This window comes from Pseudoxanthomonas sp. LjRoot143 (genome assembly GCF_964252945.1).
Lineage (GTDB): Bacteria > Pseudomonadota > Gammaproteobacteria > Xanthomonadales > Xanthomonadaceae > Pseudoxanthomonas_A.
Window position 1 is genome coordinate 2,363,647 of record NZ_CAXUPM020000001.1, and the last position, 55,562, is coordinate 2,419,208.

The window sequence follows — 55,562 nt, forward strand, 5'->3', positions numbered from 1 at the left end:
GCACTGGCTGGCCGCCGGTCGCAATGCCGAACCCATGCTGGATGCCGCGTCTCCGGTGGACCCGCACCTGCGCCTCAACCTGCGGTTGATTCCCTACTCCGACGAGTACTGGCTGCTGGTCGCACGCGATGTCAGCAAGATGCTGCGGCTGGAGCAGATGCGGCGCGACTTCGTCGCCAACGTCTCGCATGAGCTGCGCACGCCACTGACCGTGGTGCACGGCTACCTCGACATGCTGGAGCCCACGGAGTATCCGGACTGGGCGCCGATGCTCAGCGAGATGCAGAAACAGTCGCAGCGCATGACGCAGCTGGTGGAAGACCTGCTGACGCTGTCGCGGCTGGAAGCGCAGGACAGCCTGCCCGACGAGAACGTGGCGATGGCGCCGATGCTGGCGACGCTGCGGCGCGAGGCCGAAGCGCTCAGCCAGCGTCGCCATACCATCGTGGTGCAGGACGAAGCCAACCTGGACCTGTCCGGCTCCAACAAGGAGCTGCACAGCGCGTTCTCCAACCTGGTCAGCAATGCGGTGCGCTACACCCCGGTCGGCGGCACCATCACCGTCCGCTTCGCGCGCGAAGGCGACGGCGCGGTGCTGAGCGTGCGCGATACCGGCTACGGCATCCCGACCTCGCACCTGCCGCGCATCACCGAACGCTTCTACCGCGTGTCCACCAGCCGGTCGCGCGAAAGCGGCGGCACCGGCCTGGGCCTGTCGATCGTCAAGCACGTGCTGAACCTCCACCAGGCCCGCCTCGAGATCGAAAGCGAGGTCGGCCAGGGCAGCGTGTTCTCCATCCATTTCGGTGCCGAACGCGTCGAGCCACGCCTCGACGTCACGACGCCACACACCACGGACAGCCAGATCGCATGAACGCCGCCCTGGACACGACATCCGCGACCGCGACCGGCGAAGACGCCTTGCGCGATCCGTCGCTCTACCTCAACCGCGAGCTGTCCCAGCTGGACTTCAACTTCCGCGTGCTGGCGCAGGCCCAGGATCCGTCGGTGCCGCTGCTGGAGCGCCTGCGTTTCCTGTGCATCTCCTGCACCAACCTGGACGAGTTCTTCGAGATCCGCGCCGCCACCGTGCGCCACGCGCTCGACTTCGGCCTGCCCCCGGGCGCGGATGGCATGAGCCCGGCCACGGTGCTCAACAAGATCCACGACCGCGCCGCCGAACTGGTGGATGCGCAGTACAAGTGCTGGAACGACGTGCTGCGTCCTGGCCTGGCCGAAGCCGGTGTGCGCGTATTCGGTCGCGACAGCTGGAATGCGCGGCAGACGCGCTGGCTGCGCGCCTACTTCCGCAACGAGATCATGCCGGTGCTGTCGCCGCTGGGCCTGGACCCGGCGCATCCGTTCCCGAAGATCCTCAACAAGTCGCTCAACATCGTGGTGGTGCTGAAGGGCAAGGACGCGTTCGGGCGCGCCGGCCACCTGGCCATCGTGCGCGCGCCGCGCTCGCTGCCGCGCATCATCCACCTGCCGCAGCGCGTGTCGGGCGGCGAGAACGATTTCGTGCTGCTGTCGTCGGTACTGTCGGTCTTCGTGGACGAGCTGTTTCCCGGCATGGAAGTGAAGGGCTCTTACCAGTTCCGCGTGACCCGCAATTCCGAAGTGGTGGTGGACGAAGAGGAAGTCGAGAACCTGGCGCTGGCGCTGCGCGACGAACTGGTCGGCCGCGGCTACCGGCCGGCGGTGCGGCTGGAAATCGCGCACGACTGCCCCAAGCCCATCGTGCGGCAGTTGCTGCAGAACTTCGCACTGCCCGACAACGCGGTGTATCCGATCAACGGCCCGGTCAATCTCAACCGCGTCATCCAGGTGTACGACCTGGTGCAGCGCCCCGAGCTGAAGTACCCCGCTTTCACTCCGCGTCCGCTGCGCGACAGCGAGGCGATCTTCGAGAAGATCGCCGACGACGACGTGCTGCTGCACCACCCCTTCGATTCGTTCGGGGCCGTGCTCGACCTGATCAAGCAGGCGTCGGTCGATCCGGACGTACTTGCGATCAAGCAGACGCTGTACCGCACCGGCAAGGACTCGGCCATCGTCGAGGCGCTGGTGCAGGCCGCGCGCAACGGCAAGGACGTCACCGTGGTGGTGGAACTGCGCGCGCGCTTCGACGAGGACGCCAACCTGGGCGTAGCCGACCGCCTGCAGGAAGCCGGCGCGCAGGTCGTGTACGGCGTGGTGGGCTACAAGACCCACGCCAAGATGCTGCTGATCGTGCGACGCGAAGGCCGCAAGCTGCGCCGCTACGTGCACCTCGGCACCGGCAACTACCACAGCGGCACCGCGCGTGCGTACACCGACATCGGCCTGCTCACTGCCGATCCGGACATCGGCAACGACGTGCACCTGCTGTTCCAGCAACTGTCGGGTCTGGCGCCCACCACCAAACTGAAGCGCCTGCTGCAGTCGCCTTTCACCCTGCATCCGGGACTGATCAAGAAGATCGAGCGCGAAGCCAAGCTGGCCAGGGCAGGCAAGCCGGCGCACATCATCGCCAAGATCAACGCCATCAACGAGCCGCGCATCATCCGCGCGCTGTACGCGGCGTCGCAGGCCGGCGTGCGGATCGACCTGATCGTGCGTGGCGCATGCGCCGTACGCCCCGGCGTGCCGGGCATCTCGGACAACATCCGTGTACGTTCCATCGTCGGGCGCTTCCTCGAACACAGCCGCCTCTACTGGTTCGGCAACGACGGCTCGCCGGAGCTGTACTGCGCCAGCGCGGACTGGCTGGAGCGCAACCTGCTGCACCGCGTGGAGACCTGCTTCCCGATCCTCGACAAGGATCTTGCCGCGCGCGTATTCAAGGATGGCCTGCAGAACTACCTGGACGACAACTGCAATGCGTGGGAACTGCAGGCCGATGGCAGCTACGTCAAGCTGACGCCCGGCGACGACGCGCCGCACTCCGCGCAGGGCACGCTGCTGGCGAAGGTGTGATGCGACCATTGGACGCATCCCGCGATGGCATGCGTCGTCATCGCGTTGAGGCATTGCGCGCCACCATTGGCTAAACTGGTCGCATGGCGCCCCTGACCTCCCCCACCTCCCCGCCACTCCAGGACGGGGACCTGTTGGCCGCGATCGACCTGGGGTCCAACAGCTTCCACATGATCGTCGCGCGCTCGCTGCTGGGTCAGCTGCGCGTGGTCGACCGTCTGCGCGAAACCGTGCGCATGGCCGATGGCCTGGACAGCAAGGGCGGCCTGTCCGCCGCCGCACGCCAGCGCGCGCTCGACTGCCTGTCGCGTTTCGGTCAACGCATCCGCGACATCCCCGCGATGCGCGTTCGCGCGCTGGCCACCAACACCGTGCGCCAGCTGCGCGACCCGCAGGAGTTCCTGTCGGCGGCGGAAGCCGCGCTCGGCAAGCCGATCGAAGTGGTCTCGGGCCGCGAAGAAGCCCGCCTGATCTACCTGGGCGTGGCGCATGCGCAACCGCCGAAGACGAGCCAGCGCCGACTGGTCATCGACATCGGTGGCGGCTCGACGGAATTCATCATCGGCCGCGGTTTCGAGACCCTGGAACGCGAAAGCCTGCAGGCCGGTTGCATCGCCAGCACGCGCCGCTTCTTCCCCGGCGGCAAGCTCTCGCGCAAGCGCTGGAAGGAAGCGCTCACCGAGATCGGCGCGGAGTTCCAGCAGTTCGCCGGCCTGTACCGCAATCTCGGTTGGCAGGAAGCCATCGGCTCGTCCGGCACCAACAAGGCCATCGGCGAGATCTGCGCGGCGATGAAGCTGACCAAGGGTGCGGTGACCGCCGAAGCACTGCCGCAGGTCCGCGACAAGCTGTTGCAGGCGGACCGCATCGAGGACATCGAGCTGCCCGGCCTGTCGAACGACCGGCGCCCGATCATCGCCGGCGGCGTGCTGGTGCTGGAGGCGGCGTTCGAAGCGCTGGGCCTTCAACGGCTGATGGTCAGCAAGGCGGCGATGCGCGAGGGCATCCTGTTCGACATGCTGGGCCGCGGCAGCGAGAACGATCCGCGCGACCTGTCCACGGCGGCGCTGATGCAGCGCTACGGCATCGACGAGTTCCAGGCCGCGCGGGTGGAAGCCACCGCGATGCGCCTGTTCGAGCAGGTCGAGGACCGCTGGGGCCTGGACGACGACGATGCACGCCTGCTCGGCTGGGCCGCACGCCTGCACGAGATCGGCCTGGTCATCGCGCACAGTCAGTACCACGTACACGGCGCGTACGTGCTGGAGCACTCCGACATCGAAGGCTTCTCGCGGCAGGAACAGCAGGTGCTGTCGGCGCTGGTGCGCACGCACCGCCGCGGCATACCGAAGACCGCCTTCGACGCGCTGCCCGACCGCCTGCTGCTGAGCGCCAAGCGCAAGGCTGCGCTGCTGCGCCTCGCCGTGCTGTTGCACCGCTCCCACGACGCCGAAGCCATTCCGCAGCTCGATGCGACCGCCAGCGGCGACCGCCTGGACCTGGTGGTCAGCAAGAAGTGGATCGATTCCCGCCCCCTGCTCCGCTCCGACCTGGTCGGTGAACCCGAGGACATGCAGGGGTTGGGCGTCGCGTTCAAGCCGTTCGTGGCGTGAACACGATTGAAACTCTTCCGGATATCCCAACATGAAATGCACGACCTGCGATGCATCTTTCGGCAAGAAGCCGGCACTCGCCTTCGTCGGAACTGTCAATCGGTACTACTGCGAAAGCTGTCATCACCATTTCTGCTCCGGCCATCTCATCTTAAGCAAGGACTTGGACATCCACTCGGATGCGAGGGCGAGATTCCCAACATTGGTAGGCCAGCCGCGACTTAAGGGAAAGCCGGACGAACGCAAGGAATGCGAAGGGACAGGCTTGTGCCTGCCATGCATTCTCAGGATCTGGAACAAACACTCTTCGCAGGCCGTCGAAGAGACTGGGATCCTTGACCGTGCTGCAGGGATCGCAAAGCTGACAGTGGATAGAGGAAGATCGCTGCTGACGCGCGCGCCCGCTGCGGTCGACCTGGTGAAGATCAGGCACCCTGACGTATTCATCACCTTGAACGAAAAGCGTGCACGCACGTTGCTGCTCCATCAAAAAGACATCACTGCGGATGGCACGTTTCAGGACTTCTGGCTGCAGGACCTTAGAACTTTCGCGCGTGTCTATGCTGTGTCCCAGAAACGCGATGGCGAAACGAGTATTTCGCTCACCGACGTCTACCGCTTGATGGACTGGTTACGCGACCACGAGAACATACCGAAGTGGATCCAATCGCTGGACTGGGATGTAATCGAATCAAGCCCGGGGGCACTCAGCTACGTGAGCGATGTCTGGTCGGTGACGCAGGTCGTGCTGAATTGGAGCAATCCGGCCGTCCTTACCTACCAGGTCGGCAACATGGCCTCCGGCCAGATGACGGGGCAAAGCCTGCTTTCCCTCCTGTACGACAAGGTGAAAGTGAAGCTCGATCTAAACTTGAACCTCAAGGCACCCGTCGTTTCCTACGCCAGCGGCCTGTTTATCCTTCAATTGCTGCAGAGCCGGCAAGCGACAATCGCGGCTCAAGATTGACGCGGGCAGGACTGTTGCAAGTTCGATGTCTCGCTGGGGCAGGTACCGCTGCGCCGCAGCAAGCGGATGTACGTTAGTGTGACTTGAGATTACACTCGGACCAGCCCCGGTTCTGCGGCGTGGTCTACCCGACTTGCCCCACGCCATCCTTCCCGTCCGTCGTTGCGGCGGGAGCAGGACCCCAGGCCGACTATTTGTCGCGTACCTGCCTTCAGGAGGAAGTCCGTGATCGACAGTAGGAGTCCAGAACACGCATTGACCGACGCCTGGCTCGAAGGCGGACCGGGTGCCGTGGCCATTGCGCGCAACGTGGACCGCCTGCTCGATGCGGTGCGCCGCCACCTCGACATGGACGTGGCGTTCGTCAGCGAATTCCACGGCAGCCACCGCGTGTTCCGCCATGTCGTCACCCGCCTCGACCGTGCGCCGATCCGGCCCGGCGACTCCAGTCCGCTCGACGAGGGCTACTGCATGCGGGTGGTCGAAGGCAGCATCCCGCAGCTGATTCCCGACACGTCGGCGGTGCCAGCGGTCGTGCAGATCCCCGAGACGGCCGCCGTCCCCATCGGCTCGCATCTCAGCGTGCCCATCCAGCTGCGCGACGGCCGCGTCTACGGCACGTTCTGCTGCTTCAGCCTGGCCGCCAACCTGTCGCTGGGCGAGCGCGACCTGCACATGATGCGCGCGTTCGCCGACCTGCTCGCCTACCAGATCGACGGCGACCTGGATGCGGTGCAGGCCCACGAGGAAAAGGTCGCCCGCATCACCTCGGTGCTGGAAATGGGCCAGCCGCACATGGTGTTCCAGCCCATCTACCGCAGCAGCGAACGTCGCATCATCGGTGTGGAGTGCCTGTCCCGCTTCGAGCTTGAGCCGCGTCGCACGCCGGATATCTGGTTCGCGGAGGCGCGCGAGATCGGTCTGGGCGTGCGGCTGGAGCTCAACGCCATCCTGTCCGCGCTGGACGGCCTGCGCGACGTCAAGGGCGACTTCTATGTCGCGCTGAACGTGTCGCCGCAGACCATCATCAGCGGCGGCATCGACGGCTACATCGACGACCTGGATCCGCACCGCGTGGTGCTGGAGATCACCGAGCACTCGCTGGTGGACGACTACAAGCTGCTCAACGAACGGCTGGTGCCGTTGCGCGAATCGGGCGTGCGGATCGCGGTGGACGATGCCGGCGCAGGCTACGCCAGCATGCGCCACGTGCTGGCGATCCATCCGGACATCATCAAGCTCGACCTCAGCCTGACCCGTGACATCGACAGCGACTCGCCGCGCCGCGCGCTCGCGGCGGCGTTGATCGAGTTCGCCCGCCAGACGCAGTCGCACGTGGTGGCCGAAGGCGTGGAAACCGCGACGGAGCTGGCAGCGCTGCAGGCGCTCGGCGTCGACGACGTGCAGGGTTATCACCTGGCGCGTCCGCTCGAGGTCGACGCCCTCGCCCGCCGGCTGGCGGCGGAGCGGCGGCGATACTGAGCCACGTCGCCGCCCTATCATGATCCGTTCTCCGGAATCCGCGACCACACGATGAAGACCTACCTCCTGGCCGACGGCCTGCCCGCCTCGCGCATCGCGTACGGCTGCATGCAGCTCAGCCGCGCCTGGGATGCCTCGCCGGTCACTGCGGACGAGCGCCGCCAGGCGCAACGGCTGGTGGAGACCGCACTGGCCGGCGGCATCACCCTGTTCGACCACGCCGACATCTATGCGCGCGGCAAGTCCGAGCAGATCTTCGGTGACGTGCTCCGCACCTCGCCGGCGCTGCGCGACCGCATGGTGCTGCAGTCCAAGTGCGGCATCCGCTTCGCCGACGATCCGTCCGGCACGCCGGGGCGTTACGACTTCAGCCACGCGCACATCGTGGCGTCGGTCGACGGTAGCCTGTCGCGGCTCGGCGTGGACCACCTGGATGTCTTGCTGCTGCACCGTCCCGATGCGCTGGTGGAACCGGAAGAGGTCGCACGCGCCTTCGACGACCTGCATGCCAGTGGCAAGGTGCGGCATTTCGGTGTCAGCAACCACACGCCAGCCCAGATCGACCTGCTCCGCCGTTACGTGCGACAGCCGCTCGTCGCCAATCAGGTGGAAGTCAGCCTGCTTCACCATCACCTGATCGACGACGGCGTGGTCGCCAATACCACCGGGCATGCCTACGCCTCCGCCGCGGGTACGCTGGATTACTGTCGCCTGCACGATCTCCGCGTTCAGGCCTGGTCGCCGCTGGCCGGCGGCAAGCTCGCCGCCACATCGGAGTTCGCCGATCCCGTCGTTCGCGGCACGTCGCTGTTGCTTCGCCGGTTGGCGGAAGCGAAGAACGTCGCCCCGGAAGCGATCCAGCTCGCCTGGCTGCTGCGCCATCCCGCCGGTATCCAGCCCATCGTCGGCACCACCGACCCGGTCAGGCTCGCGGCCTGCTGCGCGGCCGATGGCGTCACGCTGAGCAGGGAAGAATGGTATGCGCTGTTCACGGCGGCACGGGGGACCCGCGTGCCGTGAGTCGCGAAGGGCGCACCTCGTGCGTGACGACCGTGCTCCTGGCGATGGGAATGTCCGGCTGCGCCACCGGGGCCCCACCCGCGACCGCCGATTGGTCGACCATGTCCGATGGCTGTCGGGCGAGCGGATTGCCCGAAGTGGTTATCTGGCCGGAGGACGTGGGTGTGCAGCTGTATCCAACCGATGTCCTGATCGGGCGCATTCCCGATACCGGCAACGGCCCGGGATTGCTGGTCCACTTCAGACAGGGTCGGACCGGCGCTTTCGCACAGAGCGCGGAGCCACCGAAGCTCTTCATGGCCGTCGGCAGCTGGAACAACAGTTGCTCCCTCCTCATCGACGCTGACACCTGTCCCGCCGCAGCGGCCATCTATCGCGACCTGGCGGAACGGAGCATTCCCATCGGTCATGCCTTCGATGCCCCCCTCGTCCCCACCGTTACACACGGCACCCAGTACTTCCTGAGCACGCGCGATGGTCACGGCAACCGGATGGACTGGTCGTATGTCGGGATCGATCATCCGCTGCAGGATGCGCTTGCGATGGCCCTCGACAGCCTGGCGAAATGCGCCGCGCCGGCCGCGCGCGCTTTCCAGCACCAGTACCCTGCACAAGCGGGACAACCGGCCATGCCGGCAGGACAACCATGACAAACCGGTACAACGAACCGCTTTACCAGATCGCCGCCATGACGTTCGTGGTGGTCTTGCCGCTGACGGTCGGACTCGCCTTCCTGGGCCCCCGCCTGCTGGGCCTCGATGCGATACCCGAATGGATGATGGCGACACTGCTTGCACTCGGCCTGGCCTGCATCGTGACCGGCCCCCTGGCCTGGCGCTGGTTCTACCTGCGCAGGAAAGACTGACCCCAGCGAGCAGCTCCCGTCAGCTCCCCTGGAGCAGCGCGCCCTCTTTTGCGCCATGCTCCGTGCGCTCGTCGTACATGCGGTCCATGAGCCTGTACTTGTCGAGGATCCGCATGGCCTTGCTGTTGAAACTGCGCCCCATCGCCCCGCAATCGGAGGATGCCAGCGAACCAGGCAACGCACGGATTTCCTCCGCAGCCCGCATGCCGTGGGCGTAATGACCATGCTCGTGCCGGCGGAGCGCCTCGATGTAGCGTGTCCATTCGTCGACCAGACCACGCGAAGCTTTGGCTCCCGGCGTCCACGCCGGCAGCGTTATCTTCCCCTGCAGATCGACCTGCACGTCGGTGAGCACACAGTCACCGCCCGATTGCGTCAGTCCGTATGACCAGTCCACCTGCCACTCCGCCAGGCCGTGGTATCGACGCCCCTCTTCGTCACGTGGCCCCTTCGCCTCCAGTTCCCGATGGATCTGCCGTGCCGTACTGCCGCTGACGGGGTAATAGACGACAGTCAGCTCCCCCGCGACCGGATCATCACCGAGGCCCAGCGCCGGCGTCGTCATCAGCAATAGCCCCGACATCACGCAGACCCGCCGCATGTCCTCTCCTTGTCGAATACCCCGGCACGCATTCTTTCATGGACAGAACGGTTTGCGGACGAGGATCATCGGCTTCGGCGGACGCAGGCTACCGGGCGCGGGACAGCGGCGATGCAGGCACCGTCCAACAGCAGGGACATGCGATGACATGAGACGGGAACGGCACGCCGTCATGTAGCCCACGGCACGCACATCGGAACGCGCCGTTCGCATCTCGCCGCACCACCCGCCATTTCCCGCCTATCATCGTCGTCACGGCGGACCGCCGGCCCCCGCGACCGAGGGATGCCATGCCAGACAGCGCCATCAACCTGAAAGACAAGCTGACCCGCTTCTCGGATCACTGGTCACGTCGCGTCATCGCCGAGATGAATGACTACCAGTTCAAGCTCGCCAAGGTGCAGGGCGAGTTCGTGTGGCATGCGCACGCGGATACCGACGAAGTCTTCATCGTCATCGAGGGCGAGCTGACATTGGAGTTCCGCGACAAGGTGATACCGCTGTCGGCCGGCGAAATGTACGTCGTACCGAAGGGCACCGAGCATCGCCCCGTCGCGAAACACGAATGCAGCATCATGCTGGTGGAGCCGCGTGGCGTGGTGAACACCGGCGATGCTGGCGGCGCCTATACCGCCAGGAATGATGTATGGGTGTGACCATCGCGAAAGCGCCGCGCTCCCTGGTTTCCCCGGTCGGAGTCCCCGCCACCGGCATGACGCATACCGTTCAACCCCCGACCAGTGAAGGACCACGCCATGCCTCTTTTCGACGTACTTGAACGTGTCCGGAGACGTCCGGGCATGCATCTGCAACCCGCGGGTTTCGTCACGCTGTGCGCCTTCATCGAGGGATACGAGTCGGCCCTGATGGACCACGGGACCCACGACCACCACGACACGCTGTTCCTGATGCATTTTTCGGACTTCGTGCGGACCGTGATCGGACACGAGGACGATCGGGTTTCGCTCACCACGCCGGAGGGCATCCTGGATATCGGGCAACTCCATTGGCAGGCAGCCATCACCCGTACCGAACAGGATGACGGCGAGGCCATGACGCTGTTCTTCGACCTGCTCGACCGTTTCAAGGCCTCGCACGGCCTGCGTTGAAACATCCGGGCTTCGTACACGCCTGGCGACACATTCCGAACGGGAGACCTCACATGGGCACTTGGGGCATCGGGTCCTTCGAAAACGACGGCGCGGCGGACTTCCTGATCGACGTGCTGGACAGCGGGGATCTGTCGCTGATCCGCGAAGTGCTGGACAACGTGCTGACGTCGACCGAATACGTGGAAGCGCCGGATGCGGTGCTGGCCATCGTGGCGGCGGAAGTCGCCGCCGCCGCGCAGGGCCGTGCCACGCTGGCGGCGCAGCAGGAGGAAGGACTGGCCGACTGGCTGGCACGCATCCGCCCCACGGTCGACGACGACCTGCGCCAGCAAGCGGGAAGCGCCCTGCACCGCATCCTCGCCGAGCATTCGGAGCTGAGGGAGCTCTGGGAAGACACGGAGGATTTCCAGGATTGGCAGGCGGCGGTGACGGACCTCGCGCAGCAGGTGCAGGCCTGACCCTACGATGTCGCCCTGATACCCCCGCCCACGCCACACACGACCCGACGAGAACCCATGGCAGATCCCTACAACTCTTCTTCCGCCTACACGCCGGTCCCTGCGCCCACGCGCAACCCGGCGCTGCCCTTGACCGATGCAATGGTGACGACCGCCATGGAACTGCCCGGTTACCGCGTCGTCCGCAGCCTGGGCCTGGTGCGCGGCATCACCGTGCGGTCGCGGTCGATCATCGGCAACTTCCTCGGCGGCCTGCAGACCATGCTGGGCGGCAACATCACCATCTACACGGAACTGTGCGAACAGGCACGCAGCGCGACCTACCGCGACATGGTGCAGCACGCGCGGATGCTCGGTGGCAACGCCATCATCGCCGTGCGCTACGACGCCACCGACGTGATGGCAGGCCTGACCGAGGTGCTGTGCTACGGAACCGCGGTGGTGGTCGAACCACGCGATACCTGAGCCACGGGACCCTCGCGCCCGCCATGTCCACCTCGTCCACGCCGCTGCCGAAGCGCCGCCGTCGCTCATGGTGGCGCAGGCTGGCATGGATCGTGTTGATCCTGGGTGCCTATCCATCCGTCGTGCTGACGTACACGTGGTCCCATGTCCTTCGGAGCCCGCTCCCGGGTGGGCGTCACGGTCCACTCGACGCCTACAGGCACACGCTGGCCAGCGCCGTCGTGGCCTACACGCTGGACGCACGCGCCGTCCGCGTGGTCAACCGCGTCATGGAGGGGCGCGGCACGCGGGCCAACGCCATGGATATCCACAACAACCTGATCGGCGCTGCCATCGGATCGCGTGTGCCCCGGTTTTCCGACATCGAACCCAGCGTGGCGCGCAGCGTGGCCTCGGGCCGCGTCGATGCCCCGTCGTCCGGCCAGACCACATGGTTGCCGCCGGACGAGTGGAAGGACGGGGTCGCCTGGTGAGTCGCTCCTCCTGGGCGGTGCCGTGCGCGTACCCGCGCTGACAATGTCGCGCCCGCTCTGCGGAGCTCCGCTATAGTCATCGCCGTCACGGCCGGCCCCACGCCGACGGGCAGTCCCTCGCATCCTTGCCGGAGGTTGTCATGAAGCGTGTGTTCCGTCTGATCCTGGCGGTCGTCGTCGGGGTGGTGGTCGGCAGTGTCGCCAACATGGCGTTGATCACGCTGGGGGGCCATGTCGTCCCACCGCCCGCCGGCGTCGACACCACGACGACCGAAGGCCTGAAAGCGGCGATGCCGCTGTTCGAACCAAGGCATTTCCTGTTTCCCCTCCTTGCGCACGCGATGGGCACGCTGGTCGGCGCCGTCGTCGCCACGCTGATCACGCCCGGGCGGACCCGCGGCCCTGCGTGGGTGGTCGGGGCCTGCTTCCTGCTGGGCGGCATCGCCGCGGTCGCCCTGCTGCCCTCGCCGGTGTGGTTCACCGTCGTGGACCTGCTCCTCGCTTACCTGCCGATGGCCTGGCTGGGACATCGACTCGCTTCCCGTGGAGGACGCCCGGCATGAACCGCAGCGACATCCGACTGTTGATGTCCGGATCAGGTCCGGTGCCCATGTGGGTCCGCCTGGGCGCAGGCGCCTGTGCGGTGGTGTGCGTCATGATCGGAGCACCGTGGCGCGCTTGGCATCCACTGGAACTGGCCATGGATGTGCTCGCGCCGCTGATGATGATTTCGCTGGCGTTCGCTCGTCGATGGGACAGCACCCTGCTGAGCGTCTCGCTGGTGCTGGGCACGGCATTGTGGGTGGCCATGCTGGCCGCTTGGCGCTGGCTGACGCTCAACGCATAGCAGGATGCCTGCGGTGAAGTTGTCCGCCATCCGCTTGCACGCTCTTTCGCGGGAAGCCGTCACCGAGGAACCGCACCACACGTATTCCTCGTTCCGCGTGCGCGGCAAGATCTTCGTGACCATTCCGCCGGAAGAGACCCACCTGCACGTCTTCGTCGGCGAAGAGGATCGCGAGCAGGCGCTGGCGATGTATCCGGATGCCGTCGAGAAGCTGTTCTGGGGCAGCAAGGTGCTGGGGCTGCGCGTGGACCTGGCCAAGGCCACGCCCGCAGTGGTCAAGGCGCTGGTCGACAAGGCCTACGAGACGCGCGTGCGCAAGGATGCCGGGACCCGACGCACGCGCACGTCGCGCTGACCCCGCAGGCATGCGCGGCGCAAGCGATTGACTACTGTGATGCCCACTCCGCAGGTAACCAAGCCATGCACCACGCCACCTCACTCTACTTCCAGCGCTTGGACAGGGGCCACTACACGGGCCATGCCGCGTTGGAACTGAATCTCCTGCACAACGATGCCGCCATAGCCATCACCGCCGACTTTCGTTGGCAGCCGGTCGTGAAGTTGCTCGACGGGCTGGTGCTGGACGACGCCGACACCAGCAACCACCACGTGCTGCTGCAACGCGCCCCACTGGAAGGACACGTGCTGTTCCTCTCCCACGACGGGGAGACCCGAGTGGTGTTCTCGTCGCTCGACGCGCTCATGGCGGCTGCGGATGCCGCCCTGGCTGATGGCATTGCGCTGCCCGAGCTTCATCCCTCGCTAGCCCCTGTGCCGGCGGACCAGCCCGGGCTCAGTGCCTTGGTCCAGGCCTGCGTCGACCAGGACGAGATCGAAGTGGCACTCGCACTGATCCCATCGCTGGATCTTGCCGACCACGGCCTGCTCTCGCACCTGGCCGTGCATGAGGACTTCTTCTTAGCAGAAGCCGTGGCGGCCGAGATCGCGAAGCGGCCGGATCCCACCTTGGCGACCATCGCGGCGCTGTGCGTGGCGCATGCACATCCGCAGGCGCGCAATGCCGGTCACCGGGCCTTGCGCGCCCTCGGCCGGTAAAGAAGCTCTATGGCGTCATCTGTCGGTCATCGCACCGCAACACGCGCGACACCTCCCAGCCCCAGCATGCGCAAAACGTGGAGCTGCGCATGCGCTTTGCCATCGTCACCGAGACCTATCCGCCGGAAGTGAACGGCGTGGCCCTGACCGTGCAGGGACTGGAAGCCGGTCTGCGCCAGCGCGGCCATGACGTCTCCGTGATCCGGCCACGCCAGCCGGGCGACGGCCGCGACCTCGACGACACCCTGCTGGTCCGCGGCGCCAGCCTGCCGCGCTATCCGGGCCTGAAGTTCGGCCTGCCCGCCACGCGCCGCCTGCTGGCGCAATGGAAAGCCTCTCCACCGGACGCGATCTACGTGGCCACGGAAGGCCCTCTTGGCTGGTCGGCGCTGCGTGCGGCGCGACGGCTGGGCATTCCGGCGGCGACCGGCTTCCACACCCGCTTCGACGAATACATGCGCGACTACGGCGTGCGCTTCCTGCAGCACACGGCGCTGCGCTGGATGCGCCGCTTCCACAATGGTGCCGATGCCACACTGGTCCCGACGCGCGAACTGGCCGACTTCCTGGAATCGCAGGGCTTCCATCACGTGGTGCGGTTGGCGCGTGCGGTCGATGCACGCCATTTCAGTCCCGCGCAACGCGATGACGCCTTGCGCAAGGAATGGGGGATCGGACCGGATGACCTGGCGGTGATCTACGTGGGCCGCATCGCCGCCGAAAAGAACCTGGACCTGTCGATCCGCGCGTTCCGCGCGATCCAGCAGGTGCAGCCCACCGCGAAGTTCATCTGGGTCGGCGACGGCCCCGTGCGCGAGCGGCTGGCGCAGGAACACCCGGACTTCCTTTTCTGCGGCGTGCAGCGCGGCGAAGCGCTGGCGCGGCACTTCGCCAGCGGTGATCTGTTCCTGTTCTCCAGCCACAGCGAAACCTTCGGCAACGTCACCCTGGAAGCGATGGCCAGCGGCGTGCCGACGGTTGCGTTCAACTACGGCGCCGCGCGCGAGCACCTGGTCGACGGCGTGCACGGCGCGGCGGTGGAAACCGATGACGACTTCCTCGCCGCCGCACTGCGGCTGGCCGCGGACGCCACGCTGCGACGGAGCCAGGGCGACGCCGCCAGCGCGGCGATGCGCGACCTGCACCCGGACCGCGTGGCGGCCGACTTCGATGCCCTGCTGACCGACCTCGCCCTGACACGGAGAAGCCACCATGCGTCCGTTGCTGCCGCGTAACGCCCTGATCGGCCGGGACACCGGCTGGTGCCTGCTCGCCAACCGCTGGGGAGAATGGAGCGGCGTGCGCCGCTTCTTCGCCATCGTCAGCCGGCTGGGCGACGGCGTGTTCTGGTACGTACTGATGGCGGCGCTGATCGTGGCCGACGGCCTGGATGGGCTGGCCGCCTCCGCGCACCTGGCGGCGACCGGCGTCATCGCGCTGACCCTGTACAAGGCACTGAAGCGCTGGACCCGGCGGCCACGCCCTTTCGCCTCCGACGTGCGCATCCGCGCCTGGATCGCGCCGCTGGACGAATTCAGCTTCCCCTCCGGCCACACGCTGCACGCGGTGGCGTTCACGGTGGTGGCGCTGGCGCACTACCCGGTGCTGGCGCCGCTCCTGATTCCGTTCGCCGCCTGCGTGGCCGCGTCGCGCGTGGTCCTGGGCCTGCACTACCCCAGTGACGTGCTGGCCGCGACCGTGATCGGCACCACCCTGGCGGGGCTGTCGATCTGGCTGGTGCCGGGCGTCAGCCTGCTGGGCTGAGCACGACAGGCAAAGAATTACGAACTCACAGTTACGTTCAAATAACTCAATGTTATAAATTATTGACATTGAGTAAAGCCATGGATACCTTTGTCCCCGTCCAATCACCAACGGGGAGAGCACCATGCTGTCGCGCGAACGTTTCGCCTGGGTCTGGCTCGGCGCACTGGCCGTCGTCTTCGGCGCCTACTTCACCTATCTGTCGGTCAATGCCGATGCGGTTGCCGCCATGCACATGGGGCAGCGGATCCTCGTGCTCGCCGTGGCGCTGGGATCGTTGGGCGTCATCGCCGCCCTGACCTTCCTGCTCGGACGGGACCGCGAGGAAGACGGTTCGCCCACGCCCATCGACGAGCGCGACCGGAGGATCGATTCGCGTGCGTCGGTGTACGCGTACTACGTGCTGATGGCCGGCATCATCATCGTCGGCTGCGTGATGCCCTTCACCTCCGGCGGCTGGACCATCGTGCACGCCACGCTGCTGGCGATCGCCGTGGCTGAAGGCGTCCATGCCAGCCTGGTGATCCTGGGTTACCGTCGAGGCCTGCGTGTCTGACGCCCGGCTCACCAACCAGATCCGTACGCTGCGCTTCCTGGCGGGCGAGATGACGCAGGCCGACCTCGGCAAGCGCGTCGGCGTAACAAGGCAGACCATCGCCGCGATCGAGGCCGGCAAATACTCGCCCACGCTGGAGTGCGCGTTCCGCATCGCGGATGTGTTCGACAAACCGTTGGCCGAGGTGTTCGGCTGGGAGCGTTGAGCGGCCTGGCCGCTCAGTCGAACCGTTCGACGCGTGCGCGCACCAGGGCGGGCTGAAGCTGCCCCACCCAGTCTCGATCGTTCGCTACCTGCGCCTCGGCGCGACTGCGGTCGAGTGCGTCGATGTCGAGATCGGCGATTGCCCACCGCTGGTCGCCCGTCGTCTGCACTACCACGCCGTCGGCGGGCAGACCGCGATCCATTGGCGCGAAGATCGCGGCTTCGCCGGTGTTGACGTCCAGCGCGGGGCTCCACGGCGCCTCGCCTGCGGTCACCGCCTGCGCGACGAAGATCCGGTTCTCCAGCGCGCGTGCCAGGCACCCGACGCGCACGCGGGTCGCCCCGGCCTCGGTGTCCGTGCAGCTCGGCACCAGCAACAGGCGCGCACCGCCCTCCGCCTGCGCACGCACCGGCAACGGGAACTCGCTGTCGTAGCAGACGGACACGCCGCAGCGCACGCCGTCGAGGTCGAACACCTTCAGCGCATCGCCGCCTTCGATGACGCCGAGCCCTTTCTCGAACCCGGTCAACTGCAGCTTGTCCTGCCAGGCATGCGTACCGTGCGGGGTGAAAACATCGCTGCGGTTCCGGTAGCGGCCCGCGCCGTGCGCCAACAGGAAGCTGCCGGCGATGATGTGCAGGTCGAGTTCCTTCGCCAGCCGCGCGTACAGCGACAGCCAGTCGTCGCGGTATCGCTGGATCGCCAGGAGCGAGGCGTGCAGGTCGGCCTGGATGGAAGCATCGAACGTGGCAGCCAGTTCCAGCGCCAGGTATTCCGGTAGCACGGCGATGCGCGCGCCCTGTGCGGTCGCGTCGCCCAGCACCCTCGCCTGCCGTTCGGCGAACGCGGCGAAATCCGTCGGCGCCTGGATGGCGTACTTGGCGACCGCGACCTTCATCGCATCGGCTCCAGGCCGCGCAGCCAGAAGGTCAACGCGTGATCGACTTCGCCCCGGCCGATTTCGTTCCAGGCCAACCGCATCGTCATGCCGGGCTGGCGCGTGTAGCCGCGCTTGTCCCAGAACACGTCGTTGCCGCGGTGCCCGTCGGGCCAACGCGGGTCGCCGGGTTCACGGTCCACCGCGCAGAACGCCGTCCAGCCGAACCGCCCCAGCGCACGCGCATGCGCTTCGCGATGATCGAAGAAGGCATGGCCGATGCCGTTGCCGCGGTAAGCCGGCAGCAGCACGGATTCGCCGAAGTAGAAGATGTCCTCCGGGTCCATGCCGCTGTCCACGAACGGCTGGCGGAAGGCCTCGGTGTCGTCCGCCAACGGCAGGCCGGTGGACGCGCCGACCACCTGCCCCGCATCCATCGCCAGCACGAACACGCTTTCGGCCGAGCGTGCATAGGCGTCGAGATAATCGCGTTCGAAGTCGAGGTCGCCTTCGTACAGATAGGGCCAGTCGCGGAACACCGCCACGCGCAGGCGCGCGACGTCGTCCAGCCATGGTGTGATTTCTGGCCCGCGATACAGGCCGATGGTGTAACCGGCAGTCATGCCGCCAGTGTAGCGGCATGGGCGCTGGCCTAGTGTGCGTGCGCCACGTGCCGGTGCGCGTGCTCGCCATCCTGCGCCAGCAGCCGGTAATGCACCCGGTCGGCATCGCCCAGGTCCACGCCGCGCGGACGCGAGGCCACGCCGTCCTTGCCGAAATCCAGCACGGCGCCGACACCGGCGTACAGGTAGCGGTCGCCGAACGCCTTCAACAGCGCGGCGAATGTCGGTTCGCCAGTGCAGTGGCCGGGCGCGATGTACTGGATGCGGTGCGCTTTTAGGGCATCGACAAGGCCGGCAATGGCGGTATCGTCGGCGTTGACGAAGTGGAAGCCGCCGATCACCAGATGGATCTGCGGATCGAGCTTCGCGGCCGCATCGACGATGTGCGCGATGCCCGGATGCGAGCAGCCGACCACCAGCACCAGGCCCTTGTCGGTCCGGATGGCCAGCGACAGCTCGCGCAGTTCGCGCGTCCCCGGCGCATCGGAGACGGCGGCGATCGTCCACACGCCCGGCGCGATCTCGGTAGTTTCAGCCAGCGGCTTGAAGTTGCCCGTGGGCCAGGCGCGACCGAACTGCAGCCGTTCGGCCGGTTCGCCATCGTAGTAACGCATGCGCGCCGGCAGCGAGGCGTCCTTGCGGTAGAAGCCGGACGGCAGCGACGAGCCGTAGATGCCGAAGCCTTCCTGCGGCGCGTAGACCGGCACCTGCGGATTGACCTTCAGCACCTCGACCAGGCCGGCCATGTGGTCGGCGTGGCGATGCGACATCACCACCGCATCCAGCCGCGACAGGTCGATGCCTTTCGCCTTGACGTTGCGCGCGAAGATCGCCGCATCGTTGCCGGTGTCGAACAGGATGCGCTTGCCGCCGGCCTCCACCAGCGCGGCGAAGCCCCAGTCCTTCTCCTGCGCGGGATCGTCGCCGAAGGCGTCGTAGATGACGGTGATGCGGGGTGCGGCGACATCGGCGGCGAACACGGGCGTGGCCAGGCAAGCGAAACCGAGGACCAGAAGACGGAATAGGACACGCATGCGAGGCTCCGGGAAGAGATCATCGCGAGCTTACGCGTCGCATCCCACGCCTCCGTGGTACTCATACCTTTGGACTGATAACCAGCACTCATGTGCTTATTCCGTACAGGCGTCCGCTCATGCATCACGACGTTCCTGCATTGCGGCCCCTTCCCGGCGAAATCCTTCCTCCATCGACCTCCGCAGCCACACACTGGCGAGCGTGGCCGACAAGTGCGCCACTATCAGGGGCAGGACGAACAGTGGAGCGAAACGTTCACCCGTCGCGAATGCCTTGCAGACCCAGAACATCGCAAGGCTTGCGGCAGCGAGCATCGGCAGGAACAGGGGGCGACAGAGGAACCCCAACAGCGCGGCAGCGACCGCGAACAGGGAGAACGGCACCCACAGGATCGACAGTGCGGTGAGAAGTGCACTCAACGAGGGCCGCTCCCTGCTCCGCCTAGTCCCACCAGCTGTAGACCACCAACCGCTCGTCCGGCAGCACCACGAGCCAGGCACCACCCGCGCTCTCCTGCGTGTAGTAGGCACCGTCCTGCCATGCCTTGGACAGGCGACGGCCCATGCCGGCCCCCACGTCCACATGCCCCACGCCGGGCCACAGGCCGGGGGCCGCTTCAGCCCGTCCCCATTCCTCCGGCAATGGCGAACGCCGCCACGCGGCGTAGCGGGCCGGGCCTCGCCGGGACAGCGCGCCGCGCGCGACCGTTGCCCCTTCGAAGTAGGCCAGGCCATCGCGCCGGATGGCGTCCGCCGCATCGTCGGACAGTTGCAGCACCACCGCGCCATGCGTTTCGCATCGCACCAGCAGGCTCAACAGCATGCATTCCAGCTGTCCCTGCGACATCGCGAAGCGCTGCATGCCGGATGTCTCGATCACCGACGGCAGCACCTGCTGCGCGCGATGGTAGATGCGTGCACGGTTCATCGCCCACCCCGCGGCAAGTACGAGCAGGAAGGCCGCAAGCGCGGCCTTCCAGGACGATCGGCGCGATGCCGGACGCATGGCTCAGCGCAGTTCCGTGCCGAGCGCATACCAGTCCACCTTGCGGGTGACCCACATGATCGCGGCCAGGATGCCGAATAGCAGCAGCGAGCCCATCAGCAGTGCATTGTCCTCGGACACCAGCAGGCCGTAGAGCACGCCATACAGCATCGTCAGCATCGTGGCGAAGCCGGCCGCCCGTATCCAGCTTCTCAGCACACCGGACAGGTAGACGAACTGCAGCCCGATGCACGCGACGGCCGAGACGAGGTAGGCCAGCCAGAAGGCGATGTGCTCGGACAGGCTGAGCAGCAACAGGAAGAAGATCGCCAGCGCCAGGCCCACCAGCAGGTACTGCAGCGGGTGGATCGGCAAGCGCTTGATCAGTTCGAACAGGGCGAAGCCGACGAAGGTCAGCACCACGAACAGGATGCCGTACTTGCTGGCGCGATCGGCCTGCGTGTAGACGTCGATGGGGTCGACCAGACCGACGTGCAGCGCATCCACGCCACCGTTCAACGGCGCGGCCAGCACGCGGCCTTCGACGATGCGGTCCGACTGCGACGCCCCACCGTCCTCGCCCCGCAACTGCTTCTGCGCATTGCTGGCCAGCGAGGAGATCTTCCAGGTGGCATTGAAACCCGAACCACCGACGTCGCTGGTGGGGGAATAGCCCTCGAACTTCGGATGCGGCCACGAGGACTTGATCCGGATGTCGTTGTTGTCGCCCAGCGGCACAACGGACAGCGCCTCGGTGCCCTTGAGCAACAGCTTCATCTTCACCTGCTGGCCCGCCGCACGGCCGGCTGCGACGGCAGGCAACTCGGCATGGATGCCATCCAGGCGGGCGCCCAGGTAGCCGGTACCGGACTTCAGCGGAAGCGTCGCGCCATCGACCTTCAGCTCCGGCGTGCCGGCGACACCGCGCACGTCGGAAATGCCGAACACGAGATACGGCGTGCCGTACTGGCGTTCCGCGCCGGTGGCCGACGGCCCCGGCAACGAGGGTTCGAACGTAGCGTCGAGGTCCGCATGCCACTCGTACACCCGGACCTTGTACAGGCCCACGCTACGTTCGGAAGGCGCCATGTGGCCCGCGACCTGCAGGGTCTTGGGCATCTGCAGCAGATGGCCGCTGGTCTTGTCCTCGCGCTGGCGCTTGACGCCCTTGTCGTCGATCCACTCGGAACGGCGGGTCTCTGACCATGGTACGACGCGGATGGGACCCGTGAGCCGCTGCTTGCCGGCCGTGCCCTGGACCACGCGGTCGACCGCCTGCTGGCGGTACGCCTCGCGCTCCTGGATGGTGCCGCGGATCATCATCAGCGGGATGAGCAACAGCAGGACCAGCCCGCCGACGGTGAGAAAACGCAACAGCAACTTCAATGACTTCATGTCGATGCCCCGGTTGGATACGCGGCGCATCGTCCTGCCCGTCGGTGCAACGGGCAGGAAGCGTGTTTGAAGGCTGTGTGAAGTGCGCCCCGTCGTCCCGCCGAAGGCCGGGACCCAGTGCCTCTGCTTCCCATGCAATCACGTCGCTGGGTCCCGGCCTTCGCCGGGATGACGATTCGAGCTTTCGCTACACCCTGGGCAGCGACAGCACCGCCTCCGCGCCACCGTCGGGGCGATTACCCAGGGAGGCTTCGCCACCATGCAGTCGCATGACCTCACGCACGAACGGCAGGCCCAGTCCGGAGCTGCGCGGACCACCGTCGGGCCGTGGCAGCGAGTAGAAACGCTCGAATACGCGCTCCTGCGCGTAGTCGGGTACGCCGGGACCGCGGTCCCGCACGATGAAGCGGACCTCCCCGTCCGACGCGTCGACGGCCAGTTCCACCTTGCCGCCCGCCGGTGAGAACGCGATGGCGTTGTCGAGCAGGTTCGCCAGCGCGCGACGCAACAGGAAGGCATCGCCCTCCACCGCCCAGCTACCCGCCTGCGGCAGGCGCTCGACCACCACCCCCTGCGGCGTCAGCTTCGCGTCGAGGTCGCGCACCACCTCATCGGCCAGTGACGCGACATCGATGCGCTCGCGCCGCTGAAGCCAGCCGTGCTGCTCCACCTCGGCCAAGGCCAGCAGCTTGTCGATGGTCTCGGTCAGCCGCTGCTCCTGGGTCTGGATGTTGCGTGCGAAGCGCTGGCGCTCGGCCTCCGGCAACGGCTCCTGCAGCAGCTCCGCGGCTCCGCGGATGGCGGCCAGCGGCGACTTCATCTCGTGGGTCAGCGACTGCACGTACTGCTCGACGTAGGCCTTGCCTTCCAGCTTGCGGCGCATCGTTTCCAGTGCACGCCCGAGGTCGCCGATCTCGTCGGTGCGCGGGCGCGGCGGCGGCACCGGTTCGCCCGCGCTGACCGCCTGCGCATAGCGGTTCAGGCCGCCGATGCCGCGCATCAGCCACCACGTCATCAACACCCCGATCAGTGCGGAGATGCCGATCAGCCAGGCGCCACGCAGCAGGATGCTGCGCTGGCTGGCGACGATGAAGGGCTCGATGCTGCGGTTCGGCTGCGACAGCGTCAGCACGCCGATCAATCGTGTGCGGTCGGCGGGGTCGTAGATCGGCGCGGCCACGTGCATCACCGTGTTGGTCTTGTCGCCGGGCACTTCGGCGCTGGAGCGTGCGCCGTACTCGCCGCGCAGCGTGCGGTAGACGTCGTTCCAGCGCGAGTTGTCCCGGCCGACGTCGCGACCCTGCGAATCGAACACCACCGTACCTTTCGCATCGGTCACGGTCACGCGGTAGTCGACGCTGCGCTTCTGGAAACGCCACACCCAAGCCTTGGGATCCCGCTGCTGCGCCTCCGCCACATTGCCGGCGAACACGCCATCGGCGATGCGGCCGGCCTTGAGGTCGTCGGCGGCCATCTCGGCCAGCATGTTGGCCGCGTCGACCAGCGTGGACTCCATCGCCTGACGGACGCCCGGCTTCACTTCGTTGACGAACACACGCATCACGAAGAACGCGGCGATGCCGACGATCAGGAAGAAGCCGAGGACGAGCTTCAGCCCGAGCCGCATGTCAGGTCTCGATGGCGTAGCCCAGTCCGCGGTGCGTGCGGATCGGGTCGGGGTCGGCACCGGCGGCGCGCAGCTTGGCGCGCAGGGTCTTCACGTGGGTGTCGACGGTGCGATCGGCGCTGTCGGCGTCGCTGTCCCAGCCGCGGTCCATCAGTTGCGCGCGGCTGAGGATCGCGCCGGGACGCTGCAGCAGGGCGTCCAGCAGCGCGTATTCGTAACGGGTCAGATCGAGCAACTGGTCGCGGAAGCGGATGCGGTGACCGTCGCGATCGACGGCAAAGTCGCCGCGCTCCCGCCATGCCCCGGCGTCCGCCTTGGGCGCAACGGCGCGCCGCAGACGCGCGCGCACGCGGGCCACCAGCTCACGGGGCGAAAAGGGTTTGGTGACGTAATCATCCGCGCCCAGTTCCAGCCCGAGCACGCGGTCGATCTCGTCGTTGCGCGCGGTCAGGAAGATCACCGGCACGTCGCTGAAGCCGCGCAGTTCGCGGCAGACATCGAAGCCACTGGCATCCGGCAGGCCCACGTCCAGCACCACCACATCGACGCCACCGGCACGCACACGCGGTGCGACCTCGCGCGCCAGCAGACAGTGGTCGGCCTCGATACCCTCGCTGCGCAGCGCATACAGCACGGCGTCGGCGATGGCGGTTTCGTCTTCGGCAATCAGTACACGGGGCATGGCGCAAGCATATATGCTGCGCGCCATGAATTACCGCCATGCCTACCACGCCGGCAACCATGCCGACGTCCTCAAGCACATCGTCGTGCTGGCCTGCATCGATGCACTGAAGCGCAAGGACACGCCGTTCTTCGTGCTCGACACCCATGCCGGGCGCGGCCGCTACATGCTGGGCGGCGCGGAAAGCCGCAAGACCTCGGAAGCCGCCGGCGGCGTGTTCAAGCTCATGGGGGCCGCCCGGTTGCCCGACCCGGCCGAGCGCTACCTGCGCGCGGTGGTGGCCAACAACCCGGTCGGCGCCCTGATCACCTATCCCGGCTCACCCCTGCTGGTCGCGCAGGCGTTGCGATCGCACGACCGGCTGGCGGCATGCGAGCTGCAACCCGATGAAGCGCAGGCGCTGCGCGAGGTGTTCGCCGACGACGACCGCGTCGTCGTGCATGCCCGCGATGGCTACGCCGCGATGAAGGCGCTGCTTCCGCCGCGCGTGGGCGAACAGCGCATCGCGCGCGGCATCGTACTGATCGATCCGCCCTACGAGGTGCAGGATGCCGAGTACCCGCAGATCCTGGCGTCGCTGCGCGATGCGCTGGAACGGTGGCCGGCCGCGACCTACATGGTGTGGTACCCCATCAAGCAGCGACGCAGCCTGCTGCCGTTCTTCCGCAAGGCCGCGGCGCTGCCGTCGAAGGGCGCCTTTGTCGCCGAACTGCAGGTGCGCCCGGACGATTCCCCACTGCGCCTCAACGGCAGCGGCATGCTGGTGATCAATCCCCCGTGGCAGCTCGACCAGGCGCTGGTGCCGGTGCTGCCGGTGCTGGCCTCCACCCTGGGCGAAACCGGCGCCAGCCATCGCCTGGACTGGTTGCGGGACCCCGTCTGACCCCCTTCGCGACAACGACGCGACGCCGTCGGGTGCTGTGCGAGAATCGCGCTCTCCTCCCTTAGACACCCCCCTTTCCATGGCCGGATCCAGCCTGTTCGCCCTGATCGACGACATCGCCACGCTGCTGGACGACGTGTCGGTAATGACCAAGGTGGCGGCGAAGAAGACGGCCGGCGTGCTGGGCGACGACCTCGCGCTGAACGCGCAGCAGGTCACCGGCGTGAAAGCCGACCGCGAACTGCCGGTGGTGTGGGCGGTGGCGAAGGGCTCGGTGGTCAACAAGGCCATCCTGGTACCGGCCGCACTGGCGATCAGTGCGCTGGAGACCTGGCTGCATGGCAAGGGCTACAACGTCCCGCTGGTGACGCCACTGATGATGCTGGGCGGCGCGTTCCTCTGCTTCGAGGGCGTGGAGAAGCTGGCGCACAAGTTCCTGCACAAGGGCGAGGACGACCAGCGCCATGCCGAGCGCGTGGCCGCGATCCAGGACGAGAACGTCGACATGGTCGCGTTCGAGAAGGACAAGGTGCGCGGCGCGATCCGCACCGACTTCATCCTGTCGGCCGAGATCATCGTCATTTCGCTGGGCACGTTGGCGGGTCGTACGTTCGTCGAGCAGGTGCTCACGCTGGTGGCGATCTCGGCCATCATGACCGTCGGTGTGTACGGCCTGGTCGGCGGCATCGTGAAGCTGGACGACGCCGGCCTGGCACTCGCGGCCGACAAGCGGGAGAGCGGCTGGGCCCGATTCAAGCGCGCCTTCGGCCGCGGCATCCTGTACAGCGCGCCCTACCTGATGAAGTTCCTGTCGATCGCCGGCACCGCCGCGATGTTCCTGGTCGGCGGCGGCATCCTCGTCCACAGCATCCCGGCGCTGCACCACTTCATCCAGCCGTATGCGGAAGGCGAGCTCGGCTGGCTGTGGGGCAGCCTGTTCAATGCCGCCGTTGGCGTGCTCACGGGCGCAGTGATCGTCGCCGTCATCACGCTGGTCTCTCGCCTGCGCGGCAAACGCCACGGCGCCTGAACCCGGTCCTTCCCCGCTCTCGCCGCGCCTCCGGATTTCATGCGAGCATCACGCCATGACCGCGCCGAAACGCCTCCCGCCCTGGCATGAACACTTCCGCCTGCCCAGCGGGCGCGAACTGCTGATCCGCCCGATCCGTCCCGAAGACGCCGGCCCCATCCAGGGCGCGTTCGGCCTGCTGGGACCGGAAGAGATCCGTCACCGCTTCATGTACGCGCTGAAGGAACTGACGCCTGAAATGGCGCAGCGCCTGACCCATCCCGACCCCAACAGCGAGTTCGCCCTGGTCGCGGCCGAAGCCTTGCCGCCGGGCGAGGCGCTGGTGGGGGCGGTGGCGCGCGCCGCCCTGGTGCCGCGGACCCGCGACGCGGAGTTCGCGATCCTGGTCAGCCACTTCATCGCCGGCCAGGGCCTGGGCCGCCACCTGATGCGCAAGCTGGCCAAGTGGGCTCGCTCGAAGAAGCTCGACCGCCTGTACGGCGACGTGCTCGACACCAACCAGCCGATGCTGGCGCTGGCGCAGTCGCTGGGGTTCAAGCGCGTGCGCGAGAACGACGGCTCGGGCCTGGTCCGCGTGGTGCTGGATCTGAACGAAGGTCCCTGAGCACTGCCGACCGGCGGTCGGCCCGCTGCGGCCACTTCCCTCGTCTTCCCGGGTAAGGCCGTGGCTGTCGCCACGCCAGCGGAGGCCGTCATGCCCCGATACGTGATCGAACGCGATGTCCAGGGCGCCGGCCTGATGACGCCGGCCGAACTGAAGGCCGTTTCACAGACCTCGTGCCGCGTACTGAACGAGCTGGGTCCGCAGGTGCAATGGGAGCACAGCTACGTCACCGACGACCGGATCTACTGCGTGTACCGCGCGCCGAGCGAGGATCTCGTGCTCGAGCATTCGCGCCGCGGCGGCTTTCCTGTCGACCGCATTTCCCTTGTCGCCGACGTGATCGATCCGCTGACCGCGGAATGATCCGTTCCGGGGCATGACGGGCCCCTGCTGGCCCGCTTGGTAAACTGCGCGTCCCTTCGCGCTGGGCACCCCATGGTGTCCGGCGCTGCCGTTGTTTTGTGCGCCCATGACCGACACCAAGAAAAGCTCCCTGCCCATTCCCCCGCTGCCCCGAGGCGGCCAGTCCCGCGCCTGGTGGCGTGCGCCCGCCTCGCCGACCGCGCTGGCGTGGTCGATCGCCGCTGCCGCGCAGGCGCATGACGGCCCGCTGCTGGTGGTCGCTCGCGACAACCATGAAGCGCACCAGCTCGAAGCCGACCTGCATACGCTGCTCGGCCCTGCGGACGACCTGCCGGTCGTGCCATTCCCGGATTGGGAAACGCTGCCCTACGACCAGTTCAGCCCGCACCCTGACATCGTGTCGCAGCGCCTGGCCGCCCTGCACCGCCTGCCCACGCTGGCGCGCGGCATCGTGATCGTGCCGGTGCAGACGGTGATGCAGCGGCTCTCGCCGCTGCGCCACATCGTCGGCGGCAGCTTCGACTATCGGGTTGGCCAGCGGCTGGATTTCGATGCCGAGAAGCGCCGACTGGAAGCCGCCAGTTACCGCCATGTGCCGCAGGTACTGGACCCGGGCGACTTCGCCGTGCGTGGTGGCCTGCTCGACGTCTATCCGATGGGCGCGGACGCGCCGCTGCGCATCGAGCTGCTGGACGACACCATCGACTCGATCCGCCACTTCGATCCGGAAAGCCAGCGCTCGCTCGACAGGACCGATGCCGTGCAGCTGCTGCCCGGCCGCGAAGTCCCGCTGGACGAACGCGCCGTCGAGCGTGCGATGACCCTGCTGCGCGACCGCTTCGACGTCGATACGCGTCGCAGCGCGCTGTACCAGGACCTGAAATCCGGACTGGCGCCGGCCGGCGTGGAGTACTACCTGCCGCTGTTCTTCGACCAGACCTCGACGCTGTTCGACTACCTCCAGCGGAGCGCACTGCCGCTGCTGACCGACGGCTTCGGCGAGGCCGCCGAAGCGTTCTGGGCGCAGACCCGCAACCGCTACGAGCAGCGCCGCCACGACATCGAACGTCCACTGCTGCCGCCGGACGAGCTCTACCTGTCTCCGGATGGTCTGCGCGAACAGCTCAACCAGCGCGCACGCATCGAGGTCTGCGGCGCGCAGCACAGCCGGCACGCCGATGCGCTGCCGCTGGGCGAACAACCCCTGCCGCCGCTGCCGGTGGCGGCGAAGGACGCGCCCGCCGGCGACGCACTGAAGTCGTTCCTCGGCCACTACCCGGGTCGCGTGCTGATCGCCGCCGACTCGCCCGGCCGTCGCGAGGCGTTGCTGGAAGTGCTTCAGGCGGCGGAGCTGAAGCCGGTGGTCGTCGCCGACTTCAGCGCATTCCTCCCTTCTCCCTCCGGGAGAAGGTGGCGCGCAGCGCCGGATGAGGGTGCGACGAAGACGACGACAGCCGAGCCACCGCGCACGTCCCGCACCCTCACCCCAACCCCTCTCCCGGAGGGAGAGGGGCTTCCACGCTTCGCGATCGCTGTCGCGCCGCTGGCCGACGGTTTCGCGCTCGACGACCCGCGCATCGCGGTGCTGACCGAGCGCCAGCTGTTCCCCGAGCGCGCCACGCAGGCGCACCGGCGCAAGCGCACCGGCCGCGAGCCGGAAGCCATCATCCGCGACCTCGGCGAACTGACCGAGGGCGCGCCCATCGTCCATGAGGACCACGGCGTCGGCCGCTACCGCGGCCTGATCGCGATGGACGTGGGCGGCATGCCCGGCGAGTTCCTCGAGATCGAATACGCCAAGGGCGACCGCCTGTACGTACCGGTCGCGCAACTGCACCTGATCAGCCGCTACTCGGGCGCGTCGGTGGAAACCGCGCCACTGCATTCGCTCGGTGGCGAGGCGTGGGCGAAGGCGAAGAAGAAGGCCGCCGAGAAGGTCCGCGACGTCGCCGCCGAACTGCTGGAGATCCAGGCGCGCCGGCAGGCCCGTGCCGGCCTGGCGCTGCACCTGGATCGCGCGATGTACGAGCCGTTCGCGGCCGGTTTCCCGTTCGAGGAGACGCCCGACCAGCACCATGCGATCGAATCGGTAATCCGTGACCTCGCCAGCAGCCAGCCGATGGACCGCGTGGTCTGCGGCGACGTCGGCTTCGGCAAGACCGAGGTCGCCGTGCGCGCCGCCTTCGCCGCCGCCAGCGCCGGCAAGCAGGTGGCCGTGCTGGTGCCGACCACGCTGCTGGCCGAGCAGCACTACCGCAACTTCCGCGACCGCTTTGCCGACTGGCCGTTGAAAGTCGAAGTGCTGTCGCGCTTCAAGACCGCCAAGGAGATCAAGGCGGAGCTGGAGAAGCTGGCCGAGGGCAAGCTGGACGTCATCGTCGGCACGCATCGCCTGTTGCAGCCGGACGTGAAGTTCAAGGACCTGGGCCTGGTGATCGTCGACGAGGAGCAGCGCTTCGGCGTGCGCCAGAAGGAAGCATTGAAGGCGCTGCGCGCCAACGTGCACCTGCTGACGCTGACCGCTACGCCGATCCCGCGCACGCTCAACATGGCGATGGCCGGCCTGCGCGATCTGTCCATCATCGCTACCCCGCCGGCCAATCGCATGGCGGTGCAGACCTTCGTCACCCCGTGGGACGCGGCGTTGCTGAAAGAGGCTTTCCAGCGCGAACTGTCGCGCGGCGGCCAGGTGTATTTCCTGCACAACGACGTGGAGAGCATCGGCCGCATGCAGCGCGAGCTGCAGGAGCTGGTGCCGGAGGCGCGAATCGGCGTGGCGCACGGTCAGATGCCAGAGCGCGAGCTGGAACAGGTGATGCTGGATTTCCAGAAGCAGCGTTTCAACGTACTGCTGTGTACGACGATCATCGAGTCGGGCATCGACATCCCCAACGCCAACACCATCATCATGAACCGCGCCGACAAGTTCGGCCTGGCGCAGCTGCACCAGCTGCGCGGGCGCGTCGGCCGTTCGCACCACCGCAGCTACGCCTACCTCGTCGTGCCGGACAAGCGCAGCATCACCGCCGATGCGCAGCGCCGGCTGGAGGCGATCGCGTCGATGGACGAGCTGGGCGCGGGCTTCACCCTGGCCACCCACGACCTGGAGATCCGCGGCGCCGGCGAACTGCTCGGCGAAGACCAGAGCGGGCAGATGGCCGAGGTCGGTTTCAGCCTGTACACCGAGCTGCTGGAGCGCGCGGTGCGCTCGATCAAGGCCGGCCACCTGCCGGACGTCGACCTGGGCCAGGAGCGCCGCGGCGCCGAGGTCGAACTGAACGTCCCGTCGCTGATTCCCGACGATTACCTGCCCGATGTGCACACGCGCCTGACGCTGTACAAGCGCATCAGCAGCGCGCGCGACAAGGAAGAGCTGCGTGACCTGCAGGTGGAGATGATCGACCGCTTCGGCCTGCTGCCCGACCCGGCCAAGTACCTGTTCGCCACGGCCGAACTGAAGCTGGCGGCCAACGACATGGGCATCCGCAAGCTGGAGCTCGGCGAGCACGGCGGCCGCATCGTGTTCGAAGCCAAGCCGAAGATCGACCCGATGGCGGTGATACAGCTGATCCAGAAGCAGCCCAGGCTCTACACCATGGACGGCCCCGACAAGCTGCGCATCAAGGTACCGCTACCGGACGCGCCCGACCGCTTCAACGCGGCCAAGGCGTTGCTGACCACGCTGGCGCCGGGTTGAACATGTGCACGTCCCTGCCCCTCCTCCGTCGAGATTGCCCATGACCTTCGACCCCGCACCGGATTTCAGCGATATCGCCTGTTCCCTGGAGTCGCTGGCCCTGGCCATCGAAGTGCGCGATGCATACACGCGGGGGCACTGCGACCGCACCGGCCGCATTGCAAGGGCATTGGGCCAGTGCTTCGACCTGGACGCAGACCAGCTGGAACAACTCGAGCTGGCCGCCTATTTCCACGACGTCGGCAAGATCGGCGTACCCGACCGTGTGCTGTTGCACACGGGGCCGGTGGCCGACGAGGACTGGCCATCGATCCAGGCGCACAGCGAACTCGGAGAACGGATCTTCCTGGCCAGCGGGCATCGCCATGCCATCGCCGTCGCCGCCCTGATCCGCCATCATCACGAAGCCATCGACGGCAGCGGCTACCCCGACGGGCTGACCGGCGCGGCGATCCCGCTGGGGGCCCGCATCCTGCGGGTGGCCGACAGCTACGATGCGATGACGACGCGCCGCCCCTATGCCGAAGGACGCGCGCACGAGACGGCGATGCGCATCCTGCATGCAGAGCAGGACGAAAAGGTCGATGCCGAGGTGTTCCGCGTATTCGAACGGCTGATGCGCGACGCCTCGCTGCGCGAGGCCTGAGCGCTACAACTGCGATTCGACCGGCAGCCAGCCGATCGCACGCGCGGTCCACCGGCGCCAGACGCTGGCTTCCGGCTCGCGGTCCCAGATGCGCGGTGGCTGTTGCGATGCATCCTCCCAGCGCAGGGCGCTACCCTGCAGCCGCACGCGGTAACTCCGGTCGGCGGCGATCTTCGCCTCGTAGCTGCGCAACAGGGCGGCGGCCGCGCTGCGATCACGGAACAGAATGCCCATCTCGGTGTTGAGGTTCACCGAGCGCGGATCGAGGTTGAACGAGCCGATGAAGCCGGCTTCGCCATCCACGGCGAACGCCTTGGTGTGCAGGCTGGCGCCGCTGGAACCGAACAGGCTGCTGTCCTGCTTGCCATGCGGCATAAGTTCGAACAGCTCCACGCCGCCCTGCAGCAGCGGCATGCGGTACGGCGCGTAGCCGCCATGCACGGCCATCACGTCGTTGGCCGCCAGCGAGTTGGTCAGCACACTGACGTCGACGCCTTCCGCCCGCTTGCCGACCAGCCAGCGCGTGCCCTCGTCGCCGGGCACGAAGTACGGCGAGATCACCCGCAGTTCGCGCTTCGCTTCGCCCATCGCCCTGCCCAGCCGGTGCACCAGCCACTGCGCCTGCCCTTCGCCCTGGCCCTTGGCGGCCGGATCGGAGTACACACCCACCTCGTCCAGCCAGTGCAGCGCATTGCCGCCGACCAGCGCGCGCACGCCGGGCGTGCTGCGCAGCCGCGCGACGTAGTCCGCCGCCTGCGTGGACCGGTAACCGGCGTCGCCGTTCTCGCGCAGCCTTTCCAGGGCGCCCGCTTCCGCCGTCGACAGGGCCGATAGCGGAATCACCGAGGCGCTGTTCCAGAAGTCGTCGAAGATCGTCGCCGTCTGCGCGACGGCCGGCCCGAGCAGCACGGCATCCAGGTCCATGAAGTTGGTCTGCGCAGCGGCGTCGAAGTACTCGTCGCCGACATTGCGTCCGCCGACCACCGCCACGCGGCCGTCGGCGATCCAGGCCTTGTTGTGCATGCGGCGGTTCATCGCCATCGGCCGCAGCAGCATTTCCGTCGCGCGGCCGAGCACGCCGGCGCGGCTGCGCGACGGATTGAACAGCCGCACTTCGATATTTGCGTGCGCGTCCAGCGCGGCCAGGTGCGAGTCCTTGCCGTGCGCGGTCATGTCGTCCAGCAGCAGACGGACGCGCACACCGCGATCGGCAGCGCGCAGGACTTCGTAGCTCAACAGGTTGCCGGTGAAGTCGTGGTTCCAGATGTAGTACTGCAGGTCCAGGCTGCGACCGGCAGCGCGTGCGGTGGCGGCGCGCACGGTGAAGGCATCCAGGTTGTCCGACAGCAGCGCCATGCCACTCTGTCTGCCGCGTTCGCGCAGCAGCGGCGCAACGGCGCGGTCGAGCGCGGTGGCGTCGGCGGCGGTGGGCAGCGACTGCGATGCAGTCCCCCGTGCGCCTTCGGCGAACCGGCCGTAGCTGTACAGCGCCACGCCTGAGGCCACCACCAGCACCAGCAGCGCGATCCCCAGTCGGCGCAGCCACTTGCGCATGATGTCCCCTTCTTCACGTGTCCGGTCCTATCGTAGCGGCAGTCCCGTGAGGACGCTGCTTGCGCCGCCATGGCGGCCGTTGCACGCTCGGCTCCCGTCCCTCCGCCACCAGGATCACCATGCGCCTGCCGCACCGGTTCCGCTTTCCTTTCGCGCTGCTGCTGGCCTCGCTGGCAGCCGCCTGCAGCACCGCACCTTCGCGCGATGTGTCCGCGCCGTTGACCTTCGTCGTGGTCCGCCATGCGGAGAAGGCGACCGACGACCCCGAGAATCCCAGTCTTTCCGCCCTCGGGCAGGCGCGTGCCGCCGCACTCGCCGAGCGCCTGCGCGATGCGCCGCTGGTGGCCGCGTACGCCACCGAATACCGCCGCACGCAGCAGACTGCACAGCCGAGCGCCGACGCTCGCACGCTGCCGGTCACGGCGTACTACGCGCGAGGCCCGGCCAGCGAGATCGCCGCGCAGTGGAAGCAGGCGCATGCCACCGGTACGGTCCTGGTCGTCGGCCACAGCAACACCGTGCCCGATCTGGTGGCAGCGCTATGCGGCTGCGTGACGACGCCGATGGACGACAGCGAATACGACCGCCTGTCCATCGTGCGCATCGGCGGCGACGGCCGCGCCACGCTGGAGGTCGGACGCTACGGCTCCTCCCCGATTCCGTGAGCGCAATGTTCGGCGACTGGGACGGCAGCATCGCGGATGCCCGCCGCCTGCAGGAACGACTGGCGACCGAAGTCTCGCTGCGCGACGACGTGCCGGACACGCCACGCTGGCTCGCGGGTTTCGATGTCGGCTTCGAGGACGAAGGCGCCACCACCCGTGCGGCCGCCGTGCTGCTGGCGGCCGACACGCTGCAACCTATAGCCTCCGATGTCGTGCGGATGCCGACGTCCATGCCGTACGTGCCCGGCCTGCTCAGTTTCCGCGAACTGCCTGCGCTGGTCGCCGCGCTGGGCCGGCTGCCGCATGCGCCCGACCTCGCCTTCATCGACGGCCAGGGCATCGCCCATCCGCGCCGGCTCGGCATCGCGGCGCACTTCGGCGTGGTCACCGGCCTACCCAGCATCGGCGTGGCGAAGAACGTGCTGTGCGGTAAGCACGAAACACTTGGCGCCCTCGCAGGCGAACGCATGTCGCTGATCCATCGCGGCGACCACATCGGCTGGGTGCTGCGCAGCAAGCCGCGCTGCAATCCGCTGATCGTGTCGCCCGGTCATCGCGTCTCGATGCAGGGCGCGCTGGACTGGGTATTGCGCACGCTGCGCGGCTACCGCCTGCCCGAGCCGACGCGGCTGGCCGACCGGCTGGCATCGCGGCGCGGCTGACACGCGCCGCCTCCGCCCACGATGGGGGATGCGGCGCAACGGATCGTTTCCGTATCGTGGACCGGCCGCCCGACATGCCGTGCGATGCTGCACGCACCCATCCGAGGATCCGTCATGACCACCCTCATCGCGCCCCGTGTGCACGACCTTGGCGGCGGCTTCAACGTCCGCCGCGCCGTCCCCAGCCTGCAGGCCCGCAGCGTGGGACCGTTCGTGTTCGTCGACCACATAGGCCCGGCGGTGTTCGAACCCGGGCGTGGCATCGACGTGCGCCCGCACCCGCACATCGGCCTGGCCACGGTGACCTACCTCTGGTCCGGCGCCATCCACCACAAGGACACGCTGGGCTCGGAACAGGTGATCACGCCCGGCGACGTCAACTGGATGACCGCGGGCCGCGGCATCGCACACTCCGAGCGCACCCCCGGCGACGTGCGCGCCGGCCGCCACGACGTGCACGGCATGCAGACCTGGGTGGCGCTGCCGAAGTCCGCCGAGGAAGTCGCCCCCGAGTTCCACCATCACACCGCGGCGACCTTGCCGCTGATCGAGCGCGCCGGTGCGCGCCTGCGCGTGATCGCTGGCCGTGCGTACAGCGAGGAATCGCCGGTGAAGGTGTTCAGCGGCACGTTCAACGTCGCGGTCGACCTGCAACCGGACGCCGAACTGGAGATCGATGGCGGCCACGTCGAGCGCGCGCTCTACATTCTGGAAGGCGAGGCCCAGGTGGATGGTGCCGACATCCCCGAGAAGCACCTGGTGGTGTTCGACCGCGGCAGCCGTGCGGTGCTGCGCGCGAAGACGCCGGTGAAGGGCATGCTGCTGGGCGGCGAGCCGCTGGACGCGCCGCGACATCTCTGGTGGAACTTCGTCTCCAGTTCCAAGGAGCGCATCGAACAGGCCAAGCAGGACTGGCAGGAAGGCCGATTCGGCCACGTGCCCGGCGAAACCGAGTTCATCCCCTTGCCGGAGCGTTGAGCGCACCGCCCGTCGGCACCTAAATGTGACATCTACTTCATTAGCACCCGGATGCGTGCGCCGTAACGCAAAGCAAACATCTGCCGCGCCGGGCTTCCGCTATCGTGCGCGCACCGTCATGTGACGGGGCGCACGAAAGCGATGGGGGCTGGCATGAGTATGGTGAAGAGGCTCGCGGCAGAGTTCCTGGGGACCTTCTGGCTGGTGTTGGGGGGCTGCGGCAGCGCGGTGCTGGCGGCCAATTTCGGTGGCGACGGCAATCCGCTGGGCATCGGCCTGCTGGGCGTATCGCTCGCGTTCGGCCTGACGGTGCTGACCGGCGCCTACGCGTTCGGCCACGTCTCGGGTGGTCATTTCAATCCCGCGGTGAGTATCGGCCTGTGGGCGGGCGGGCGGTTCCCGGCGAAGGATCTGCTGCCGTACATCGTGGCGCAGGTGGTCGGTGGCCTGGCCGCAGGCTTCATCCTGTGGCAGATCGCCAAGGGAAGTCCGGCGTTCGCGGTCGATCCGAATGCCGCCGGCGCGTTCGCCAGCAATGGCTATGGCGCGATGTCGCCCGGTGGCTTCACCGTCGCGGCCGCCTTCCTGACCGAGGTGGTGCTGACGGCGTTCTTCCTGATCGTCATCATGGGGTCGACCCACGGTCGCGCACCGACCGGCTTCGCACCGATCGCGATCGGTCTGGCACTGACGCTGATCCACCTGATCAGCATCCCGGTCACCAACACGTCGGTGAACCCGGCCCGCTCCACGGCGGTGGCGCTGTTTGCCGGCCCTGCCGCCGTCGGTCAGCTGTGGCTGTTCTGGCTGGCACCGATCCTCGGCGGCCTGATCGGCGGCATGCTCTACGGCTGGCTGGGTCGCGACCGCGACTGAGCCCTGCGTCCGGTGCCCGGCACGGCCGGGCGCCGGCAGGTTCGATGTGACTGGGGTCGCCGTTCGCACGCGTACCGCGTTGTTTTGCGACGCAGCATGGGCTAAGGTCGGGACGACTGCCGGGGGAAAACGGCAGCCGGCACCGCGGAATGCAAGGGGATGATGCCAGGGCCAGCTTGGCCCACTGCGGTGTGCGGATGACGCTGCACTGCCCACGTTCGGGCATTCGATCCAGGGGATGACATGAAGACCGTGATTGCTGTTGGCCTCAGCCTCTTTGCCGCCACCGCGTGGGCGCAGTCGCCGCCCGCCTGCCCCACCCTGCCGGCCAATGCCGGCCTGACCTGGGAACAGCGGATCGATACCACGTTCATCACGTGCAAGGCGGTCACCACCGACGGCAGGCAGGTACTCAACGTGATGCTCACGGCGCGCGACCCCCGGATCAGCCTGGAGCGCCGCCTGCGCCAGGAGGAAAGCACGTTCTCCGGCGAGGAGATGTACTGGTACCGGCCGAACCTGGGCGGACAGGAAACCTCGCCCGCCATGGCGTCACGCCGCATCGCCGTGGTCGAGTTCGACGACGACCGCTACGCGCAGGTCTGGATCAACGCGGGTTCGCCGGAAGAACTCGGGTCGCTGATTTCGCTGGCACAGCAACTCGACGTGCGTGCCACGGGCGCGCTGCTCTCCGCGGGCAACTGACGCGGTGATGCCGGTGCGGGCCGAGCCCGCACCACCACCTCAGAACCGGCCTTCCTGGAAATCCACGAACGCCTGCATCAGCTCCTGCCGCGTGTTCATGACGAACGGACCGTGGCGCATCACCGGCTCACGCAACGGACGCCCCGCCACCAGGATCAGCCGCGCAGGCTGACTGCCGGCACGCACCTGCAGCGTATCCCCACCGCCCAGCACGCCCATCTCGTGGGTGTCCAGCGGACGCGCCTCGTCGCCCTCGCCCACGGTCAGCGCACCTTCGAACACGTAGGCGAACGCGTTGTGCCCAACCGGCAGCGTGTACTCCCACGCATGTCCCGGCTGCAGCGCGATGTCCAGATACACCGGATCGGTGGCCGGCTGCGAGATCGGGCCCTGCGTGTCGCCGACGGTGCCGGCGATGACCTTCACTTCCACGCCCTTGGCCGGATGCGCGACCGGAATCTTCTCCGGCACGAATTCCTGGTACTTCGGCGCGGTCATCTTCTCGCGCGCAGGCAGGTTCACCCACAGCTGGAAACCGCGCATGCGGCCGGACTCCTGCTCGGGCATTTCCGAATGCACCAGGCCACGGCCGGCGGTCATCCACTGCACCGCACCCGGCGTCAGCAGGCCCTCGTTGCCATGGTTGTCGCGATGGCGCATGCGGCCATCGAGCATGTACGTAACGGTCTCGAAGCCGCGATGCGGATGCTCCGGGAACCCGGCGAGATAATCCTCGGCCTTGTCGGTACCGAATTCGTCCAGCAGCAGGAACGGATCCAGGTCAGGCAGATCGGGACCGCCGATCACGCGCGTCAGCTTGACGCCGGCGCCATCGGACGTGAGTCGGCCGCGGATCGTGCGGATCACGCGGGCGGGCGTGGTATCGGTCAGGGTGCTCATGGCGCCTCCTATTCAACTGCGGACAAGATGGCATCGACGCCGCCGCTTCGGAACGGCGACCGCCGTAACCATCCGTTCCATGCATGGGTGCAGCGCGGATTGTGGCCCGTCGCGGCCGGCGCAGGTTCGCGACGCCCCCACATGCGCACGCCGGTACCGGTCAGGCGGTGCGGGGCAGCATCGTCCGCGCATGGCGCGTACGCAGCATCCATTCCGCGGCCAGCAGGTTCGGCACCCAGCACAGCCAGGCGATCGCCGGATAGGCGATGAGAAAGGAGATGCCGGCGATCTGGCTGGCCGGCAGGTACAGCCGCAACGTCACCGCCGCCAGCGTCAGCGCATAGCTGCGCAACATCCAGTCGCGATGGTCGGCGATCCTGCGCTGGCGGATCGCGATCACCGCCAGCGCGGTCGTGCCCAGCCAGCACACCGCCAGCGCGCCGAAACCTAACGCAGCCACCACGCCGGTGGAGGCCTGCGGCGCCATCGCCAGCGCGGCCAGTCCACCCGCCGCGACCGCCACGACATAGACACGCCCCATCCATCGATGCAGGGCCGGCCAGCGATTGCGCAGCATGGTGTGCGTCTGCAGGGCGCCGACGGCAATGGCGACCGCGCCACCCAGGAAGTGCCCCCATGCCGACCAGGGCTGCAGCTCGAACAACTGGCGCACCAGCGGCGTGCGGAGGTCGTCGACCAGCGAGATGGCGATGGCGTAACCGGCCACGGCGAAAGCCAGCAGGGCCATCAGGCCCCAGGCGAAACGGCGCACGAGCATCGAAGCGTCCCCGCAGGCAGCCGCATCGTGCGGCCCGCGCACTATGTCGCAGACGCCACCCGGGCGCGACCGCCGTTGGTCAGGGGATCAGGCGATATAGACCGACTTGATGTTCATGAACTCATGGATGCCATGCTCGGCCAGTTCGCGCCCGAAGCCGGAACGCTTGGTGCCGCCGAATGGCAGCCGCACGTCGCTGCGCACGATCGCGTTGACGAAGGCCGCACCGACATCCAACTGGCGCGCGATGCGGTTGCCGCGTTCCACATCCTTCGTCCACACGCTGCCGCCCAGGCCGAAGGTGGTGTCGTTGGCCACACGCACCGCCTCGGCGTCGTCCTTCACCCGCAGGATGCTGGCGACCGGACCGAACAGTTCCTCTTCGTAGGCCGGCATGCCTGGCACGACCGCGTCCAGGATCGAGGCCGGATAGCCGGCGTGGGAAGCGTCGGGTTCGCCGCCGAGCAGCACCTTCGCGCCCTTGGACACGCTGGCCTGCACCTGCTTGTGCAGCTCGTCGCGCAGGTCCTGGCGCGCCATCGGGGCGAGCGTGGTCGCGTCATCCTGAGGATCGCCCAGTTGCAGCTTGCCCGCCGCATCGACGAAGCGCTTCACGAACTCGTCGGCGATGCCGTCCTGCACGATGAAGCGCTTGGCTGCGATGCAGGTCTGCCCCGCATTGCCGAAGCGCGAGGCCACCGCGCCGGCGACCGTCTTCTCGAGGTCGGCATCGTCCAGCACGATGAAGGCGTCGCTGCCGCCCAGTTCCATCACGCTCTTCTTCAACTGGCTGCCGGCGTTGGAAGCGACGGACCGCCCCGCGCGCTCGCTGCCGGTCAGCGTCACCGCCGCCACGCGCGCATCACGGATCACCTCGGCCGCCTGGTCGTTGTCGATGTGCAGCACGCCGAATACGCCGTCCGGCAGGCCGGCCGCCGCCAGCGCTTCAGCGATGACATCGGCGCAGCGCGGCACGTTGCTGGCGTGCTTGAGCACGGCGACGTTGCCGGCCATGAAGGCCGGTGCGAGGAAGCGGAACACCTGCCAGATAGGGAAATTCCACGGCATCACCGCCAGCACGCAGCCGATCGGCTCGTAGCGCACGTAGCTGCGTTGGCCATCGGTGGCGACCGGCTGGTCCTGCAGGTAATCGGCGGCGTGGTCGGCGTAGTAGTCGCAGGCACCCGCGCACTTGTCGACTTCGGCGAGCGCCTCCTTGCGCAGCTTGCCCATCTCGGCGGTCATGATGCGCTGGATGTCGTCGCGGCGGCGGCGAAGTTCCGCGCCTATCGCGCGAAGGATCCTGCCGCGCTCGGCCAGCGACAGCGCAGACCAGGCCGGGAACGCCTGCTGCGATGCCGCCAATACGGCATCCACCTGTGCGGATGTCATCAGCTCGTGACGATAGTCGACCTGGCCGGTCGCAGGATTGATGGTTTCGACGGTCATGGCTTCACGCAAGGCGAAAGGAAGGCCGCCATTGTCGGCATGGCGGCGTTAGCGGTACGTGCGGGCGCTACCCGTTGTCCTGCAACGCGAGCTGCATGTCGCGCTGGCGCCGTTTCTCCTCGCGGGCCATGAACCACCAGCCGATGAATGCCGCCACGCTCACCACCAGGATCATCAGCGTGGCCAATGCGTTGATCTTCGGGCTCAGGCCCAGGCGTACCGACGAGAACACCTTCATCGGCAAGGTCGTGGAACTCGGACCGGCGACGAAGCTGGCGATCACCACGTCGTCCAGCGACAGCGTGAACGCCAGCAGCCAGCCGGAGACCAGCGCGGGCGCGATGATCGGCAGCGTGATCAGGAAGAACACCTTGATCCGGTTCGCGCCCAGATCCATCGCCGCCTCTTCCAGCGACTTGTCCAGTTCGGACAGGCGCGAGGACACCACCACCGTGACGAAGGCCAGGGTGAAGGTCACATGCGCGATCCAGATCGACAGGATGCCGCGCGGTTGCAGGCCCACCACCTGCCCCAGCGAGACGAACATCAGCAGGATCGACAGGCCGATGATCACCTCGGGCATCACCAGCGGGGCGGTGATCAGCGCACCGAACAGCGTCTTGCCGGGGAAGCGCCGCATGCGTGTCATCACCAACGCGGCCATCGTGCCCAGCACCACCGCTGCCGACGCGGTCCAGAACGCCACCTTGATGCTGATCCACGCGGCCTGCAGCATCTGCTTGTCGCGGAACAGTTCGACGTACCACTTGAACGAGAAGCCCGACCACACCGTGGCCAGCCGCGATTCGTTGAAGGAATACACCATCAGGATGAAGACGGGGATGTAGAGGAAGGCGAATCCCAGCCCCAGCACCGTCCAGTTGACGGCGCGTTGTCCGGCGCGGCTCATGTCAGCCTCCCTTCCATCTCGCGCTGCTGCACCCGGTTGAAGATCAGGATCGGGATCAGCAGCAGGATCAGCATGACGATGGCCACGGCCGATGCCGCCGGCCAGTCGCGGTTGTTGAAGAACTCACCCCACAGCACGCGACCGATCATCAACGTGTCCGGGCCGCCGAGCAGTTCCGGGATCACGAACTCACCGACCGCCGGGATCATCACCAGCATGCAGCCGGCGATGATGCCGGCCTTGGACAGCGGCAGCGTGATGGTGAAGAACGCCTTCCACGGCTTCGCACCCAGGTCATAGGCCGCTTCGAGCAACCGGTGGTCGTGCTTCACCAGGTTGGTGTACAGCGGCAGCACCATGAACGGCAGGTAGCAGTAGACGATGCCGATGTACGCCGCCAACGGCGTGTACAGGATCTGCAGCGGTTCGTCGATGATGCCGATCTTCATCAGCAGGTTGTTGAGCAGGCCGTTGTTCTTGAGGATGCCGATCCAGGCGTAGACGCGGATCAGGAACGACGTCCACGACGGCAGCACCACCAGCATCATCGCGATGTTGCGGGTGGAGGGCGGCAGGCGCGCGATGACGTAGGCGATCGGGTACGCGACCAGCAGCGCGAGGAAGGTCGAGATGGCCGCGATCTTGATCGAGCTGAGGTAAGCCGCCACGTACTGCGAATCGGTGAACAGCGCCGCGTAGTTGCCCAGGTTGAGCTTGAGCGTCAGCGCCTCGTCGATGTACTCGAGGATGGGCGTGTACGGCGGCATCGCGATCGCGAGCTTGGAGAACGAGATCTTCAGCACGATCAGGAACGGGATGGCGAAGAACAGCAGCAGCCACACGTAAGGCACCGAGATCACGCCCCAGCGCGGCCCCGGCAGGCGCTTGCCCAGCGAGCGGAGGATGTTCATGAGGTCAGCACCACGCCGTCGTTGTCGCCCCACCACACCCAGACTTCGTCGTTCCAGGTGAGCCCTTCGCTGGCCCAGCGCTGCACGTTGGCGAAGTTGGCCATGAACTTGTACCCGCTGGGCAGGCGCACGTGGTAGACCGAATGGCTGCCGAAATAGGCGATGTCCTCGATCACGCCCTTCGCCTTGTTGTGCGGCTGCGAGGGCTCCTGCTTGCCGATGCCGAGCTTCTCCGGACGCACCGCGAAGCCGACTTCCTGCCCTTCGAACCCGGAGATGCCATGGCCGATATAGATCGGGTCCGGCAGCTGCGGCGAGCGGATGGTGACGTAATTGGCTTCGTCCTCCTCCACGGCGCCTTCGATGAGGTTCACCGAGCCGATGAATTCGGCGGCGAAGCGGCTGGTGGGCTGTTCGTAGATCTCGTCGGGCGTACCGACCTGGCGGATCCAGCCCTGGTCCATCAGCGCGATGCGGGTGGCCATGGTCATGGCCTCTTCCTGGTCGTGGGTGACCATCACACAGGTCACGCCCGACTTCTCGATGATGCTGACCAGCTCGAGCTGCATCTGCGAGCGCAGCTTCTTGTCCAGCGCGCCCATCGGTTCGTCGAGCAGCAGCAGCTTCGGCCCCTTGGCCAGCGACCGCGCCAGCGCCACGCGCTGCTGCTGACCACCGGAGAGCTGGTGCGGCTTGCGCTTGGCCAGCTTGCCCAGCTGCACCAGCGCCAGCATCTCCTCGACGCGCTTCTTGATGGCGTCCTTGGACAGCCCGTCCTGTTTCAGGCCGAAGGCGATGTTCTGCTCCACTGTCATGTGCGGGAACAGCGCATACGACTGGAACATCATGTTGAGCGGCCGCTCGTACGGCGGCAGGTCGTTGAGCAACTGCCCGTCCAGGTAGATCTTGCCGGACGAGGGCTTCTCGAACCCCGCCAGGCAGCGCAGCAGCGTGGACTTGCCGCTGCCCGAGCCACCCAGCAGCGCGAAGATCTCACCCTTGCGGATGGTCAGGTTGGTGTCGTCCACCGCGACGAAGCCGTCGAACTCCTTGCGCACGTCGACGATGCGCAAGTACTCCTGCGCGTTCGCCTTGCCGTTCTGTGCCGCGCCATTGCCCTGTTCTGCCGCCATGGAGATCCCCTGGTCGCCGGGCTGCATGGGCGCCGGCGTGGATGTGGGTGGATGCGATCGCCTGTCCCGGGACGGACGCCGTCCGTCCCGGTCGCGGCGCTTACTTGCCGGTCTTCAGTTCCGTCCAGATACGGGTGTACTGGCGGTCCACTTCCGGCGGGATGATGGCGAAGGTGAACAGCTTGGCTTCCACCTCGGGCGTCGGGTAGATCGTCGGATCGTCGGTGATCGACTTGTCCATCAGTTCCTTGGCCTTGGGAATGGCGTTCGGGTAGCTGATGAAGTTGGAGTTGTTGGCCATCACCTGCGGATCGAGCAGGTTGTTGATGAAGGCGTACGCCTCGTCCAGGTGCTTGGCGTCCTTCGGGATGGCCAGCATGTCGAACCACTGCGGCGCGCCCTCCTTCGGGATGGCGTACGCGATGTTGACGCCGTTCTTGGCGTCGGCCGCGCGGTCGCGCGCCTGGATGATGTCGCCCGACCAGCCGACCACCAGGCAGGTGTCGCCATTGGCCATCGCGTCGATGTACTGCGAGGAATGGAAGTTGGTGATGTAGGGACGGATCGTCTTCAGCAGTGCCGCCGCCTTGTCGATCACCGCCGGATCCTGGCTGTTCGGATCCTCGCCCAGGTAGTTCAGCGCGATCGGGATGATCTCGGACGGCGTGTCGAGGAAGGTCACGCCGCAGTCCTTCAGTTTGCCGATGTTCTCCGGCTTGAACACGATGTCCAGGCTGTTGGCGATGTCGGTGTTGCCGAACGCGGCCTTGATCTTGTCGACGTTGTAGCCGATGCCGGTGGTGCCCCACATGTAGGGGATGGCGTACTGGTTGCCCGGGTCCTGGTTCTCCAGCCGCTTCATGATGGCGGGGTCCAGGTTGGCGTAGTTGGGGATCTTGCTCTTGTCCAGCGGCAGGAACACGCCGGCCTGGATCTGCCGGCCGAGGAAATTCATCGTCGGCACGACCACGTCGTAGCCGCTGCTGCCGGCCAGCAGCTTGGTCTCCAGCACTTCGTTGCTGTCGAACACGTCATAGGTCACCTTGATGCCGGTGGCCTTCTCGAAGTTCGGGATGGTGTCCTCAGCGATGTAGTCCGACCAGTTGTAGACGTTGACCTGCTTGGCGCCGCCCGTATCGGCGCCGCCATCGCTGCCGGATTTGCCGCCGCAGGCGGCGAGGGTACACAGGGCCAGGGTGGTTGCCAGTACGCGCAGTTTCATCAATCTCTCTCCATTCGGCCCGCAAGGGCGCCTTGATGTGGTCCCGGACCGGCCATGGGCCGCCGCGGGCGTGCTGTCATTGCTGTGGCCGGTTCCGTGCCGTCGTGCTCCCCTACCCCTCCCCGGTGGCGCCACCCGCTCCCACGGGCGATGCCACGATGACGAAGGGCGCGTCCGTCACGGCACGCGCCCCTGTGTTCTCAGCGCCCGGTCTTCAGTTCCGTCCAGATGCGCGTGTACTGGCGATCCACTTCCGGCGGCAGCACCGCGAAGGTGAACAGTTTCGCGTCCACGTCGGCCGGCGGATAGATCGTCGGATCGTCCGCGATGGCCTTGTCGACCAGCGGCTTCGATTCGGGCACCGGATTCGGGTAGGTCACGAAATTCGTGTTGGCCGCGGCGACCTTCGGGTCCAGCAGGTAGTTGATGAAGGCATAGGCGTTGTCGACGTTCTTGGCGTCCTTCGGGATGGCCAGCATGTCGAACCACTGCGGCGCACCTTCCTTCGGAATGGAGTACGCGATGTTGACGCCATTGCCCGACTCCGCGGCACGGTCGCGCGCCTGGATGACGTCGCCCGACCAGCCCACCACCAGGCAGACGTCGCCGTTGGCGAGGTCGTTGATGTACGAGGACGAGTGGAAGTTGCGGATGTAGGGGCGGATCGTCTTCAGCAGCGCCGCGGCCTTGTCGATCACGGCCGGGTCGAAGCTGTGCGGATCCTCGCCCAGGTAGTTGAGTGCGATCGGGATCAGTTCCGACGGCGTGTCGAGCACGGTGATACCGCAGTCCTTCAGCTTGGCCGCGTTCTCCGGCTTGAACACCACGTCCCAGCTGCCGGTCACGGCGGTGTCGCCGAAGACGGCCTTGACCTTGTCGACGTTGTAGCCGATGCCGCTGGTGCCCCACAGGTAGGGCACGGCGAACTGGTTGCCCGGATCCTGCAGCGCGATGCGCTCCAGCATCTTCGGGTCAACGTTCTTCAGGTTGGGGATCTTGCTCTTGTCCAGCGGCAGGAACACGCCCGCCTGGATCTGGCGGCCGAGGAAGCTCAGCGACGGCACCACCACGTCGTAGCCGCTGCTGCCCGCCAGCAGCTTGGTCTCGACCATCTCGTCGCTGTCGAACACGTCGTAGGTCACCTTGACGCCCGACTGCTGCTCGAAGTTCGGAATGGTGTCCTCGGCGATGTAGTCGGACCAGTTGTAGACATTGAGCGCCTTCGCCGGCGCACCGTCGGCGGCCTGGCCGTCCTTGCCGCCACAGGCGGCCAGCACGGCGGCAGCCAGCATGACGGTGAGGGTCTTGAGCTTCATCGGGTTCTCCATGAACAGGATCGGGGGGATGCCAGCATCATACGCCCGGGCCGCGACGCTGTGACGCAGCGCACGGTCGGTCCGGCGCCGTTACATGCCCAGATCCGCCGCGGTGTCGTTGAGCGCTTTCCACGTCTTGTCGAACAGTTCGTCGACCTGCGCACGGGTGATGATCAACGGCGGCGACAGCAGCATGGCGTCCCAGGTCGCGCGCAGGATCAGCCCGTGCTTCAGCGCGTGGTCGCGGCAGCGCGGCCCCACGGTGCCGCGCTCGGGGAAGAACGCGCGCTTGCCCTTGTCCGGCACCAGTTCCAGCGCACCGACCATGCCGGCGATGCGCGCCTGCCCGACCAGGCGGTGTTCGCCGAGCTCGGCCCAGCGCTGCGCCAGGTACGGCGCGATCTCGTTCTTGGCTGTCTCGACGATCTTCTCGTCCTGCAGGATGCGGATGTTCTCCAGCGCCACGGCCGCGCAGACGGGATGGCCGGAATACGTCGCGCCGTGGGCGAGTTCGCCGCCCTGCTCCTTCAGCACCTTGGCCACGCGGTCGTTGAACATCGCCGCACCCAGCGGGATGTAACCCGACGTGATGCCCTTGGCGACCGGCATGATGTCCGGCTGGAAGCCGAAGTACTGCGAGCCGAACCACTCGCCGGTGCGGCCGAAGCCGCAGATGACCTCGTCGGCCACCAGCAGCACGTCGTACTTCCTGCAGATCCGCTCGATCTCCGGCCAGTAGGTCATCGGCGGGATGTAGACGCCGATGGCACCCATGATCGGCTCAGCAATGAAGGCCGCCACGCGGTCCGGCCCCAGTTCGAGGATCTTCTGCTCCAGCCGGCGCGCCGCGACCAGGCCGTACTCGTCCTCGGACAGGTCGCCGCCATCGGCGAACCAGAACGGCGGATCGATGTGGTGGATGTCCGGGATCGGCAGGCCGCCCTGCTTGTGCATGCCCTTCATGCCGCCCAGGCTGGCGCCGGCCATCGTGGTGCCGTGGTAGCCGTCGTGGCGGCCGATGAAGATGTTCTTCTGCGGCTGGTCCTGCACCGCCCAGAAGTGGCGGACCATGCGCAGGATGGTGTCGTTGGCTTCCGAACCGGAATTGACGAAGAACGAATGGTTGAGGTCGCCGGGCGCGAGTTCGGCCAGCTTGGCCGCGAGCGCGATAGTCGGCTCGGTCGTGCACTGGAAGAAGCTGTTGTAGTAGGCCAGCTGCGTCATCTGCTTCGACGCGGCCTCGCCCAGCTCCTTGCGGCCGTAGCCGATGTTGACGCACCACAGGCCGGCGAACGCGTCGAGCAGTTGGTTGCCGTCGGCATCCCAGACATAGCAGCCCTCACCCTTGGTCAGGATGCGCGTGCCCTTCTTCGCCAGCGCGGCGTTGTCGTTGAACGGATGCAGGTGGTGCTCGGCGTCGAGCTTCTGCAGGGTGCGGGTGTCGAGTTGGGTCATGTGAAGCTCCACATCAGGATCGGTTGTGGGAGCGACGTGAGTCGCGATGGGCTACCGGTAGAGCTTCATCGCGACTCACGTCGCTCCCACAGGAAGAATCTGGGAAAGGTCATCTATCAGACGTTCAACAGCAGGAATTCCCGCTCCCACGAACTGATCACGCGGAAGAAGGTCTCGTATTCCTTGCGCTTGACCGACACGTAGGCGCGAACGAAGCGTGCGCCCATCAGTTCCTGCAGCGCCTTGCTGCCTTCCAGTTCGTCCAGCGCCTCGCCCAGCGAGCGCGGCAGTTCGAAACCGATGTCCTGCGCGCTGCTTGCCAGCGGCTCGGTCGGCTTGAGCTGCTCGCGGATGCCAAGCAGGCCGCAGGCCAGCGTGCCGGCCATGGCGAGGTAGGGATTGGCGTCGGAGCCGGCGAAGCGGCTCTCCACGCGCATGTTCTCCGGCGTATCCATCGGCACGCGCAGGCCGCAGGTGCGGTTGTCGTAGCCCCACTGCACGTTGATCGGCGCCACCTGGCCCAGTGCCAGCCGTCGGTAGGAATTGACGTTCGGGCCGAAGAACGCCATCGCCATCGGCACGTACTTCTGCAGACCGGCCAGGTAGTGCCCGAATAGCTTGCTGCCCTTGCCCTCGCTCTTGCCGGTGAATACGTTGCGGCCGGTCCTGATGTCCAGCAGGCTCTGGTGGATATGCATCGCACTGCCCGGCTCGTTCTCCATCGGCTTGGCCAGGAACGTGGCGTACACCCCGTGGCGCAGGGCGGCCTCGCGCATCGTGCGCTTGAACAGGAACACCTGGTCGGCGCGCGACAGCGCATCGTCGTGGGTGAAGTTGACTTCAAGCTGCGCCGCGCCGGATTCGTGGATCAGCGTGTCCACGTCCAGCTCCATCGCCTCGCAGTAGTCGTACATCAGGTCGAGGATCGGATCGAACTCGTTGACCGCGTCGATCGAGTACGACTGCCGCGCCGTTTCGGGCCGACCGGAACGGCCGGCAGGCGGCAGCAGCGGGAAATCCGGGTCGGTGTTCTTCTGCACCAGGAAGAATTCAAGCTCCGGCGCGACGACCGGGCGCAGGCCCTCCTTCTCGTACGCGGCCAGCACGCGGCGCAACACGTTGCGCGGTGCCAGCTCGTGCGGCTTGCCGTCCTTCGTGTAGCAGTCGTGGATGACCTGCGCGGTCGCATCGGCGGCCCACGGCACCATCCGCACCGTGTCGGGGTCCGGTCGCAGGAACATGTCCGAATCCGACGGCGATGTCAGTTCGTAGTAGTCGTCCGGATAATCGCCGGTGACGGTGGTGGCGAAGATGCCCTCCGGCAGACGCGTGCCGTAGTCGTGGCTGAACTTGTCGGCCGGGATGATCTTGCCGCGCGCATTGCCGGTGATATCCGGCACCAGGCATTCGACCTCGGTGATGCTGCGCTCCTTCAGCCAGCGCCGTAGTGAGCTCTCGGACTGCTCGGCGGTGTCGGTCTTGCTCTTTTTTCGCTGGGATTGTTTCTGGCTCATGGAAGGACGGTCCTGGGAGGGAAAGGCCGGCGCACTGCGCCGGTCGCATGCGGCACGGGCGCGTCAGCGCCCGCCCTCCCATGGCGGGGGATGCCGCCGCTTCATGCGGCAACTCCACGCCGTGCCGCACGGGCACGGCACGCGTTGCCGAACGCCTGGAAGATCGCCAGGTAGAACGGGTTCTCGACGACCTTCCATTCCGGATGCCACTGCACGGCCAGCATGAAGGCGGCACCGTCGTGGCGGAACGCTTCGATCAGACCGTCCGGTGCCTGTGCCTCGACCACCAGGCCGTCGCCCAGCCGGCGTACGCCTTGCCCATGCAGCGAATTGACGGTGGCCTGCGTATCACCGACCAGCGTGGCCAGCACGCCGCCCTGCACCAGTGCGATGTCATGCGCGGGCCCGTACTGCACGTCGAGCGGATCGTCCTTGTTCTCGCGGTGGTCCATGAAACCGGGCTGCTCGTGCACCTTCTGGTACAGGCTGCCCCCGAACGCCACGTTGACCTCCTGGAAGCCACGGCAGATCGCCAGCACCGGCACCCCCATCTCGATGGCGAGCGGGATCAGCGGCAGGTTGGTGGCGTCGCGGCGCGGATCCAGCAGGTTGCCTTCGTAGCTGGACTCGTCGCTGTAGTGGTGCGGCTCGATGTTGCTGACCGCACCGGTCAGCAACAGCCCGTCCAGGCCATCGAGCACCTGCCGCAACGGCAACACCGGATCCAGCGTCGGGATCAGCAGCGGCAGGCAGCCCGCCCCGTCGACCACCGCGCGCACGTACTTCTCGCCAACGGCAAGGAAGGGATGCGCACCGATTTGCTTGTGGTCGGTCGGCAGACCGACCCGCGGCAGCGGGGTCATGCAGGAAGCCCGAAATGGCTTGCAGGCACGTTAACCCGGCCGTTTTATTTTTACAACACGACGCCTTCGAATGACGTTTTCAGCGCTGATATGGTGCGCCGCGGCACCAAATACGGGCAATTCTGCCAGTTACGGAAATCCTTCCGTTGAGTATTCTTGACGCATCGACTGCTCTGCTAAGCTGCCCCGCAGCCTCCTGGATGACCACCATGCGCCCCGATTCCGCTGCGCCTTCCCTGCCCGATGACGATGCCGCCACGCTGGCTGCACTTCCCGATTGCGAGCAGATCGATCTGCTGCTGCCGGACATGAACGGACTGCTGCGCGGCAAGCGCGTCACCCGCGACGCGCTGGAGAAGGTCTACCGCGACGGCGTCTGTCTGCCGATGTCGCTGATCGCGACCGACATCACCGGCAACACCGTGGAAGAAACCGGGCTGGGCTACGACATCGGCGACGAGGACCGCATCTGCCGTCCGGTGCCAGGCTCGTTGCGGCCGGTGCCCTGGTCGCCGCGCCCCGCCGCACAGCTGCTGCTGAGCATGGAGGACGCGCAAGGCGGCATGTTCGACGCCAACCCGCGCGAAGTGCTCAAGCGCGTGCTGGCGCGATACGCCGCGCGCGGCCTGAAGCCGGTGGTCGCGGTGGAGCTGGAGTTCTACCTGTTCGACCAGCGCATGGACGACGCCGGGCGCCCGCGCACCTCGATCAATCCGGTCACCGGACAGCGCAACACCAGTACGCAGGTCTACTACATGGAAGACCTCAACGACTATCGCGGCTTCACCGATGGCGTGGCCGCCGCCTGCCGCGCGCAACGCATCCCCGCCGACACGGCCGTGGCGGAATACGCGCCGGGCCAGTTCGAGATCAACCTCAAGCACCGCGACGACGCCCTGCTCGCCTGCGACGACGCCATCTACCTGAAGCGCGCGATCAAGGCGGTCGCGCAGCAGCAGGGCCTGATGGCCAGTTTCATGGCCAAGCCGTTCGCCGAACAGGCCGGCAGCGGCATGCATATCCACGCCAGCGTGCTGGATGCCGACGGGCGCAACATCTTCGCCTCACCGCCGTCCGCACCGGCGGATGCGCTGAAGCATGCCATCGGCGGTCTGCAGCGCAGCGACCAGGATTGCCTGCTGCTGTTCGCGCCGCACGCCAACAGCTACCGGCGCTTCGTTTTGAACGCATTCGTACCGCTCAACGACGTGTGGGGCTACAACAACCGTACCGTCGCCATGCGCATTCCGCACAGCGACGAGGCCAACACGCGCATCGAGCACCGCATCGCCGGCGCAGACGCCAACATCTATCTGGTCACCGCCGCCGTGCTGGCCGGGATGCTGCATGGCATCGAGCAGGGCTTCGACCCCGGCCCGCCGATCACCGGTAACGCCTACGACCAGACCGAGATCCGCACGCCGTTCTGGCGCGAGGCGATTGGATCCTTCATGGGCAGCGAGTTCATCCGCGAACAGTTCGGCACGTCGTTCCAGCACATCTATGGCCAGCAGAAGCTCAAGGAGATGCACAGCTTCTACACCGAGGTGACCGATCTGGAGTACGCGTGGTACCTGCGGTCGGTGTAAGCGGGGCAGTTTTCAGATGACGTCGCCGCCCTCCCCGCGCACCTACCCCGACAGCTGGTACGCCGCCAGCACCACGCCCCTGCCCGCCCAGCCCCCGCTGGAAGGCCGGATCGACGCCGATGTCTGCATCCTCGGCGCAGGCTACACCGGCCTGTCGGCAGCGCTGGAACTGGCCGAAGCCGGCTACAGGGTCGTCGTGCTGGAGGCCGAGCGCATCGGCTGGGGCGCGTCGGGTCGCAACGGCGGCCAGGCCATCGCCGGCTTCGGCTGCGGCGAAGCCAAGCTGGAAGCGCTGGTGGGCTTCGACGACGCGAAGAAGATGTTCGACCTGTCGGTGGACGGCCTGCACTGGCTGCGCGGCCGGATCGACCGGCACGGCATCGCCTGCGACTGGCGCGACGGCCATGCCACCGTGCCGATCAAGCCACGGCAGCAGCGCGACGTCGAACACGCCGTCGAGGATTTCAACACGCGCTACGGACATCCAGTGCAGTGGTGGAATCGCGAGCGCCTGCGCGCCGAACTCGCCAGCGACCGCTACCTGGGCGCGATGTACGACCCTGTCAGCGGCCACCTGCATCCGCTGGCCTACGCGCTCGGCCTCGGGCGCGCCGCGCTGGAGGCGGGCGTCCGCATCTTCGAAAGCTCCCGCGTGACCGAACTGGTACGCGGCGCGCGTCCCGTACTGAAGACCGCACAGGGCGAAGTCGTCTGCGACACCGCGATCCTGGCCGGCAATGCCTTGCTGCGCGGCATCGCGCCGGAGCTGGAGTCGCGGATGATGCCCGTCGGCACCTACATCGCCGCCACCCCGCCGCTGGGCGAGCAGCGCGCGCGCGACCTGATCCGCAACGACATGGCGGTGGCCGACACCAACTGGGCGCTGGACTACTTCCGTCTCGGCCGCGACCATCGGCTGCTGTTCGGCGGCCGCGCCAGCTACTCGACGATGACCCCGCCCAACCTGCGCGGCGTGATGACGCGGCGCATGCACCGGGTGTTCCCGCAGCTGCGCGATGTCGGCATCGAGTACCTGTGGGGCGGAATGATCGACATCTCGCTCAACCGCGCCCCGCACTGGGGGCGGTTGTCGCCCAACCTGTACTTCGCGCAGGGCTTCTCCGGCCATGGCCTGATCGCCGCGGGACTGGCGGGCACGGTGATGGCCGACGCGATCCGCGGCCAATCGGAGCGTCTGGACCTGTTTGCCAAGATCCACCACCACCCGTTCCCCGGCGGCCGCGCCCTGCGCACCCCGATCCTGGTCGCGGCGATGGCCTGGTACAAGCTGCGCGACGCGCTCTGGTAGGCGCCCCGGAAGGGCGCCCTTGTTTCGTGACAGAGCTCTCAAGTCCACGCGATGGCGGCCGATAGAAGTGACAGGAACCCCCCTCGGCCTCCCCGAGCATGTCCAGCCCGCAACGCGTCGCCCCCACCATCGCCAACGCCCCGCCTCTCCCCCAGCGCATCCTGGTGGTGGAGAACTCGCGCACGCACGCGCGCCTGATCGGCGAGGCGATCGAGCAGAAGCTCAACCTGCCCGTGGTCTATGCCGCCACGCTGGGCGAGGCACGCACGGCGCTGGAAAAGCATCCCGACTGGTTCATGGTGGTCACCAGCCTGGTGCTGGCCGACGGCAGCCACGACGAGGTCGTCGAGTTCTTCCTGTCGCGCCAACTACCGACCGTCGTGGTCAGCGGCGTCTACGACGACACCCTACGCGAGCAGGTGTTGCGCCGGCAGGTTGTGGACTACGTACTGAAGAACACCCCGGGCAGCATCGATTATCTGGTCTGGCTGGTGCAGCGGCTGGAGCGCAACCGCCGCATCGCCGCGCTGATCGTCGACGACTCCCGCTCCGCCCGCCAACACGCGGCCGCCCTGCTGTCGATGTACGGTTTCCGCGTGGTCGAAGCGGCGGACGGCGAAGCCGGACTGGCGATGCTGGACGCGAACCCCGACATCCGCCTGGCCATCGTCGATCAGGAAATGCCGGGGATGAAGGGCCATGAGTTCACTCGCCGCCTGCGCGCGCGCCACGCGCGCGACCACCTGGCGATCATCGGCATTTCCGGCACCAGCGACGGCAGCCTGGTACCTCGCTTCCTGAAGAGCGGCGCCAACGACTTCCTGCATAAACCCTTTTCGCGCGAGGAGTTCTTCTGCCGCGTCTCGCAGAACATCGACCAGCTGGAGCTGATCGGCACCCTGCAGGACCTCGCCACCCGCGACTTCCTGACCGGCCTGCCCAACCGCCGCCACTTCCTGGCCGAGTGCCACGCGCTGCTGCCCAACACCCTGGGACGCCAGCAGGCCGTTACCGCGGCGATCATCGACATCGACCACTTCAAGCACATCAACGACAGCTACGGCCATGAGGCCGGCGACGTCGCGCTGAAGGCGGTCGCGCAGGCCATCGCGCGCCATGCCGGCTCGCAGGACCTGATCGCCCGCTTCGGCGGCGAGGAGTTCTGCGCGCTGGTGCCGTACCTGGGCGAGAGCGAGTCCGTCGACTACTTCGAGTCGCTGCGCGCCACGATCGAGGCGCTGGAGGTCGATGTCGGCAGCCACAAGCTGCGCATGACCGTCAGCATCGGCGTGTTCCGTACGCGCTTTCCAGGCCAGACCCTCAACCATCTGATCAGCGAAGCGGATCGTCGGCTGTACCTGGCCAAGGCGGGTGGGCGGAACCGGGTGGTGTCGAGCGGCTGAAGCCCTCTCCTGTGGGAGCGACGTAAGTCGCGAGCTTTGCCGTCGCTGAGGTAAAAGCTCGCGACTTACGTCGCTCCCACACCTGTCATCACGGCAGCTCCCTGCGACCCTCTGCCGCAGCATTGATCCCGATCAATGCCGCGACGCGGGCGCGCACCTAGATTTCCCCTGCATTCCGGCATCCGCCGGCAGGGGATACGCACATGACACTGCTGATCTGGCAGGACGACATGGATACGGGCATCGACATCATCGATGGCCAGCACCGCCGCATCGTGGAGATGATCAACCATCTGCACATCACCCAGAAATCGATGGAGCGCTTCGCCGTCGGCGAAGTGATCGACGAGCTGGTCGACTACACCCTCTCCCACTTCGCTTTTGAAGAAGAACTGATGGAAGAGGCCGGCTATCCGTTCAGCGCCGCGCACAAGCGCGTGCATGAGGTCTTCACCAAGCGCGTGTCCGAATACCGCATGCGCTTCGAGGCCGGCGAGGACATCGTGGATGATCTGCGCAGCATGCTGTCGCGCTGGCTGTTCAACCATATCCGCAACGACGACAAGGCCTATGCGGACTCGGTGAAACGGCACCTCAACCAGTTCGTGCGCGAACACCAGCAGGGCGGCTGGCTCAGCCGCACCGTGAGGCGCCTGTTCGGTTAACGGGACGTACCGCGTCGCGGCATGACCAGCAACGCCAGCAGCGTCATCGCAGCCATCGCCGCCAGATACCAGCCGACCGACGCCAGGCCGTAGCGCTCGCCCAACCGCGTCGCGATGTACGGTGCGGGCGACGCACCGAGGATGCCGGCCAGGTTGAATGCCAGCGACGCGCCGGTATAGCGCACCGCCGTGGGAAACATCTCTGCCAGGATCGTGCCGCACGGACCGTAGGTCAGCCCCATCGCGGCCAATCCCAGCGCCAGGAACGCGAGCACGCCCAGGTCGCTGCCGGATTCCAGCAGCGGCGCGAACACGAAACCGAAACCGATGATCAGCAGCGTCGCGACGATCATCGCGTTGCGCCGCCCGAAGCGGTCCGCATACAGCGCCGACACCGGGATGGTCAGCGCGAAGAACAGCACGCCGACCATCTGCAGCATCAGGAAATGCTCGCGCGTGTAGCCGAGCTTCGACGTACCCCAGCTCAGCGCGAACACCGTCATCAGATAGAACAGCACGAACGTGGCGACCAGCGCGAAGGTGCCGGTCACCAGCGCGAACGGATGCTCGCGGATGGCCGTCAGCATCGGCACCTTGACGCGCTCGTCCTTGTCCAGCGTCTTCTGGAAATCCGGCGTCTCGGCGATGCTCAGCCGCACCCACAGGCCGACGAACACCAGCACCGCGCTGGCAACGAACGGAATGCGCCAGCCCCAGGCGAGGAACTGCGCATCGCTCATCACCTCGGTCAGCAGGAGGAAGATCCCGGTCGAGCAAAGGAACCCGAGCGGCGCGCCCAACTGCGGAAACATGCCGTACCACGCGCGCTTGCCGGGCGGCGCGTTCTCGGTCGCCAGCAGCACGGCCCCGCCCCACTCGCCGCCCAGGCCGATGCCCTGCCCCAGCCGGCACAGCGCCAGCAGCAATGGCGCCACGACGCCGACCTGCGCATAGGTCGGCAACAGGCCAATCAGCACCGTGGAGATGCCCATCGTCAGCAGTGCCGCCACCAGCGTCGCCTTGCGGCCGATGCGATCGCCGAAGTGGCCAAACAACGCCGAACCCACCGGTCGTGCGATGAACGCCAGTGCGAAGGTGGCGAACGACTGCAGCGTCGCCGTGGTCGGATCGCTCTGCGGGAAGAACAGGTGCGGGAACACCAGCACCGCCGCCGTCGCGTAGATGTAGAAATCGAAGAACTCGATGGTGGTGCCGATCAGGCTGGCGAACAGCACGCGGCCGGGGGAGTTCGCGGGCGCGGGAGCAACGGCGGTGGCGGTCATGGACGGGCCGGTCGATGGGACGGGGCGATTCTGGCAGAACAGGCTGGGATGCTGTGGGAGCGATGTGAGTCGCGACCTCCGTCCGAGGTGGTGGACATCGGCATCGCGACTGACGTCGCTCCCACAGGAAGCATCATCAACTTCCCAGATTGATCCAGGTCGCCTTCATCTCGGTGTACTTGTCGAAGGCGTGCAGCGACTTGTCGCGGCCGTTGCCGGACTGCTTGTAGCCGCCGAACGGTGCGGTCATGTCGCCGCCATCCCAGTAGTTCACCCACACGCTGCCGGCGCGCAGCTTGCGCGCGACGCGGTGCGCGCGGCTAATGTCGCGTGTCCACACGCCAGCGGCGAGACCGTACTCGCTGTCGTTGGCCATGCGCAGCGCTTCTTCTTCACGGTCGAAGCCGATCACCGACAGCACCGGGCCGAAGATCTCCTCGCGGCTGATCGTGTGCTCGTGCGCCACGTCGTCGAACACGGTCGGCTCGATGTAGCAGCCGCCGGCTTCCACCTCGGCGCGCGTTCCACCCAGCG

At 67.0% G+C, this 55,562-nt stretch carries 59 protein-coding genes (2 of these 59 only partly in view); 36 read left to right on the top strand and 23 right to left on the bottom strand.

The window, feature by feature from the left end; genetic code table 11:
- The 8 genes from phoR to ACSQ1W_RS11405 all read left to right on the top strand — a co-directional run.
- Positions 1–874 carry the 3' portion of a phosphate regulon sensor histidine kinase PhoR gene (phoR, locus tag ACSQ1W_RS11370; RefSeq protein WP_436043577.1) on the top strand. 467 nt of this gene lie to the left of the window's left edge, so only the last 874 of its 1,341 coding nucleotides appear in the window; its start codon lies off the left edge, out of view; it ends in the stop codon at positions 872–874.
- Positions 871–2,958: a polyphosphate kinase 1 gene (gene ppk1 / locus ACSQ1W_RS11375; protein ID WP_436043579.1), complete on the top strand. Its 2,088-nt coding sequence runs from the start codon at positions 871–873 to the stop codon at positions 2,956–2,958. Before phoR ends, ppk1 begins: the two co-directional genes overlap by 4 nt.
- 92 nt (positions 2,959–3,050) lie before the next feature.
- On the top strand, positions 3,051–4,571 hold the full coding sequence (gene ppx / locus ACSQ1W_RS11380) for an exopolyphosphatase (protein ID WP_192273886.1): 1,521 nt from the start codon (positions 3,051–3,053) through the stop codon (positions 4,569–4,571).
- Positions 4,572–4,602: 31 nt separating this feature from the next.
- Positions 4,603–5,538 (top strand): hypothetical protein, encoded by a 936-nt coding sequence (locus ACSQ1W_RS11385; protein ID WP_436043581.1) that lies wholly within the window; start codon positions 4,603–4,605, stop codon positions 5,536–5,538.
- 225 nt (positions 5,539–5,763) lie between these two features.
- Positions 5,764–7,020, top strand: a complete 1,257-nt coding sequence (locus ACSQ1W_RS11390; protein ID WP_436043584.1) for a sensor domain-containing phosphodiesterase — start codon at positions 5,764–5,766, stop codon at positions 7,018–7,020.
- 51 nt (positions 7,021–7,071) lie between these two features.
- Positions 7,072–8,040, top strand: coding sequence for an aldo/keto reductase (locus ACSQ1W_RS11395; protein WP_436043586.1), 969 nt, complete (start codon positions 7,072–7,074; stop codon positions 8,038–8,040).
- 23 nt (positions 8,041–8,063) lie between these two features.
- The gene (locus ACSQ1W_RS11400; RefSeq protein WP_436043588.1) at positions 8,064–8,690 is read left to right on the top strand and encodes a hypothetical protein; all 627 of its coding nucleotides are present in this window, start codon (positions 8,064–8,066) and stop codon (positions 8,688–8,690) included.
- Positions 8,687–8,905 carry a hypothetical protein gene (locus ACSQ1W_RS11405; RefSeq protein WP_436043589.1) on the top strand — a complete coding sequence of 73 codons (219 nt, stop codon included), beginning with the start codon at positions 8,687–8,689 and terminating at the stop codon, positions 8,903–8,905. The genes ACSQ1W_RS11400 and ACSQ1W_RS11405 overlap by 4 nt, the downstream gene beginning before the upstream one ends.
- Positions 8,906–8,924: 19 nt before the next feature.
- Here the strand turns inward: ACSQ1W_RS11405 and ACSQ1W_RS11410 are convergent, their stop codons facing one another.
- Positions 8,925–9,506 (bottom strand): DUF922 domain-containing protein, encoded by a 582-nt coding sequence (locus ACSQ1W_RS11410; RefSeq protein ID WP_436043591.1) that lies wholly within the window; start codon positions 9,504–9,506, stop codon positions 8,925–8,927.
- Between the two features lie 290 nt (positions 9,507–9,796).
- Here ACSQ1W_RS11410 and ACSQ1W_RS11415 point away from each other — a divergent pair, with 290 nt between their 5' ends.
- The 13 genes from ACSQ1W_RS11415 (at position 9,797) to ACSQ1W_RS11475 (ending at position 16,442) form a co-directional block, all read left to right on the top strand.
- Positions 9,797–10,162 carry a cupin domain-containing protein gene (locus tag ACSQ1W_RS11415; RefSeq protein WP_436043593.1) on the top strand — a complete coding sequence of 122 codons (366 nt, stop codon included), beginning with the start codon at positions 9,797–9,799 and terminating at the stop codon, positions 10,160–10,162.
- A gap of 144 nt (positions 10,163–10,306) precedes the next feature.
- On the top strand, positions 10,307–10,615 hold the full coding sequence (locus ACSQ1W_RS11420) for a hypothetical protein (protein WP_436043595.1): 309 nt from the start codon (positions 10,307–10,309) through the stop codon (positions 10,613–10,615).
- Between the two features lie 53 nt (positions 10,616–10,668).
- A complete protein-coding gene (locus ACSQ1W_RS11425; protein WP_436043597.1) occupies positions 10,669–11,076 on the top strand; it encodes a DUF4259 domain-containing protein in 408 nt (135 codons plus the stop codon).
- A 57-nt stretch (positions 11,077–11,133) separates the two neighbouring features.
- Positions 11,134–11,541, top strand: coding sequence for a YbjQ family protein (locus tag ACSQ1W_RS11430; RefSeq protein ID WP_436043599.1), 408 nt, complete (start codon positions 11,134–11,136; stop codon positions 11,539–11,541).
- A 23-nt stretch (positions 11,542–11,564) separates the two neighbouring features.
- Positions 11,565–12,014, top strand: a complete 450-nt coding sequence (locus tag ACSQ1W_RS11435; protein WP_436043600.1) for a hypothetical protein — start codon at positions 11,565–11,567, stop codon at positions 12,012–12,014.
- Positions 12,015–12,154: 140 nt separating this feature from the next.
- Entirely contained in the window at positions 12,155–12,577 is a 423-nt protein-coding gene (locus ACSQ1W_RS11440; protein WP_436043602.1) for a hypothetical protein, read from the top strand.
- Complete coding sequence (locus tag ACSQ1W_RS11445) at positions 12,574–12,861, top strand: hypothetical protein (protein ID WP_436043604.1); 288 nt, start codon at positions 12,574–12,576, stop codon at positions 12,859–12,861. The genes ACSQ1W_RS11440 and ACSQ1W_RS11445 overlap by 4 nt, the downstream gene beginning before the upstream one ends.
- 13 nt (positions 12,862–12,874) lie before the next feature.
- Entirely contained in the window at positions 12,875–13,216 is a 342-nt protein-coding gene (locus tag ACSQ1W_RS11450) for an MmcQ/YjbR family DNA-binding protein (RefSeq protein WP_436043606.1), read from the top strand.
- 65 nt (positions 13,217–13,281) lie between these two features.
- Positions 13,282–13,917: a hypothetical protein gene (locus ACSQ1W_RS11455; RefSeq protein ID WP_192271713.1), complete on the top strand. Its 636-nt coding sequence runs from the start codon at positions 13,282–13,284 to the stop codon at positions 13,915–13,917.
- An 89-nt stretch (positions 13,918–14,006) separates the two neighbouring features.
- Positions 14,007–15,152, top strand: coding sequence for a glycosyltransferase family 4 protein (locus tag ACSQ1W_RS11460; RefSeq protein ID WP_436043608.1), 1,146 nt, complete (start codon positions 14,007–14,009; stop codon positions 15,150–15,152).
- Positions 15,130–15,681, top strand: coding sequence for a phosphatase PAP2 family protein (locus tag ACSQ1W_RS11465; RefSeq protein ID WP_436043609.1), 552 nt, complete (start codon positions 15,130–15,132; stop codon positions 15,679–15,681). The genes ACSQ1W_RS11460 and ACSQ1W_RS11465 overlap by 23 nt, the downstream gene beginning before the upstream one ends.
- Before the next feature lie 124 nt (positions 15,682–15,805).
- A complete protein-coding gene (locus ACSQ1W_RS11470; protein WP_436043611.1) occupies positions 15,806–16,237 on the top strand; it encodes a hypothetical protein in 432 nt (143 codons plus the stop codon).
- Complete coding sequence (locus tag ACSQ1W_RS11475) at positions 16,230–16,442, top strand: helix-turn-helix transcriptional regulator (protein ID WP_192271721.1); 213 nt, start codon at positions 16,230–16,232, stop codon at positions 16,440–16,442. Before ACSQ1W_RS11470 ends, ACSQ1W_RS11475 begins: the two co-directional genes overlap by 8 nt.
- A 13-nt stretch (positions 16,443–16,455) precedes the next feature.
- Here ACSQ1W_RS11475 and ACSQ1W_RS11480 read toward each other — a convergent pair whose 3' ends face one another.
- From ACSQ1W_RS11480 to creB, 8 genes are all read right to left on the bottom strand, one after another.
- Entirely contained in the window at positions 16,456–17,340 is an 885-nt protein-coding gene (locus ACSQ1W_RS11480; protein ID WP_436043613.1) for a carbon-nitrogen hydrolase family protein, read from the bottom strand.
- Positions 17,337–17,942 (bottom strand): GNAT family N-acetyltransferase, encoded by a 606-nt coding sequence (locus ACSQ1W_RS11485; protein WP_192271725.1) that lies wholly within the window; start codon positions 17,940–17,942, stop codon positions 17,337–17,339. The genes ACSQ1W_RS11480 and ACSQ1W_RS11485 overlap by 4 nt, the downstream gene beginning before the upstream one ends.
- A 29-nt stretch (positions 17,943–17,971) precedes the next feature.
- Positions 17,972–18,976, bottom strand: coding sequence for an MBL fold metallo-hydrolase (locus ACSQ1W_RS11490; protein ID WP_436043615.1), 1,005 nt, complete (start codon positions 18,974–18,976; stop codon positions 17,972–17,974).
- Between the two features lie 117 nt (positions 18,977–19,093).
- Complete coding sequence (locus tag ACSQ1W_RS11495; protein ID WP_436043617.1) at positions 19,094–19,396, bottom strand: hypothetical protein; 303 nt, start codon at positions 19,394–19,396, stop codon at positions 19,094–19,096.
- Between the two features lie 22 nt (positions 19,397–19,418).
- Positions 19,419–19,904: a hypothetical protein gene (locus ACSQ1W_RS11500; RefSeq protein ID WP_436043619.1), complete on the bottom strand. Its 486-nt coding sequence runs from the start codon at positions 19,902–19,904 to the stop codon at positions 19,419–19,421.
- Between the two features lie 81 nt (positions 19,905–19,985).
- A complete protein-coding gene (gene creD, locus ACSQ1W_RS11505) occupies positions 19,986–21,356 on the bottom strand; it encodes a cell envelope integrity protein CreD (protein ID WP_192271733.1) in 1,371 nt (456 codons plus the stop codon).
- 187 nt (positions 21,357–21,543) lie between these two features.
- A complete protein-coding gene (gene creC, locus ACSQ1W_RS11510) occupies positions 21,544–22,983 on the bottom strand; it encodes a two-component system sensor histidine kinase CreC (protein WP_436043621.1) in 1,440 nt (479 codons plus the stop codon).
- Position 22,984: 1 nt separating this feature from the next.
- The gene (creB, locus tag ACSQ1W_RS11515) at positions 22,985–23,665 is read right to left on the bottom strand and encodes a two-component system response regulator CreB (RefSeq protein ID WP_436043623.1); all 681 of its coding nucleotides are present in this window, start codon (positions 23,663–23,665) and stop codon (positions 22,985–22,987) included.
- 25 nt (positions 23,666–23,690) lie between these two features.
- On the opposite strand from creB, the gene ACSQ1W_RS11520 reads away from it, so the two are divergent.
- The 6 genes from ACSQ1W_RS11520 (at position 23,691) to ACSQ1W_RS11545 (ending at position 30,888) form a co-directional block, all read left to right on the top strand.
- The gene (locus ACSQ1W_RS11520; RefSeq protein ID WP_436043624.1) at positions 23,691–24,548 is read left to right on the top strand and encodes a 23S rRNA (adenine(2030)-N(6))-methyltransferase RlmJ; all 858 of its coding nucleotides are present in this window, start codon (positions 23,691–23,693) and stop codon (positions 24,546–24,548) included.
- Positions 24,549–24,627: 79 nt separating this feature from the next.
- Positions 24,628–25,578: a DUF808 domain-containing protein gene (locus ACSQ1W_RS11525; protein WP_436043626.1), complete on the top strand. Its 951-nt coding sequence runs from the start codon at positions 24,628–24,630 to the stop codon at positions 25,576–25,578.
- 55 nt (positions 25,579–25,633) lie between these two features.
- Positions 25,634–26,182 (top strand): GNAT family N-acetyltransferase, encoded by a 549-nt coding sequence (locus ACSQ1W_RS11530; protein WP_192271743.1) that lies wholly within the window; start codon positions 25,634–25,636, stop codon positions 26,180–26,182.
- 90 nt (positions 26,183–26,272) lie between these two features.
- Positions 26,273–26,545 carry a DUF4242 domain-containing protein gene (locus ACSQ1W_RS11535; RefSeq protein ID WP_192271745.1) on the top strand — a complete coding sequence of 91 codons (273 nt, stop codon included), beginning with the start codon at positions 26,273–26,275 and terminating at the stop codon, positions 26,543–26,545.
- 106 nt (positions 26,546–26,651) lie between these two features.
- Positions 26,652–30,242 carry a transcription-repair coupling factor gene (gene mfd / locus ACSQ1W_RS11540; RefSeq protein WP_436043629.1) on the top strand — a complete coding sequence of 1,197 codons (3,591 nt, stop codon included), beginning with the start codon at positions 26,652–26,654 and terminating at the stop codon, positions 30,240–30,242.
- Positions 30,243–30,282: 40 nt separating this feature from the next.
- Positions 30,283–30,888, top strand: a complete 606-nt coding sequence (locus tag ACSQ1W_RS11545; protein WP_192271749.1) for an HD-GYP domain-containing protein — start codon at positions 30,283–30,285, stop codon at positions 30,886–30,888.
- A gap of 3 nt (positions 30,889–30,891) precedes the next feature.
- On the opposite strand, the gene ACSQ1W_RS11550 is transcribed toward ACSQ1W_RS11545, so the two are convergent.
- A complete protein-coding gene (locus tag ACSQ1W_RS11550) occupies positions 30,892–32,442 on the bottom strand; it encodes a phospholipase D family protein (protein WP_436043631.1) in 1,551 nt (516 codons plus the stop codon).
- Positions 32,443–32,561: 119 nt separating this feature from the next.
- Between ACSQ1W_RS11550 and ACSQ1W_RS11555 the strand changes: the two genes are divergently transcribed.
- The 5 genes from ACSQ1W_RS11555 (at position 32,562) to ACSQ1W_RS11575 (ending at position 36,328) form a co-directional block, all read left to right on the top strand.
- Entirely contained in the window at positions 32,562–33,107 is a 546-nt protein-coding gene (locus ACSQ1W_RS11555; protein ID WP_436043633.1) for a SixA phosphatase family protein, read from the top strand.
- A 5-nt stretch (positions 33,108–33,112) separates the two neighbouring features.
- Positions 33,113–33,769, top strand: a complete 657-nt coding sequence (nfi, locus tag ACSQ1W_RS11560; RefSeq protein ID WP_436046171.1) for a deoxyribonuclease V — start codon at positions 33,113–33,115, stop codon at positions 33,767–33,769.
- 114 nt (positions 33,770–33,883) lie between these two features.
- The gene (locus ACSQ1W_RS11565; protein ID WP_436043635.1) at positions 33,884–34,747 is read left to right on the top strand and encodes a pirin family protein; all 864 of its coding nucleotides are present in this window, start codon (positions 33,884–33,886) and stop codon (positions 34,745–34,747) included.
- Positions 34,748–34,900: 153 nt separating this feature from the next.
- Positions 34,901–35,623 carry an aquaporin Z gene (gene aqpZ / locus ACSQ1W_RS11570; protein WP_192271757.1) on the top strand — a complete coding sequence of 241 codons (723 nt, stop codon included), beginning with the start codon at positions 34,901–34,903 and terminating at the stop codon, positions 35,621–35,623.
- A 243-nt stretch (positions 35,624–35,866) separates the two neighbouring features.
- Positions 35,867–36,328: a hypothetical protein gene (locus ACSQ1W_RS11575; protein ID WP_192271759.1), complete on the top strand. Its 462-nt coding sequence runs from the start codon at positions 35,867–35,869 to the stop codon at positions 36,326–36,328.
- Between the two features lie 39 nt (positions 36,329–36,367).
- On the opposite strand, the gene ACSQ1W_RS11580 is transcribed toward ACSQ1W_RS11575, so the two are convergent.
- From ACSQ1W_RS11580 to ACSQ1W_RS11630, 11 genes are all read right to left on the bottom strand, one after another.
- Positions 36,368–37,228 carry a pirin family protein gene (locus ACSQ1W_RS11580; protein ID WP_436043637.1) on the bottom strand — a complete coding sequence of 287 codons (861 nt, stop codon included), beginning with the start codon at positions 37,226–37,228 and terminating at the stop codon, positions 36,368–36,370.
- A gap of 160 nt (positions 37,229–37,388) precedes the next feature.
- Positions 37,389–38,006, bottom strand: coding sequence for a DUF2306 domain-containing protein (locus ACSQ1W_RS11585; protein ID WP_436043639.1), 618 nt, complete (start codon positions 38,004–38,006; stop codon positions 37,389–37,391).
- An 87-nt stretch (positions 38,007–38,093) separates the two neighbouring features.
- Positions 38,094–39,455 (bottom strand): NAD-dependent succinate-semialdehyde dehydrogenase, encoded by a 1,362-nt coding sequence (locus tag ACSQ1W_RS11590; protein ID WP_436043641.1) that lies wholly within the window; start codon positions 39,453–39,455, stop codon positions 38,094–38,096.
- 67 nt (positions 39,456–39,522) lie between these two features.
- Positions 39,523–40,365, bottom strand: a complete 843-nt coding sequence (locus tag ACSQ1W_RS11595) for an ABC transporter permease subunit (RefSeq protein ID WP_192271768.1) — start codon at positions 40,363–40,365, stop codon at positions 39,523–39,525.
- Positions 40,362–41,276: an ABC transporter permease subunit gene (locus ACSQ1W_RS11600; protein ID WP_192271770.1), complete on the bottom strand. Its 915-nt coding sequence runs from the start codon at positions 41,274–41,276 to the stop codon at positions 40,362–40,364. The genes ACSQ1W_RS11595 and ACSQ1W_RS11600 overlap by 4 nt, the downstream gene beginning before the upstream one ends.
- The gene (locus tag ACSQ1W_RS11605) at positions 41,273–42,409 is read right to left on the bottom strand and encodes an ABC transporter ATP-binding protein (protein WP_436043643.1); all 1,137 of its coding nucleotides are present in this window, start codon (positions 42,407–42,409) and stop codon (positions 41,273–41,275) included. The genes ACSQ1W_RS11600 and ACSQ1W_RS11605 overlap by 4 nt, the downstream gene beginning before the upstream one ends.
- 100 nt (positions 42,410–42,509) lie before the next feature.
- A complete protein-coding gene (locus tag ACSQ1W_RS11610; RefSeq protein WP_436043645.1) occupies positions 42,510–43,631 on the bottom strand; it encodes a polyamine ABC transporter substrate-binding protein in 1,122 nt (373 codons plus the stop codon).
- Between the two features lie 200 nt (positions 43,632–43,831).
- Positions 43,832–44,947: a polyamine ABC transporter substrate-binding protein gene (locus tag ACSQ1W_RS11615; RefSeq protein WP_192271776.1), complete on the bottom strand. Its 1,116-nt coding sequence runs from the start codon at positions 44,945–44,947 to the stop codon at positions 43,832–43,834.
- 90 nt (positions 44,948–45,037) lie between these two features.
- Complete coding sequence (locus tag ACSQ1W_RS11620; protein WP_436043648.1) at positions 45,038–46,402, bottom strand: aspartate aminotransferase family protein; 1,365 nt, start codon at positions 46,400–46,402, stop codon at positions 45,038–45,040.
- A gap of 116 nt (positions 46,403–46,518) precedes the next feature.
- Positions 46,519–47,916: a glutamine synthetase family protein gene (locus tag ACSQ1W_RS11625; RefSeq protein ID WP_436043650.1), complete on the bottom strand. Its 1,398-nt coding sequence runs from the start codon at positions 47,914–47,916 to the stop codon at positions 46,519–46,521.
- Between the two features lie 101 nt (positions 47,917–48,017).
- A complete protein-coding gene (locus ACSQ1W_RS11630; RefSeq protein ID WP_436043652.1) occupies positions 48,018–48,779 on the bottom strand; it encodes a gamma-glutamyl-gamma-aminobutyrate hydrolase family protein in 762 nt (253 codons plus the stop codon).
- A gap of 209 nt (positions 48,780–48,988) precedes the next feature.
- Here ACSQ1W_RS11630 and ACSQ1W_RS11635 point away from each other — a divergent pair, with 209 nt between their 5' ends.
- The 4 genes from ACSQ1W_RS11635 (at position 48,989) to ACSQ1W_RS11650 (ending at position 53,745) form a co-directional block, all read left to right on the top strand.
- Positions 48,989–50,368 (top strand): glutamine synthetase family protein, encoded by a 1,380-nt coding sequence (locus ACSQ1W_RS11635; protein WP_436043653.1) that lies wholly within the window; start codon positions 48,989–48,991, stop codon positions 50,366–50,368.
- A gap of 16 nt (positions 50,369–50,384) precedes the next feature.
- Entirely contained in the window at positions 50,385–51,677 is a 1,293-nt protein-coding gene (locus tag ACSQ1W_RS11640; RefSeq protein WP_436043655.1) for an NAD(P)/FAD-dependent oxidoreductase, read from the top strand.
- A 98-nt stretch (positions 51,678–51,775) separates the two neighbouring features.
- Positions 51,776–53,080 carry a diguanylate cyclase gene (locus tag ACSQ1W_RS11645; protein WP_436043657.1) on the top strand — a complete coding sequence of 435 codons (1,305 nt, stop codon included), beginning with the start codon at positions 51,776–51,778 and terminating at the stop codon, positions 53,078–53,080.
- Between the two features lie 203 nt (positions 53,081–53,283).
- Entirely contained in the window at positions 53,284–53,745 is a 462-nt protein-coding gene (locus ACSQ1W_RS11650; protein ID WP_192271788.1) for a bacteriohemerythrin, read from the top strand.
- Here ACSQ1W_RS11650 and ACSQ1W_RS11655 read toward each other — a convergent pair.
- Together ACSQ1W_RS11655 and ACSQ1W_RS11660 are read right to left on the bottom strand one after the other, a co-directional pair.
- Positions 53,742–55,028 (bottom strand): MFS transporter, encoded by a 1,287-nt coding sequence (locus ACSQ1W_RS11655; RefSeq protein ID WP_436043659.1) that lies wholly within the window; start codon positions 55,026–55,028, stop codon positions 53,742–53,744. The two genes, ACSQ1W_RS11650 and ACSQ1W_RS11655, sit on opposite strands and share 4 nt — an antisense overlap.
- A gap of 136 nt (positions 55,029–55,164) precedes the next feature.
- Positions 55,165–55,562, bottom strand: the 3' end of a protein-coding gene (locus ACSQ1W_RS11660; protein ID WP_436043661.1) for an aldehyde dehydrogenase. The gene runs 1,105 nt beyond the window's last position; only the last 398 of its 1,503 coding nucleotides appear in the window; its start codon lies beyond the right edge, outside the window; its stop codon occupies positions 55,165–55,167.

Bases quoted from the DNA above. Each gene is read 5' to 3' on its own strand.
- ACSQ1W_RS11620 (WP_436043648.1), bottom strand. From the start codon at position 46,402: ATGACCCAACTCGACACCCGCACCCTGCAGAAGCTCGACGCCGAGCAC.
- ACSQ1W_RS11445 (WP_436043604.1), top strand. From the start codon at position 12,574: ATGAACCGCAGCGACATCCGACTGTTGATGTCCGGATCAGGTCCGGTG.
- nfi (WP_436046171.1), top strand. From the start codon at position 33,113: ATGTTCGGCGACTGGGACGGCAGCATCGCGGATGCCCGCCGCCTGCAG.
- ACSQ1W_RS11590 (WP_436043641.1), bottom strand. From the start codon at position 39,455: ATGACCGTCGAAACCATCAATCCTGCGACCGGCCAGGTCGACTATCGT.
- ACSQ1W_RS11580 (WP_436043637.1), bottom strand. From the start codon at position 37,228: ATGAGCACCCTGACCGATACCACGCCCGCCCGCGTGATCCGCACGATC.
- ACSQ1W_RS11625 (WP_436043650.1), bottom strand. From the start codon at position 47,916: ATGAGCCAGAAACAATCCCAGCGAAAAAAGAGCAAGACCGACACCGCC.
- ACSQ1W_RS11545 (WP_192271749.1), top strand. From the start codon at position 30,283: ATGACCTTCGACCCCGCACCGGATTTCAGCGATATCGCCTGTTCCCTG.
- ACSQ1W_RS11435 (WP_436043600.1), top strand. From the start codon at position 11,565: ATGTCCACCTCGTCCACGCCGCTGCCGAAGCGCCGCCGTCGCTCATGG.
- ACSQ1W_RS11630 (WP_436043652.1), bottom strand. From the start codon at position 48,779: ATGACCCCGCTGCCGCGGGTCGGTCTGCCGACCGACCACAAGCAAATC.
- ACSQ1W_RS11520 (WP_436043624.1), top strand. From the start codon at position 23,691: ATGAATTACCGCCATGCCTACCACGCCGGCAACCATGCCGACGTCCTC.
- ACSQ1W_RS11455 (WP_192271713.1), top strand. From the start codon at position 13,282: ATGCACCACGCCACCTCACTCTACTTCCAGCGCTTGGACAGGGGCCAC.
- ACSQ1W_RS11465 (WP_436043609.1), top strand. From the start codon at position 15,130: ATGCGTCCGTTGCTGCCGCGTAACGCCCTGATCGGCCGGGACACCGGC.
- ACSQ1W_RS11470 (WP_436043611.1), top strand. From the start codon at position 15,806: ATGCTGTCGCGCGAACGTTTCGCCTGGGTCTGGCTCGGCGCACTGGCC.
- ACSQ1W_RS11585 (WP_436043639.1), bottom strand. From the start codon at position 38,006: ATGCTCGTGCGCCGTTTCGCCTGGGGCCTGATGGCCCTGCTGGCTTTC.
- ACSQ1W_RS11645 (WP_436043657.1), top strand. From the start codon at position 51,776: ATGTCCAGCCCGCAACGCGTCGCCCCCACCATCGCCAACGCCCCGCCT.
- ppk1 (WP_436043579.1), top strand. From the start codon at position 871: ATGAACGCCGCCCTGGACACGACATCCGCGACCGCGACCGGCGAAGAC.
- ACSQ1W_RS11425 (WP_436043597.1), top strand. From the start codon at position 10,669: ATGGGCACTTGGGGCATCGGGTCCTTCGAAAACGACGGCGCGGCGGAC.
- ACSQ1W_RS11525 (WP_436043626.1), top strand. From the start codon at position 24,628: ATGGCCGGATCCAGCCTGTTCGCCCTGATCGACGACATCGCCACGCTG.
- creC (WP_436043621.1), bottom strand. From the start codon at position 22,983: ATGCGGCTCGGGCTGAAGCTCGTCCTCGGCTTCTTCCTGATCGTCGGC.
- ACSQ1W_RS11410 (WP_436043591.1), bottom strand. From the start codon at position 9,506: ATGCGGCGGGTCTGCGTGATGTCGGGGCTATTGCTGATGACGACGCCG.
- ACSQ1W_RS11605 (WP_436043643.1), bottom strand. From the start codon at position 42,409: ATGGCGGCAGAACAGGGCAATGGCGCGGCACAGAACGGCAAGGCGAAC.
- ACSQ1W_RS11460 (WP_436043608.1), top strand. From the start codon at position 14,007: ATGCGCTTTGCCATCGTCACCGAGACCTATCCGCCGGAAGTGAACGGC.
- ACSQ1W_RS11405 (WP_436043589.1), top strand. From the start codon at position 8,687: ATGACAAACCGGTACAACGAACCGCTTTACCAGATCGCCGCCATGACG.
- ACSQ1W_RS11385 (WP_436043581.1), top strand. From the start codon at position 4,603: ATGAAATGCACGACCTGCGATGCATCTTTCGGCAAGAAGCCGGCACTC.
- ACSQ1W_RS11395 (WP_436043586.1), top strand. From the start codon at position 7,072: ATGAAGACCTACCTCCTGGCCGACGGCCTGCCCGCCTCGCGCATCGCG.
- ACSQ1W_RS11650 (WP_192271788.1), top strand. From the start codon at position 53,284: ATGACACTGCTGATCTGGCAGGACGACATGGATACGGGCATCGACATC.
- ACSQ1W_RS11575 (WP_192271759.1), top strand. From the start codon at position 35,867: ATGAAGACCGTGATTGCTGTTGGCCTCAGCCTCTTTGCCGCCACCGCG.
- ACSQ1W_RS11640 (WP_436043655.1), top strand. From the start codon at position 50,385: ATGACGTCGCCGCCCTCCCCGCGCACCTACCCCGACAGCTGGTACGCC.
- ACSQ1W_RS11500 (WP_436043619.1), bottom strand. From the start codon at position 19,904: ATGAACCGTGCACGCATCTACCATCGCGCGCAGCAGGTGCTGCCGTCG.
- mfd (WP_436043629.1), top strand. From the start codon at position 26,652: ATGACCGACACCAAGAAAAGCTCCCTGCCCATTCCCCCGCTGCCCCGA.
- ACSQ1W_RS11600 (WP_192271770.1), bottom strand. From the start codon at position 41,276: ATGAACATCCTCCGCTCGCTGGGCAAGCGCCTGCCGGGGCCGCGCTGG.
- ACSQ1W_RS11440 (WP_436043602.1), top strand. From the start codon at position 12,155: ATGAAGCGTGTGTTCCGTCTGATCCTGGCGGTCGTCGTCGGGGTGGTG.
- ACSQ1W_RS11535 (WP_192271745.1), top strand. From the start codon at position 26,273: ATGCCCCGATACGTGATCGAACGCGATGTCCAGGGCGCCGGCCTGATG.
- ACSQ1W_RS11485 (WP_192271725.1), bottom strand. From the start codon at position 17,942: ATGACTGCCGGTTACACCATCGGCCTGTATCGCGGGCCAGAAATCACA.
- ACSQ1W_RS11530 (WP_192271743.1), top strand. From the start codon at position 25,634: ATGACCGCGCCGAAACGCCTCCCGCCCTGGCATGAACACTTCCGCCTG.
- ACSQ1W_RS11420 (WP_436043595.1), top strand. From the start codon at position 10,307: ATGCATCTGCAACCCGCGGGTTTCGTCACGCTGTGCGCCTTCATCGAG.
- creB (WP_436043623.1), bottom strand. From the start codon at position 23,665: ATGCCCCGTGTACTGATTGCCGAAGACGAAACCGCCATCGCCGACGCC.
- ACSQ1W_RS11635 (WP_436043653.1), top strand. From the start codon at position 48,989: ATGCGCCCCGATTCCGCTGCGCCTTCCCTGCCCGATGACGATGCCGCC.
- ACSQ1W_RS11490 (WP_436043615.1), bottom strand. From the start codon at position 18,976: ATGCGTGTCCTATTCCGTCTTCTGGTCCTCGGTTTCGCTTGCCTGGCC.
- ACSQ1W_RS11555 (WP_436043633.1), top strand. From the start codon at position 32,562: ATGCGCCTGCCGCACCGGTTCCGCTTTCCTTTCGCGCTGCTGCTGGCC.
- ACSQ1W_RS11595 (WP_192271768.1), bottom strand. From the start codon at position 40,365: ATGAGCCGCGCCGGACAACGCGCCGTCAACTGGACGGTGCTGGGGCTG.
- ACSQ1W_RS11550 (WP_436043631.1), bottom strand. From the start codon at position 32,442: ATGCGCAAGTGGCTGCGCCGACTGGGGATCGCGCTGCTGGTGCTGGTG.
- ACSQ1W_RS11415 (WP_436043593.1), top strand. From the start codon at position 9,797: ATGCCAGACAGCGCCATCAACCTGAAAGACAAGCTGACCCGCTTCTCG.
- aqpZ (WP_192271757.1), top strand. From the start codon at position 34,901: ATGAGTATGGTGAAGAGGCTCGCGGCAGAGTTCCTGGGGACCTTCTGG.
- ACSQ1W_RS11480 (WP_436043613.1), bottom strand. From the start codon at position 17,340: ATGAAGGTCGCGGTCGCCAAGTACGCCATCCAGGCGCCGACGGATTTC.
- ACSQ1W_RS11615 (WP_192271776.1), bottom strand. From the start codon at position 44,947: ATGAAGCTCAAGACCCTCACCGTCATGCTGGCTGCCGCCGTGCTGGCC.
- creD (WP_192271733.1), bottom strand. From the start codon at position 21,356: ATGAAGTCATTGAAGTTGCTGTTGCGTTTTCTCACCGTCGGCGGGCTG.
- ACSQ1W_RS11610 (WP_436043645.1), bottom strand. From the start codon at position 43,631: ATGAAACTGCGCGTACTGGCAACCACCCTGGCCCTGTGTACCCTCGCC.
- ACSQ1W_RS11655 (WP_436043659.1), bottom strand. From the start codon at position 55,028: ATGACCGCCACCGCCGTTGCTCCCGCGCCCGCGAACTCCCCCGGCCGC.
- ACSQ1W_RS11565 (WP_436043635.1), top strand. From the start codon at position 33,884: ATGACCACCCTCATCGCGCCCCGTGTGCACGACCTTGGCGGCGGCTTC.
- ACSQ1W_RS11430 (WP_436043599.1), top strand. From the start codon at position 11,134: ATGGCAGATCCCTACAACTCTTCTTCCGCCTACACGCCGGTCCCTGCG.